General features: G+C 70.3%; 60 protein-coding genes and 2 pseudogenes. 36 read left to right on the forward strand and 26 right to left on the reverse strand.

Annotated features, from left to right (window positions below):
- Positions 1–461 precede the first annotated feature (461 nt).
- Positions 462–1,688, reverse strand: a complete 1,227-nt coding sequence (locus INT49_RS16025; RefSeq protein WP_226850751.1) for an MFS transporter — start codon at positions 1,686–1,688, stop codon at positions 462–464.
- 198 nt (positions 1,689–1,886) lie between these two features.
- Here INT49_RS16025 and INT49_RS16030 point away from each other — a divergent pair, with 198 nt between their 5' ends.
- Positions 1,887–2,249, forward strand: a complete 363-nt coding sequence (locus INT49_RS16030; RefSeq protein ID WP_193118764.1) for a ClpX C4-type zinc finger protein — start codon at positions 1,887–1,889, stop codon at positions 2,247–2,249.
- A 336-nt stretch (positions 2,250–2,585) separates the two neighbouring features.
- Positions 2,586–3,095, forward strand: coding sequence for a hypothetical protein (locus INT49_RS16035; protein ID WP_226850739.1), 510 nt, complete (start codon positions 2,586–2,588; stop codon positions 3,093–3,095).
- Here the strand turns inward: INT49_RS16035 and INT49_RS16040 are convergent.
- Positions 3,052–3,609: a dihydrofolate reductase family protein gene (locus INT49_RS16040; RefSeq protein ID WP_193118765.1), complete on the reverse strand. Its 558-nt coding sequence runs from the start codon at positions 3,607–3,609 to the stop codon at positions 3,052–3,054. The two genes, INT49_RS16035 and INT49_RS16040, sit on opposite strands and share 44 nt — an antisense overlap.
- 182 nt (positions 3,610–3,791) lie before the next feature.
- On the opposite strand from INT49_RS16040, the gene INT49_RS16045 reads away from it, so the two are divergent.
- Positions 3,792–4,868 (forward strand): aldo/keto reductase, encoded by a 1,077-nt coding sequence (locus tag INT49_RS16045; RefSeq protein WP_193118766.1) that lies wholly within the window; start codon positions 3,792–3,794, stop codon positions 4,866–4,868.
- A 232-nt stretch (positions 4,869–5,100) separates the two neighbouring features.
- Here INT49_RS16045 and INT49_RS16050 read toward each other — a convergent pair whose 3' ends face one another.
- Positions 5,101–5,592: a hypothetical protein gene (locus INT49_RS16050; protein ID WP_193118767.1), complete on the reverse strand. Its 492-nt coding sequence runs from the start codon at positions 5,590–5,592 to the stop codon at positions 5,101–5,103.
- 451 nt (positions 5,593–6,043) lie between these two features.
- Between INT49_RS16050 and INT49_RS16055 the strand changes: the two genes are divergently transcribed.
- From INT49_RS16055 to INT49_RS16065, 3 genes are all read left to right on the forward strand, one after another.
- On the forward strand, positions 6,044–7,015 hold the full coding sequence (locus tag INT49_RS16055) for a peptidoglycan-binding protein (protein ID WP_193118768.1): 972 nt from the start codon (positions 6,044–6,046) through the stop codon (positions 7,013–7,015).
- Between the two features lie 14 nt (positions 7,016–7,029).
- Positions 7,030–8,325 (forward strand): sialidase family protein, encoded by a 1,296-nt coding sequence (locus INT49_RS16060; RefSeq protein WP_193118769.1) that lies wholly within the window; start codon positions 7,030–7,032, stop codon positions 8,323–8,325.
- 228 nt (positions 8,326–8,553) lie between these two features.
- Positions 8,554–9,138 (forward strand): dihydrofolate reductase family protein, encoded by a 585-nt coding sequence (locus tag INT49_RS16065; protein WP_193118770.1) that lies wholly within the window; start codon positions 8,554–8,556, stop codon positions 9,136–9,138.
- A gap of 26 nt (positions 9,139–9,164) precedes the next feature.
- Here INT49_RS16065 and INT49_RS16070 read toward each other — a convergent pair whose 3' ends face one another.
- On the reverse strand, positions 9,165–9,530 hold the full coding sequence (locus INT49_RS16070; protein ID WP_226850741.1) for a TraR/DksA family transcriptional regulator: 366 nt from the start codon (positions 9,528–9,530) through the stop codon (positions 9,165–9,167).
- An 82-nt stretch (positions 9,531–9,612) separates the two neighbouring features.
- On the opposite strand from INT49_RS16070, the gene INT49_RS16075 reads away from it, so the two are divergent.
- On the forward strand, positions 9,613–10,083 hold the full coding sequence (locus tag INT49_RS16075) for a GNAT family N-acetyltransferase (protein ID WP_319021662.1): 471 nt from the start codon (positions 9,613–9,615) through the stop codon (positions 10,081–10,083).
- Positions 10,084–10,086: 3 nt separating this feature from the next.
- Here INT49_RS16075 and INT49_RS16080 read toward each other — a convergent pair whose 3' ends face one another.
- Positions 10,087–10,977 carry an oxidoreductase gene (locus INT49_RS16080; protein ID WP_319021663.1) on the reverse strand — a complete coding sequence of 297 codons (891 nt, stop codon included), beginning with the start codon at positions 10,975–10,977 and terminating at the stop codon, positions 10,087–10,089.
- Between the two features lie 111 nt (positions 10,978–11,088).
- Here INT49_RS16080 and INT49_RS16085 point away from each other — a divergent pair, with 111 nt between their 5' ends.
- Positions 11,089–11,514, forward strand: a complete 426-nt coding sequence (locus INT49_RS16085; RefSeq protein ID WP_193118772.1) for a winged helix-turn-helix transcriptional regulator — start codon at positions 11,089–11,091, stop codon at positions 11,512–11,514.
- A 457-nt stretch (positions 11,515–11,971) separates the two neighbouring features.
- On the opposite strand, the gene INT49_RS16090 is transcribed toward INT49_RS16085, so the two are convergent.
- Positions 11,972–12,289, reverse strand: coding sequence for an ArsR/SmtB family transcription factor (locus tag INT49_RS16090; protein WP_193118773.1), 318 nt, complete (start codon positions 12,287–12,289; stop codon positions 11,972–11,974).
- A 99-nt stretch (positions 12,290–12,388) separates the two neighbouring features.
- On the opposite strand from INT49_RS16090, the gene INT49_RS16095 reads away from it, so the two are divergent.
- A complete protein-coding gene (locus INT49_RS16095) occupies positions 12,389–13,480 on the forward strand; it encodes an NADH:flavin oxidoreductase/NADH oxidase (protein ID WP_193118774.1) in 1,092 nt (363 codons plus the stop codon).
- Between the two features lie 55 nt (positions 13,481–13,535).
- Here INT49_RS16095 and INT49_RS16100 read toward each other — a convergent pair whose 3' ends face one another.
- Positions 13,536–15,620, reverse strand: a complete 2,085-nt coding sequence (locus INT49_RS16100) for a HelD family protein (RefSeq protein ID WP_226850743.1) — start codon at positions 15,618–15,620, stop codon at positions 13,536–13,538.
- Between the two features lie 146 nt (positions 15,621–15,766).
- Between INT49_RS16100 and INT49_RS16105 the strand changes: the two genes are divergently transcribed.
- The 6 genes from INT49_RS16105 to INT49_RS16130 all read left to right on the forward strand — a co-directional run bounded on the left by INT49_RS16105 (position 15,767) and on the right by INT49_RS16130 (position 19,765).
- Entirely contained in the window at positions 15,767–16,360 is a 594-nt protein-coding gene (locus tag INT49_RS16105) for a TIGR03086 family metal-binding protein (RefSeq protein ID WP_193118776.1), read from the forward strand.
- Between the two features lie 21 nt (positions 16,361–16,381).
- Positions 16,382–16,876: a GNAT family N-acetyltransferase gene (locus tag INT49_RS16110; protein ID WP_193118777.1), complete on the forward strand. Its 495-nt coding sequence runs from the start codon at positions 16,382–16,384 to the stop codon at positions 16,874–16,876.
- A gap of 47 nt (positions 16,877–16,923) precedes the next feature.
- Complete coding sequence (locus INT49_RS16115; protein WP_193118778.1) at positions 16,924–17,565, forward strand: uridine kinase family protein; 642 nt, start codon at positions 16,924–16,926, stop codon at positions 17,563–17,565.
- Positions 17,562–17,951: a hypothetical protein gene (locus INT49_RS16120; protein WP_193118779.1), complete on the forward strand. Its 390-nt coding sequence runs from the start codon at positions 17,562–17,564 to the stop codon at positions 17,949–17,951. The genes INT49_RS16115 and INT49_RS16120 overlap by 4 nt, the downstream gene beginning before the upstream one ends.
- An 87-nt stretch (positions 17,952–18,038) precedes the next feature.
- Entirely contained in the window at positions 18,039–19,061 is a 1,023-nt protein-coding gene (locus tag INT49_RS16125) for a S66 family peptidase (RefSeq protein WP_193118780.1), read from the forward strand.
- A gap of 110 nt (positions 19,062–19,171) precedes the next feature.
- Positions 19,172–19,765: a short chain dehydrogenase gene (locus INT49_RS16130; protein WP_193118781.1), complete on the forward strand. Its 594-nt coding sequence runs from the start codon at positions 19,172–19,174 to the stop codon at positions 19,763–19,765.
- 48 nt (positions 19,766–19,813) lie between these two features.
- Here the strand turns inward: INT49_RS16130 and INT49_RS16135 are convergent, their stop codons facing one another.
- On the reverse strand, positions 19,814–21,421 hold the full coding sequence (locus tag INT49_RS16135) for a peptide chain release factor 3 (RefSeq protein ID WP_226850745.1): 1,608 nt from the start codon (positions 21,419–21,421) through the stop codon (positions 19,814–19,816).
- 146 nt (positions 21,422–21,567) lie between these two features.
- On the reverse strand, positions 21,568–22,473 hold the full coding sequence (locus INT49_RS16140) for an aminoglycoside phosphotransferase family protein (protein WP_193118782.1): 906 nt from the start codon (positions 22,471–22,473) through the stop codon (positions 21,568–21,570).
- 31 nt (positions 22,474–22,504) lie between these two features.
- On the opposite strand from INT49_RS16140, the gene INT49_RS16145 reads away from it, so the two are divergent.
- On the forward strand, positions 22,505–22,921 hold the full coding sequence (locus INT49_RS16145) for an NUDIX domain-containing protein (protein ID WP_193118783.1): 417 nt from the start codon (positions 22,505–22,507) through the stop codon (positions 22,919–22,921).
- Between the two features lie 10 nt (positions 22,922–22,931).
- Here the strand turns inward: INT49_RS16145 and INT49_RS16150 are convergent, their stop codons facing one another.
- From INT49_RS16150 to INT49_RS16170, 5 genes are all read right to left on the reverse strand, one after another.
- Positions 22,932–23,525 carry an HAD family hydrolase gene (locus INT49_RS16150; RefSeq protein WP_319021664.1) on the reverse strand — a complete coding sequence of 198 codons (594 nt, stop codon included), beginning with the start codon at positions 23,523–23,525 and terminating at the stop codon, positions 22,932–22,934.
- Between the two features lie 87 nt (positions 23,526–23,612).
- Positions 23,613–24,188: a sugar O-acetyltransferase gene (locus INT49_RS16155; protein WP_193118785.1), complete on the reverse strand. Its 576-nt coding sequence runs from the start codon at positions 24,186–24,188 to the stop codon at positions 23,613–23,615.
- Positions 24,189–24,290: 102 nt separating this feature from the next.
- Complete coding sequence (locus INT49_RS16160) at positions 24,291–24,557, reverse strand: hypothetical protein (RefSeq protein WP_193118786.1); 267 nt, start codon at positions 24,555–24,557, stop codon at positions 24,291–24,293.
- Positions 24,558–24,655: 98 nt separating this feature from the next.
- Positions 24,656–25,891, reverse strand: coding sequence for an LCP family protein (locus INT49_RS16165; protein WP_319021665.1), 1,236 nt, complete (start codon positions 25,889–25,891; stop codon positions 24,656–24,658).
- Positions 25,892–26,052: 161 nt separating this feature from the next.
- Entirely contained in the window at positions 26,053–27,027 is a 975-nt protein-coding gene (locus INT49_RS16170) for a LysR family transcriptional regulator (protein WP_193118787.1), read from the reverse strand.
- Between the two features lie 194 nt (positions 27,028–27,221).
- On the opposite strand from INT49_RS16170, the gene INT49_RS16175 reads away from it, so the two are divergent.
- Entirely contained in the window at positions 27,222–27,410 is a 189-nt protein-coding gene (locus tag INT49_RS16175; RefSeq protein ID WP_193118788.1) for a hypothetical protein, read from the forward strand.
- On the forward strand, positions 27,407–27,715 hold the full coding sequence (locus INT49_RS16180) for a hypothetical protein (protein WP_193118789.1): 309 nt from the start codon (positions 27,407–27,409) through the stop codon (positions 27,713–27,715). Before INT49_RS16175 ends, INT49_RS16180 begins: the two co-directional genes overlap by 4 nt.
- Before the next feature lie 40 nt (positions 27,716–27,755).
- On the opposite strand, the gene INT49_RS16185 is transcribed toward INT49_RS16180, so the two are convergent.
- On the reverse strand, positions 27,756–28,538 hold the full coding sequence (locus tag INT49_RS16185; protein WP_193118790.1) for a GH25 family lysozyme: 783 nt from the start codon (positions 28,536–28,538) through the stop codon (positions 27,756–27,758).
- A 323-nt stretch (positions 28,539–28,861) separates the two neighbouring features.
- Here INT49_RS16185 and INT49_RS16190 point away from each other — a divergent pair, with 323 nt between their 5' ends.
- The 7 genes from INT49_RS16190 (at position 28,862) to INT49_RS16220 (ending at position 35,839) form a co-directional block, all read left to right on the forward strand.
- Complete coding sequence (locus INT49_RS16190) at positions 28,862–30,244, forward strand: amino acid permease (protein ID WP_193118791.1); 1,383 nt, start codon at positions 28,862–28,864, stop codon at positions 30,242–30,244.
- Between the two features lie 297 nt (positions 30,245–30,541).
- Entirely contained in the window at positions 30,542–30,907 is a 366-nt protein-coding gene (locus INT49_RS16195) for an NUDIX hydrolase (RefSeq protein ID WP_319021667.1), read from the forward strand.
- Between the two features lie 82 nt (positions 30,908–30,989).
- On the forward strand, positions 30,990–31,652 hold the full coding sequence (locus INT49_RS16200; protein ID WP_193118793.1) for a carbonic anhydrase: 663 nt from the start codon (positions 30,990–30,992) through the stop codon (positions 31,650–31,652).
- A gap of 73 nt (positions 31,653–31,725) precedes the next feature.
- Positions 31,726–32,787 carry a phosphotransferase gene (locus INT49_RS16205; RefSeq protein WP_193118794.1) on the forward strand — a complete coding sequence of 354 codons (1,062 nt, stop codon included), beginning with the start codon at positions 31,726–31,728 and terminating at the stop codon, positions 32,785–32,787.
- Entirely contained in the window at positions 32,747–33,373 is a 627-nt protein-coding gene (locus INT49_RS16210) for an LOG family protein (protein WP_193118795.1), read from the forward strand. Before INT49_RS16205 ends, INT49_RS16210 begins: the two co-directional genes overlap by 41 nt.
- Before the next feature lie 199 nt (positions 33,374–33,572).
- The gene (locus tag INT49_RS16215) at positions 33,573–34,526 is read left to right on the forward strand and encodes a phosphotransferase enzyme family protein (RefSeq protein WP_193118796.1); all 954 of its coding nucleotides are present in this window, start codon (positions 33,573–33,575) and stop codon (positions 34,524–34,526) included.
- Between the two features lie 167 nt (positions 34,527–34,693).
- Positions 34,694–35,839, forward strand: coding sequence for a DNA alkylation repair protein (locus tag INT49_RS16220; protein WP_193118797.1), 1,146 nt, complete (start codon positions 34,694–34,696; stop codon positions 35,837–35,839).
- A 49-nt stretch (positions 35,840–35,888) separates the two neighbouring features.
- On the opposite strand, the gene INT49_RS16225 is transcribed toward INT49_RS16220, so the two are convergent.
- Positions 35,889–36,404, reverse strand: coding sequence for a GNAT family N-acetyltransferase (locus INT49_RS16225; RefSeq protein ID WP_193118826.1), 516 nt, complete (start codon positions 36,402–36,404; stop codon positions 35,889–35,891).
- Between the two features lie 35 nt (positions 36,405–36,439).
- Entirely contained in the window at positions 36,440–37,192 is a 753-nt protein-coding gene (locus INT49_RS16230) for a Pr6Pr family membrane protein (protein WP_193118798.1), read from the reverse strand.
- Positions 37,193–37,282: 90 nt separating this feature from the next.
- Here INT49_RS16230 and INT49_RS16235 point away from each other — a divergent pair, with 90 nt between their 5' ends.
- Positions 37,283–37,975 carry a metal-dependent transcriptional regulator gene (locus INT49_RS16235; RefSeq protein WP_193118799.1) on the forward strand — a complete coding sequence of 231 codons (693 nt, stop codon included), beginning with the start codon at positions 37,283–37,285 and terminating at the stop codon, positions 37,973–37,975.
- Here the strand turns inward: INT49_RS16235 and INT49_RS16240 are convergent.
- Genes INT49_RS16240 through INT49_RS16250 form a run of 3 tightly spaced genes read right to left on the reverse strand, consistent with a single transcriptional unit; the run spans position 37,970 to position 40,595 of the window.
- The gene (locus INT49_RS16240; RefSeq protein WP_193118800.1) at positions 37,970–38,899 is read right to left on the reverse strand and encodes a metal ABC transporter permease; all 930 of its coding nucleotides are present in this window, start codon (positions 38,897–38,899) and stop codon (positions 37,970–37,972) included. The genes INT49_RS16235 and INT49_RS16240 overlap by 6 nt on opposite strands.
- A complete protein-coding gene (locus INT49_RS16245) occupies positions 38,896–39,681 on the reverse strand; it encodes a metal ABC transporter ATP-binding protein (RefSeq protein WP_193118801.1) in 786 nt (261 codons plus the stop codon). Before INT49_RS16245 ends, INT49_RS16240 begins: the two co-directional genes overlap by 4 nt.
- Positions 39,678–40,595: a metal ABC transporter substrate-binding protein gene (locus INT49_RS16250; RefSeq protein ID WP_193118802.1), complete on the reverse strand. Its 918-nt coding sequence runs from the start codon at positions 40,593–40,595 to the stop codon at positions 39,678–39,680. Before INT49_RS16250 ends, INT49_RS16245 begins: the two co-directional genes overlap by 4 nt.
- Positions 40,596–40,842: 247 nt before the next feature.
- On the opposite strand from INT49_RS16250, the gene INT49_RS16255 reads away from it, so the two are divergent.
- Positions 40,843–41,514, forward strand: coding sequence for a GntR family transcriptional regulator (locus INT49_RS16255; protein WP_193118803.1), 672 nt, complete (start codon positions 40,843–40,845; stop codon positions 41,512–41,514).
- Positions 41,511–42,860, forward strand: coding sequence for an MFS transporter (locus INT49_RS16260; protein WP_319021668.1), 1,350 nt, complete (start codon positions 41,511–41,513; stop codon positions 42,858–42,860). Before INT49_RS16255 ends, INT49_RS16260 begins: the two co-directional genes overlap by 4 nt.
- A 66-nt stretch (positions 42,861–42,926) precedes the next feature.
- Here INT49_RS16260 and INT49_RS16265 read toward each other — a convergent pair whose 3' ends face one another.
- The 3 genes from INT49_RS16265 to INT49_RS16275 all read right to left on the reverse strand — a co-directional run bounded on the left by INT49_RS16265 (position 42,927) and on the right by INT49_RS16275 (position 44,821).
- Positions 42,927–43,157, reverse strand: coding sequence for a hypothetical protein (locus tag INT49_RS16265; protein ID WP_193118804.1), 231 nt, complete (start codon positions 43,155–43,157; stop codon positions 42,927–42,929).
- A gap of 57 nt (positions 43,158–43,214) precedes the next feature.
- Positions 43,215–44,039 carry a sugar phosphate isomerase/epimerase family protein gene (locus INT49_RS16270; protein WP_193118805.1) on the reverse strand — a complete coding sequence of 275 codons (825 nt, stop codon included), beginning with the start codon at positions 44,037–44,039 and terminating at the stop codon, positions 43,215–43,217.
- A gap of 68 nt (positions 44,040–44,107) precedes the next feature.
- Positions 44,108–44,821 carry a DUF402 domain-containing protein gene (locus INT49_RS16275; RefSeq protein ID WP_193118806.1) on the reverse strand — a complete coding sequence of 238 codons (714 nt, stop codon included), beginning with the start codon at positions 44,819–44,821 and terminating at the stop codon, positions 44,108–44,110.
- Between the two features lie 40 nt (positions 44,822–44,861).
- Between INT49_RS16275 and INT49_RS16280 the strand changes: the two genes are divergently transcribed.
- The 7 genes and pseudogenes from INT49_RS16280 to INT49_RS16305 all read left to right on the forward strand — a co-directional run bounded on the left by INT49_RS16280 (position 44,862) and on the right by INT49_RS16305 (position 49,691).
- Positions 44,862–45,836 carry a hypothetical protein gene (locus INT49_RS16280; protein ID WP_193118807.1) on the forward strand — a complete coding sequence of 325 codons (975 nt, stop codon included), beginning with the start codon at positions 44,862–44,864 and terminating at the stop codon, positions 45,834–45,836.
- 137 nt (positions 45,837–45,973) lie between these two features.
- Positions 45,974–46,528 (forward strand): annotated as a pseudogene (locus INT49_RS21250) (phosphotransferase); the annotation flags it as partial.
- Positions 46,529–46,784: 256 nt separating this feature from the next.
- Positions 46,785–47,150, forward strand: a pseudogene (locus INT49_RS21255) (AAA family ATPase); the annotation flags it as partial.
- 114 nt (positions 47,151–47,264) lie between these two features.
- Positions 47,265–47,510 carry a type II toxin-antitoxin system Phd/YefM family antitoxin gene (locus INT49_RS16290; RefSeq protein ID WP_193118809.1) on the forward strand — a complete coding sequence of 82 codons (246 nt, stop codon included), beginning with the start codon at positions 47,265–47,267 and terminating at the stop codon, positions 47,508–47,510.
- Positions 47,511–47,514: 4 nt separating this feature from the next.
- Positions 47,515–47,772: a type II toxin-antitoxin system RelE family toxin gene (locus tag INT49_RS16295; protein WP_193118810.1), complete on the forward strand. Its 258-nt coding sequence runs from the start codon at positions 47,515–47,517 to the stop codon at positions 47,770–47,772.
- Positions 47,773–47,866: 94 nt separating this feature from the next.
- Positions 47,867–48,631 (forward strand): isocitrate lyase/PEP mutase family protein, encoded by a 765-nt coding sequence (locus tag INT49_RS16300; protein WP_193118811.1) that lies wholly within the window; start codon positions 47,867–47,869, stop codon positions 48,629–48,631.
- A gap of 97 nt (positions 48,632–48,728) precedes the next feature.
- Positions 48,729–49,691: an aldo/keto reductase gene (locus INT49_RS16305; protein ID WP_193118812.1), complete on the forward strand. Its 963-nt coding sequence runs from the start codon at positions 48,729–48,731 to the stop codon at positions 49,689–49,691.
- Positions 49,692–50,180: 489 nt separating this feature from the next.
- Here INT49_RS16305 and INT49_RS16310 read toward each other — a convergent pair whose 3' ends face one another.
- The 3 genes from INT49_RS16310 to INT49_RS16320 all read right to left on the reverse strand — a co-directional run bounded on the left by INT49_RS16310 (position 50,181) and on the right by INT49_RS16320 (position 53,832).
- A complete protein-coding gene (locus INT49_RS16310; protein ID WP_193118813.1) occupies positions 50,181–50,492 on the reverse strand; it encodes a hypothetical protein in 312 nt (103 codons plus the stop codon).
- Positions 50,493–50,576: 84 nt separating this feature from the next.
- On the reverse strand, positions 50,577–51,047 hold the full coding sequence (locus INT49_RS16315; RefSeq protein WP_193118814.1) for a hypothetical protein: 471 nt from the start codon (positions 51,045–51,047) through the stop codon (positions 50,577–50,579).
- A 67-nt stretch (positions 51,048–51,114) separates the two neighbouring features.
- The gene (locus tag INT49_RS16320; protein WP_193118815.1) at positions 51,115–53,832 is read right to left on the reverse strand and encodes a PEP/pyruvate-binding domain-containing protein; all 2,718 of its coding nucleotides are present in this window, start codon (positions 53,830–53,832) and stop codon (positions 51,115–51,117) included.
- A gap of 196 nt (positions 53,833–54,028) precedes the next feature.
- On the opposite strand from INT49_RS16320, the gene INT49_RS16325 reads away from it, so the two are divergent.
- The gene (locus INT49_RS16325) at positions 54,029–54,559 is read left to right on the forward strand and encodes a GNAT family N-acetyltransferase (RefSeq protein WP_404801954.1); all 531 of its coding nucleotides are present in this window, start codon (positions 54,029–54,031) and stop codon (positions 54,557–54,559) included.
- Positions 54,560–54,675: the final 116 nt, after the last annotated feature.

Genomic DNA, 54,675 nt, shown 5'->3' on the forward strand with positions numbered 1-54,675 from the left:
GCGCCCCTTGCACGTCACCCCGCCGAGAACCATCCACAGGTTCTGATCATTCCTCCGAAATGCGTGCGTTCCAGCCGTACAGCTCAAGGGCGCGCCCCTCATCACCGCTTGTCACCTTCAAGTACGTGGACATGCGGGGAGCCGATAGGGCTCTGATCACGGCCACTGTCTCAGCTCTTGCATCTGGCATAGCAGACAGTATGCTGGAGTACATAGCGAGCCGCGGGACTCGTGGGCTAACGGCCTCCCCCTGCGGACACAAGACTGAGAAGGGGCCCACCACTGGTGGGCCCCTTCGCTTTGCCCGGAGAGCGATCTTCGAGACAGATCTGCATCACAGGACACATCCCAGTGGCACGCGCAGGCTTCGAGGAGCTTTGAAACCGCCCAGGTTCAATCTTGATGTCTCTGCTGTCTGAGCGGATCGCAAACAACCTAGACTATGTCGGCCCTCGGGATGCTCAGGTGGGCTCCTCGGCCAGCGTCGGCGGAGACCAGTGACGCACCCGGGCTAGCGGTATGCAGGCGAGGGCCGCAACCGCCGCGGGGCTGAGCAATGCCACGACGGGTGACGTCCAGGCGACCAGCAGACCACCGAGCACGCTCGCCACCGGCATCACCCCGATCGTGAGCAGGCGGATCGCCGCGAAGGCCCGGCCGAGATGATTCTGAGGGATCAGACGCGCCGGCACATCGGAGCCGACGATCGCGGACGCCGTCGCTCCCGCGGCGACCAGGAGCTCTCCGGCCCCGAGGAGCACGGCCTGTCCCTCAGGCACCAGCAGCACAGCCGGAGCGACCAGGCTGCTCAGAGCGACGCCAGCGGTGGCCAGCAGCTTTGCAGAGCCGGTAGGGAGGCGCGTGCGCAGGGGGCGGGAAGAGGCGGCGCCGACGAGCGCCCCGAGCGCTCCTGCCGCGGTGAGCAGGGCGACCGTCGAGGGTGACAGCCGCAGAGTCTCCAGCGCGAAGAGCACCAGAGCGGTGCTCGAGATCATCGCCGCGGCATTTAAAAGCGTCGTGGCGAGCGTGAGACGCCCCAGCCCCGGGGTGGAAAGCACCCTGCGGACGGTCCATTCCGCGGTCGGCGCGGGCGTCGGAGAGTCGGACCGCGTCGATGGCGTCGGCTCGGCGCTCTCGCCCGGCCGGCGCGGCAGCGTAGCGAGGGTGAGCAGGCTGAGCAGATAGGCCACGACCCCGAGGCCAAGGGCAACGGCGGGGGAAGCCAGGCGCAGTAGAGCGGAGACCGCCGCCGGGCCTGAGATCCGAGTGATCGCGCTGACCGCCTCGATGCGCTGATAGCAGTCGGCGGTGCGCTCGCGGCCAACGACCGCAGGGACCATGGCGCTGTGCCCGGTCGTGAAGAGAGCATCGCCCAGCCCGATCGCCGCCGCAAGGACGAACAGCATGAGCACAGAGAGGTGACCCATGGCCAGAAGGAGAATCAACGCCCCCACGGTGAGGACCCGGATGGCGTTGCCGAGCATCACCGAACGTCGGTGCCCGAGTGCGTCGACCGAGGAGCCGATCTGGCGGTGAGCACACAGGTACCAGAGGAAGGGCAAAGCGTTCAGCAGGCCCAGGAAGCCGCCCCCGACTCCGAGGGTGGTGACCGCGATCAGCGGCAGCAGGGTGCGCACGGCGTCATCACCGGTCGACTCGCCGAGCGTAGCGATGAGGATCCTGCGCATGGTCACCGTCGATTCCAGAAGTTGCTGAATGAGCGTCGTCGCTTCGGTGGGGACCGCGACGCCCTACGTCAGGATGTCCTGACGACACATTCGTCAGGCTACCCTGACGCACTTGCTGGCGTCGAGCAATCGCAGTGAGAGGCTCGCGTCCGGTCGTTCGCGGGTCCGGGCCGGAAAGCCGGTCTCTAGACTCGGAGCATGCGCACACCGAGCGAGATCTCCGAGATGCATTGCGGATTCTGCGGCCTCCCAGGCGCCGATGAGCGACCACTCCTCGGCGGTCTCGGCGTGATGATCTGCGGCGACTGCGCGCGCGAGGCAGCGCGGTCCTTCGCCGACGGCACTGAGGTCGCCACGACCGCTTTCGACGCGCTCACCGAGGACGAGCTGGTGCGGATGCTCCGCGGGGTCACCCGGCAACGCCCCCAGCTGGATCGCTTCCAGAGCGACCTGGTCGCGTACATGCGTGAGCGGGACGCGTCGTGGGAGACCATCGGCACGGGACTCGGCGTAGCGCGCCAGTCGGCGTGGGAGAAGTTCCGGCACGTCGAGAAGGACTGAGACATCCGGGGCCCATCGCCCGCAGGTCCCGCTGGAGCCCCGGCAGACGCCGGCGACCCACGGGCCAGACTGACAACACGGTGCCGCGAACGTCTCCGCACCAAAGCGCCCGCCAGAAGACCCGCCCTCGATGCGCCCGACACTGGGTCACTCCCGCATGACAGGCGCTGGGAGGTAATTAACGGTTGGCTCCGGCCGTCGCCAGGGACATACCTCGCCGAAGGAACACCCATCTCAGCCGGATTGCCGTCGGCCCCATTCGGAGCGCGCTCGCCGCGAGGCTTGCCCACAGAATATTCGGCGACTTCGGTGACGGCCTTTGCCACGATGGCCCGTATGGACGAGGTCGAGGTAGTCGTCGCGCACATCGAGCGCGGCGCTGCGCGTTGGCGACGTGTTCCTGAAGGTGAATGGCGACACGGCGCACGCCGACATCGAAGCTCAGGCAATGGCTCTGGCACCGGTGCCGACCCCGCGGGTCCTCTGGCGCGAGCCGCCCGTTCTCGCGATCGCCGCCGTGCCCGGGAGTCCGAGGCGTCCTGCGGCGATGCCCTGTTCGACCTGGCCATCGTGATGCTCGGGCAGGAGGACCGTCTGGACGACCTGCTCGAGGGTTATGGCGAGGGCGCGGACCGGCAGGTCATCCGTGCCTGGTGGTCACTGCGCAGCCTCACGGTGGCGCACTGGCTGATCGCCCACGACTTCGATCCGAACGCGCCCGGGAGTGAGTTCGACGTCCTCAGAGCTCGGGTGCAGGCACCCTCACGGCAAGTCATGGCTGCACGCCATCGCGCGACGGGACTCAGTCAGCCCGCCGATAGTGCATGGCGACCGCGCCGTTGCTGAGCGGCTCCGCCGAGATCAGATCGAGTCGACGGGTACGGGGAAGCCCGCCCTGGTACAGGGTGGGGCCGTGACCGGTGATCCGAGGATGGACGAGGAATCTGTAGTCGTCGACCAGATCCAGTCGGTCCAGCTCTGTAGCCAGGGTGCCGCTGCCGACGAGCACCCCTTCGGGGGTCCGATCCTTGAGGTCCTGCACCGCCGTGCGCAGGTCGCCGACGAGGTGGTGGCTGTTGGTCCACGGGAAGTCGCTGCGCGTCGCCGAGACGACGTACTTCGGCTTGTCCTCCAGCGAGCGCGCCCACGCGTGCAGCGCCGGTGGCGCGTCGACCTCGCCGCGGGCGACCGCCGGCCAGTAGTCCTCCATCATCTCGTAGGTGGTGCGGCCCCAGAGCATCGCGCCGCTCTCGTCCATGAGGCGGGTGAAGTAGGCGTGCGTCTCCTCATCGGCGATGCCCTCCTGGTGATCGACGCAGCCATCCAGGGTGACGTTGATGCTGAATGTCAGAAGACCCATGCCATGAATCTATGCCGTCGGATCCATGCCGTCGAGGGACATAGCGCAGCACCTCCTCACCAGAGCGCAGGAGTAACCCCGGAGCAGGAGTGACCCGGGAGCAGGGGTGACGTACCGTCGCAGGAACGCTGCTCGCTCCGCACGGAGCGAGCATCTGCGACTGCGCGAGAGGAATGCTTCTCATGGATTACGTCCGTCTTGGTCACTCCGGTCTCTACGTCTCCCGTCTGGCTCTGGGGACCGTCCCCTACGGTTCGGGAGGAGGCTTCGAGAAGATCGCCGGGCTCACGGCGGACGACGCCCGACGGCAGCTCGACGAGGCCATCTCCCACGGCGTGAACTTCGTCGACACGGCGAACATCTATTCGGCCGGCGACGCCGAGCGCGTCCTGGGGAAGGCGCTGGGGACGCGTCGCGACGACATCATCCTCACGTCGAAGGCGCGCACGGCCACGGGCGACGGGCCCAACGACTCCGGAGCGAGCAGGTATCACCTGACCCGTGCGGTCGAGGAGAGCCTGCAGCGCCTGGGCACCGATCACCTCGATCTGCTGTACATGCACCAGTGGGACGGTCAGACCCCGATCCTCGAGACCATCTCGGCCGTCACCGACCTGATCCGCGCCGGCAAGGTCCGCTACTGGGGCGTGTCGAACTACAGCGCCTGGCAGCTGACCAAGACGGTCTACGAGGCGCGGCAGGCCGGGCTCGAGGCTCCGATCGCGCAGCAGGTCTACTACACGCCCGAGGCGCGGGAGATCGAGTACGAGATCATCCCGGCCGCCCGCGACCTGGGCGTCGCCACGTTCGGGTGGAGCCCGCTGGGCGAGGGCCTGCTGAACGGCAGGGTGCGCCGAGGCAAGGAGACTCCGCCCGATACGCGGCAGGGCGCGGGCTGGCCCGAGCCGCACGTGACGGACTGGGCTCGCGCCTACGACCTCATCGAGCTGTTCGACGAGATCGCTGGCGATCTGGGGTGGACGATCCCCCAGGTGGTCATCTCCTGGATCCTCGACCGCCCGGGCGTGGACGGCACGGTGATCGCGGCGCGGTCCTTCGAGCACTTCCAGGAGGATCTCGCCGCCGCCGACCTCACGCTCCCCCAGGAGGCCCGGGACCGGATCACCCTGGCCTCGCAGCAACCGGCCTACTACCCGCTGTGGCACCGCCTGCTCAACGGTCAGGACCGCCCCGAGCCGGCCGAGACCGAGTTCTACCAGGAGCACCAGCGCGCTTTGGACGCTCGCCAGGACGGGTGACACCGGGCGGGACGACGCTGCAGTTCCAGGTCACTGGCGCAGAGACCCGGGCAGCACTCTGCAGCCGTCTGCGACGGGCAGCTCGAAGGTCTCCCGATGGATCAGGGGCACCTGCCGGAATAAGCGGAACTTCCTGCGGCTCACCCACCGCCGGTCGGAACGCACGACGAGGGGCGGCCTGCTGGCCGCCCCTCGTCGTCACGCGGGCGCTCGTGGCGCCCGGCGGCTCTGATCAGAAGCCGCCCTGGCCCTGCTGGTCCTGGCCGGAGTCCGAGCCGCCGAAGCCGCCCTGTCCACCCTGGCCGCCGCCCTGGTCCTGGTTCTGGCCGGCGCCGCCGAAGCCGCCGCCCTGACCCTGGTCGCTCTCCTGGCCGGAATCAGCACCACCGAAGCCACCCTGACCTCCCTGGCCCTGCTCGGAGGAGCCGCCCTGGCCCTGGCCCTGCTGGGACTGGCCGCCCTGGCTCTGCTGGCTCTGGCCGGAGTCCGCGCCGCCGAGGCCACCCTGTCCACCCTGGCCGCCGCCCTGGTCCTGGTTCTGGCCGGCGCCGCCGAAGCCGCCGCCCTGGCCCTGATCGCTCTCCTGGCCGGAATCCGCACCGCCGAAGCCACCCTGACCGCCCTGCTCCTGCTGGCCCTGCTGGTCCTGGCCGCCGCCGAAGCTGCCGCCCTGCTGCTCCTCGTCCTGAGTGCCGAACTGTCCGGAGTTGTTCTGTTCAGTCATGACGGAACTCCCATCGTGTTCGCCGACCACACGCCGACCGAGCAATCTGCCCGTGACCGAAACGTTATGCGCGCCGTCAGGCAGATCACAAGTGCGCAGGTCGGCTCGGAGAGCCGTACAGCCGTCCTCGTCGCGCCTCCCAGGACGGATCACGCCGTGGCGGACCTCCCGATTCCTCGATGGAGCATGACAGAGAACCTGGGCCTGACCTGCCCCTCTGTGCAACAACAGGCTGCCCCGCCAGCATGGTGAGGCGCTCGCTCCCGGTCGAGCCATGAACCCTGCGTGAACTCTCAGCCCCAGGGTTGTTCGCCGTGGAGCGATCGGGCAGGTTCGATGCCACCTTGCACCGCGATGGCGCTGCATCGTCGATGCGGACCATCTCTTGCGGGGATGACAGGGGTCCGGCAGAACGCGCGGATCCACGCTGCACGATGAACGGGGACAGATCATGGCAACCACCCGCACATCCACCATCTCGGCCGACACGCGCCGAACCCCCGCTCCCCAGGAGCTGGACCGTCGAACGCTGTTCCGCGGGATCGGCGCGGCAGGGCTCCTCACCGCGACCGGGATCCTCGCAGTCCCGCTGCGGGCCTCCGCCGCCGACGACTCCCTGAAGACCGCCCAGACGGGCCTTCACGGCCTGGACTACTACAGCGGCGCGATCGATGGCGAGACAGGCCCGGAGACGGCAGCCGCGACCAAGGCCTTCCAGAAGGATCGCCTCCTCAGCGTCGACGGCGAGCCGGGCCCGCAGACCGTGGCGGAGCTCAAGTCGGTGATCGGCGCCGTGCAGGGCGCGCTGGACATCGAGGCGTCCGGGACCTTCGATGACGCCACCGCCGAGGCGGTCACCGCCTTCCAGACGTCCGAGGACGGGCTCGAGCCGACGGGCAGGGCGGGCGTCGAGACGATGAAGGCTCTCGACGTCGAGCGGGTCAGGGAGCCAGTCGGCGGCGAGCCGAACGCCGAGATCTCGCGCGAGGACGTCATCGAGCGGGCGATGTTCTGGGTCGACGATCCGCGCCCGTACAGCATGAAGAAGGCCAGCCCGGGCATCGATGGCAAGCAGTGGCGCACGGACTGCTCGGGCTTCGTCTCGATGGCCTGGAACCTGCGGCGCAGCGACGGGGACACGGGCACCGGCACGGGGCAGCTCCCGGAGGTCCTCGAACGGATCGAGAAGGATGACCTGAAGCCCGGCGACGCCCTGCTCATCACTCCTGGTGCCAACGGCCAGAGCTACGGCCACGTCGTCCTGTTCAACGGGTGGACGGACGACGCACAGACGGAGTACGAGGGCCTCGAGCAGGTCGGCGGCTCGCTCGACGAGACGACGAAGCGGGCAATCTCCTACCCCTACGACTCGGGGAACGGCGAGAGCTACGAGCCCTACCGCTACCCGAAGATCACCGACTGAGAGGGGTGGTCATCGTGAAGACCTCGACACCCAGCAGCCCCACTCGCCGGGCGGCGATCGTCGGCTCGATCGGTGCGGCGGTGCTCGGCACCGCCGGCGTGGCCGGCACGCTCCGCGCCCCGCAGGCGTCGGCCGACGCACGTCCCGGCGGAGCGGTCGCGGCCAGTGCGCCCGGCGCACCCGGCGCACCCGGCGCACCCGCAGCAGCCGACGACACGTCGTTCACGCTGTTCGAGGGCAGGCAGAGCGAGGAGTTCGAATGCTTCCGCATCCCCTCGCTCGTGACCACGCCCGCAGGCACCACGATCGCCTTCGTCGAAGGGCGCCGCCCCTTCGCGGGGGTGGACTTCTGCTACGACGACGGGTCCATCGACATCGTCATGAAGAGAAGCTCGAACGGCGGCACGGATTGGGATCCGCAGGAGGTGATCCTCACCGGCAACCCGTGGGGCGGGACGGCCCAGGCCACCCGCGGGAATCCGGTGCCCATCGTCCTCACCCACGGGAAGAACGCCGGCCGCATCGTCCTGCTGACCACCTGGAATCAGGCGGGGACCCGGGAGAAGAGAATCCCGTTCGTCATGCACAGCGACGACGACGGGAAGACCTGGTCGGAGGCCTCGAGCCTCGAGGACCAGCTCAAGGGCGACGACATCGCCCCGGTCGACGGCTGGTACGGGACCGGCCCGCAGCACGGCATCCAGATGGTGCACGGCGAGCATGCCGGACGCCTGGCCGCCGGCGTGTACTACGAGGGCCGGAAGGGCGCGATCATCGTCAGCGACGATGACGGGGTCACTTGGACGCAGGGTCAGGGGATCTCCGGGCCCGAGAGCGTCGCCCACTTCGGTGAGGTCGGCGTCGAGGAGACGGCCGACGGATCGCTCATCGCCATCGGCCGTCTCCGCGACGACGGCGAGAAGTCGACGTCCCGGTCACGAGCCGTCGCTCGCAGCACCGACGGCGGGGAGACCTTCGAGACCGCGACCTTCGAGATCGTGAAGGATCTCGAGACCACACCGGGTGTCCACGGAGCCCTGATCAACCGGGACCAGCACGGAGGGGACCCGGGGGATCGCCTGCTCTACTCGGCACCCACCGACCCCGAGGAACGCAAGCATATGGCGGTCTTCGCCTCAGAGGATGCCGGTCATTCCTGGGCCAAGGCGTTCGACGTCCCCTCGGAGCGTGCGGGCTACTCGGACATGACGATGCTCGACGATGCGGTGCTCGGTCTCCTGCACGAGGCCGGGGACGAGGACGGTGACGCCAAGGACCGGATCGATTGGCGTCGCATCACCCTGGCGTGAGCCTCGAACCCGTCCCGGACCCGCCGGGACGCGGCCGCCGTGGGTGACACGACGGGTCGGTGCCTGGAATCACCCGGGCGCCGGCCCGCCGTCGTCGTCGCGGCACCCCATGGGGTGCTTTCCTACTGCGCCGCAGACAGATGATGGCTACCCTGCACCTGATGGCCTCGGTGCATCGAGCACCCGGACGAGAACGTCCTCCAGCCACCTCGACCCCAAGGGAACATCATGGCTCGCGAACTGGTCTGGACCGGCTTCATGACGCTCGACGGCATCGTCGACTCCCCCGGCGGGGTGGTGGAGGGGCATCCTCAGGGCGGCTGGGTCCTCAGCACACCGATGGACCCGGAGGCCTTCTCCCTGAAGGGCGAGGAGATCGCCGAGACCTCCGCGCTCATGTTCGGCCGGCGCAGCTACGAGGACTTCGCGCCCGAGTGGAACGGTTCCGCCGATCACGCCGCCTATCAGGACATCCCGAAGCTCGTGGTCTCGAGCTCGCTCGACGAGGCGGATCTGGTCGACGGCTGGGGCGAGACCCGGATCCTCCGCAGCACCGAGGACGTCGCTGAGGTGAAGCGGGACGAGCACGGGGACGGCGGCGCGATCTTCATCCATGGGAGCGCCGAGCTCGCGCGCCGCCTCGGCGACGCGGACCTCATCGACCGGTACAACATCCTGCTGTTCCCCGTGACGCTCGGCACCGGGAAGCGGGCACTGCCCACCTCCGACCAGGATCGACGCGATCTGGCGCTGCGCGAGACGGCCGCCTACGCCAACGGCGTGGTGAAGCTCGTCTACGACGTCGTGCGCTGACAGCGCTCGCTGCGCACCTGCTGCGCTCAGGGCGCGCAGTCGATGCAGGTGGTCACCTCGGGGCGGACCGCAAGCCGGGCCGGGGCGATCGGTTTCCCGCAATGCCGGCACAGCCCGTCCTCCCCGCGCTCCAGTCGCGCCATCGCCTCGTCGATCCCGGCGAGTGCCTCGGTCCGTGCGAGCCTCAACCCTTCCAGCCGGGACCACTGCTCCGACAGAGGCACCCCGTCGGGGTCGTGCTCGTCGTCGTCCGACGCGCCCTCGCGAGTGCGGCGCAGCGCCGTGAGCTCCTGCTCGACCTCGTCCAGCTGCGTCTGCACCTCGCGGCGGCGCGACGCGAGCTGTGTGGCACGATCCCGGGTCATGTCGGAGTTCTGCGGACGATCATCCATCAGGACAGTGTGCCTCGAGATCACGAGAAGACAGTGGACGGACCCTCCGACGGCCGCCCTCGGCATCGAGGAGAATGCGCCCGTGACTTTCGAACCAGCATCGACCTCCGATGCCGATGAGCTCCGCGGCTTCCTCCAGGACGTGGACCTCACGCTCGCCGGGCTCGAGGAGCCCACCGTGCAGATCTGGATCGAGCGCGACGAACTGGGCGTGGTCGTCGGGACCACAGGATTCGAGCTCAGCGAGGACTCCGCCCATGCTCTGATCCGCAGCGTCGCCGTCGCGCCGGCCCACCGGGCCCGTGGGGCGGCTTCGCGGCTGGCGCGATTCGCGCTGGAGCAGGCACGTGCCTCCGGGGCCGAACGGGCCTGGCTCTTCTCGCGTCGCTCGGGCCCGTTCTGGCAGAGCCTCGGCTTCACCCCGGCCGACCGCGACGAGCTCGCCACGGCGCTGCCCCGCACACATCAGGTACGGCTCTTCGCGGCCAGCGGTCAGCTCGAGCAGGAAGTCGCCTGGTCGATGACTCTTGTCGACGACATCACCGCTCGCTAGCTGTTACGAAGTCACGGCACTGCTGTCGGCGATCCGGTCGAGCTCACGGAGATCAGCCTCGGACAGGGTCAGCGCGGCACCGGCGATGTTCTCGCGCAGGTGGGCCACGGAGGACGTTCCCGGGATGAGCAGGATGTTCGGGGAGCGATGCAGCAGCCATCCCAGGGCGACCGCCATCGGCGTCGCGCCCCCACGGGCGGCGACGGCGGTGAGCGCGTCGGACTGCAGCGGCGTGAAGCCTCCCAGGGGGAAGAAGGGGATGTAGGCGATCCCTTCGGAGGCGAGGCGGTCGATGAGCGCGTCGTCCCACCGGTTGGCGAGGTTGTACATGTTCTGCACGGACACGATCGGCGCGATCGACTGCGCTTCCTCGACCTGCTCGGCGGTGGCGTTGCTGACGCCGAGGTGCCGGATGACGCCCTGCTGCTGCAGATCCACCAGCGCCTCGAACGCGTCCCCGATCCGCTCGGGAACCGGCCCGCCGGCATCGCCGAGGCGGAGGTGCACGAGATCGAGGGCATCGAGCCAGAGGGTGTCGAGGTTGTCGTCGATCTGCGCGCGGAGTTCGTCGGGCGTCCGTGCGGGAGGCCAACCCCCCTGCACATCGCGGCGCGCGCCGACCTTCGTCGCGATGACGAGATCCGCGGCGTAAGGATGCAGGGCCTCACGGATCAGCTCGTTGACGACCCGGGGGCCGTAGCTCTCCGCGGTGTCGATGTGCGTGATCCCGCTGCCGACCGCGTGACGGAGAACCGCGAGGGCCTCGTCGTGATCCGCCGGGGGGCCGACGACCCCCGGGCCGGCGAGCTGCATGCCGCCGTAGCCGACGCGGGAGACGGTGGCGTCGCCGAGGGTCCAGGTGCCGCCGGGCAGGTGCGGGAGGGTAGAGCTCATGGGAGTGCCTTTCATGGTGTGGGGAACTGCGTGATGTCCACGATCCTGACTGCACTGCTACCTTTTAGGAAGTAGTTACCTAGAAGTGTGTTGATACCTGAGTGAGGATCCATGGCGACGATGACCGCGACAGAGAAGAAGGCCGAGGCGAAGACGCAGTACAACGCGTTCCTCGCCGCGTGCCCGAGCCAGCAGCTGCTGGCCAAGGTGTCCGGCAAGTGGGTCACCCTGGTGCTCTCCGCGCTGGGAAGCGGCCCGGACTGCGACGGGGAGCCACGCCCGATGCGGTACTCCGAGCTGTCCAGAGTCCTCGCGGGCGTGAGCCCGAAGATGCTGTCGCAGACGCTGCGAACTCTCGAGCGGGACGGACTGGTCACGAGGACGGCGACCGCCACCGTCCCCGTGACGGTCACCTATGACCTCACGAGCCTCGGGCTCTCCCTCCACGAGACGGTCCGGCAGCTCAAGCGCTGGGCCGAGACGCACCGCGACGAGGTCTCGGCGCAGCAGGCACGGTTCGACGACGCACACAGCTGATCACCGGGGTCGCCCTCAGCGTCTCAGCTCGGGATGACGGTGGAGGCCGCGGGCCCGGCACTCTCCCTGATCATCGCTCCGCTGGCACTGCTCGGCGCCGCGTGCATCGTCGCGATGCGTCGACGCTCGATCAGCTGATCCCGGGCCGACCGCTCGCTCCGTCCGGGCCGTGCTCCATCAGTGCGCGACACGGAGAGCGAGATCGCCGGAACGACGGGTTCGATCTGCGTGACGATTCCGCATCGACTCATGACCACCCGGCGCTGACAGAGCTTTCGCTCGAACCACGGCCTCACTCTGCACAGTGAGGGCGTCACTTTCTACAGTGAGGACGTCACTCTCTACAGTGAGACTCTCAGTGCATACAGTGAGGGTCTCCCGGAGGTACCTCCTCCGGCCTTCTTAGCGAGCGGGAGCCGAGGCGAGACCCCGATCCGTCAGCCACACGCCCGGAAGATCAGCGGCCCGTCGGCGCCTCCGCGGCGAGCACGGCGTCGAGCAGGCCTGGGAACCGGTGAGCGAGGTCGTCCTCGCGCAGGCAGTTGAGGATGGCGGTCCCCCGGTAGCGCTGCGAGATCACGCCGGCCTCGCGCAGCACACGGAAGTGATGGGTGGAGGTCGACTTGGTGACCGGGAGCTCGAAGGCGATGCAGGCCTGGTCGTCGTGCCCGTCGGCGAGCTGGGCGACGATCGTGCGCCGGATCGGGTCCGCGAGCGCGGAGAGCACCTGGTCGAGGGCGATCTCCTGGACGTCGGGGTGATCGAGGGTACGCACTGCCGCCTCCTGGTCGGTCGGGACGAGCACCCATAGTACTAGGGTTCCCGTAGTACGCTCCCTGTCGTACTAACCGGCAATCCCCTGGAGGCGTCTCCCGTGACGACCCTGTTCACCCCCATCCAGCTCCGCGGCCTCGAGATCCCCAATCGGGCCTGGATGTCCCCCATGTGCACCTACAGCGCGGATCCGTCGGCCGCTGCCGCCGGCCGTCCGACGGACTTCCACCTCGCCCACTACTCCGCGCGGGCCGCCGGCGGGGCGGGCCTGGTGGTGCTGGAGGCCACCGGCGTGGCTCCCGAGGGGCGGATCTCCCCGTTCGACCTGGGCCTGTGGAACGACACGCAGATCCCCGACTTCGCCCGGGTCGCCGCGGCGATCCGCGCCCAGGGCGCGGTGGCCGGGATCCAGCTCGCGCACGCCGGGCGCAAGGCCTCCACCGGGCGCCCCTGGGAGGGCGGCGACTGGCTCGGCGCCGACGCCCTCGGGTGGACGCCGCACGGGGCCAGCCCCGTCGCGTTCCCCGGCGGCCCCGTCCCCCAGGAGATGAGCCGGGAGGACATCGCCGCGGTCGTGACCTCGTTCGCCGACGCGGCACGCCGCGCCCTCGAGGCCGGCTTCCAGGTGGCCGAGATCCACGCGGCGCACGGCTACCTGCTGCACTCGTTCCTGTCGCCCCTCGCGAACCAGCGCACCGACGAGTACGGCGGCGACCTCGCCGGGCGGGCGCGGCTCGTGCTCGAGGTCATCGACGCCGTCCGCGAGGTCTGGCCGCAGGACCAGCCCGTCTTCCTGCGCATCTCCACCACCGACTGGGTGGAGGAGAACCCCGAGGACGCCCGCGAGAGCTGGACCTACGAGCAGTCCGCCCAGTTGGCCGCATGGGCCGGCGAGCACGGCGTGGACCTCGTCGACGCCTCCTCGGGCGGCTCCGACGTCGTGCCCATCCCGCACGAGGAGGACTACCAGACTCGCTACGCCGCGCGCCTGAGCCGCGATACGGACGTGCAGGTCGCGGCCGTCGGCCGGGTGAAGAACGCCGCGCGCGCCGACCAGCTGATCCGCGACGGCGAGGCCGACGCCGTGTTCGTGGGGCGCGAGATGCTCCGCGATCCCTCCTGGGCCAACCACGCGGCCCGCGAGCTCGGCACGACCCCGCGGTTCATCGAGCAGTACGCCTACGCGCTGTGACGACCAGCCCCTCGCAGCGCTGACCCTGGGCGTGATAGGTCAGCGCTGCTGAGGGTCATGGCACGAGCGTGACCAGGCGCTGAGTGGCGCGGGTCTGCGCGACGTACAGGTCGCGCAGACCCGCGTCCCCCGCGTTCTCCATCGCGGCCGGGTCGACGATGAGCACGGTGTCGAACTCCAGGCCACGGGCTTCCGGCGCGCCGAGCACCGTGACTCCCGTCGAGCTCAGGGCCGCCTCGAGCGCCGGCGCCTTCGCAGCGGTCGCGACGACGCCGATCAGCTCACCCGGATGCGCCGCGCCCAGCTCGGCGATCAGGGAATGAAGCGTGGCCTCGATGTCTCCGTGCTCCACGGTGACGGCCCGCGGCGGCTGGCCGTGACGGATGGAGCGAGAGAGCTGCTGGTCCGGGGCGATCCTCGCCAGCAGCGGCCGCGTCGTCTCCAGGATCTCGGCGGTGGTGCGGTAGTTGACCGTGAGGGTGTGGTGGAGGAACCGGTCCTGGACGAACGGCTCCAGGGCGTCGGCCCAGGTCCGCACCGTCGTGGTCGGGCCGGCCTGGGCGAGGTCGCCCACCACCGTCATGGAGCGTGCCGGGCAGCGGCGCATCAGCACTCTCCAGTGCATCGGGGAGAGCTGCTGGGCCTCGTCGACGACCACGTGGCCGAACGTCTCGCCAGGCGGACCGTCCACGAGGGCCCGCGCCTCGTCGAGCAGCGCGAGTTCCGCGGCGGTCCACTCCCCCGGAGCGCCCTTCGCGATCGCCGCGAGCTCCTCGGCCGGAGCATCCGGGAGCACCGCCGCGAGAGCCGCCGGATCACCGAGCACGCCGCGGACGACGTGCTCCGACTCGAGTCGCGGCCAGATCCGCTCCACGGCGCGGTCGATGCCGGGATCCTCGAGCAGCTCGTCGCGGATCGCCTCCCAGTCGATGTGGATGACAGAGGCCGAGCTGCTCGCGCCGCCCGCCCCGGAGCTCCCGAGGTCCTTCTCGGCCAGGCGGTCGAAGCTGATGCCGAGCAGCGCCTCGGCCTCGTGCTCGAAGTCGGCGTCCTCCTGCATAGCGCGGGCTTCCAGCTCGGTGACCAGGTCCTCGACGATGGCCTCGGTGAACAGCTCGCGGGCGGGGTTGTGGCCGATCCCGCCCTGCAGCGCGAAGCGCCGGGCCGCGTCGACCACGGCGGGGTCCAGCACGAGGGCGTCGTGCGCGGTGCGCAGCTCGAGCGGCACACCGTGCGGTTCCCGGTCGCGCACCCATGCCGCCAGGGCGTCCGCGAGCTCGGCACGGCCCTTGAGCCGCGCCAGGTGATCGGGTTCGGTGCGCTGTGCGTCCGCCTGCACGAGGTCCGACAGGGTCGACAGCTGCACGTCGTTCTCGCCGAGCGAGGGCAGCACGTCGGAGATGTAGGTCAGGAACCGCTGGTTCGGTCCGTGCACGAGCACTCCGTGGCCGGCGACCGACGGCCACGCGTAGAGCACATAGGCGGCGCGGTGGAGGGCCACGATGGTCTTGCCCGTCCCGGGGCCGCCGTCGACCACCACGACCCCGCGGTGCGGTGAGCGGACGATCTGGTCCTGCTCCGTCTGGAGGGTCGAGGCCGCTTCGCGCATGCGCCCGGTGCGCGCCCCGCCGAGCGCGGCGACGAGCGGGCCGTCGCCCACGACGTCCTCCGGGAGCGGCGGGCTGCCGTCGAGGATCTCATCGCTGAGGTCCACGACCCGACGCTGCTGCACCCGCAGGTGGCGGCGCTTCCGCACGCCCATCGGGTGGGCCATCGTCGCCGCGTAGAAGGGCCGCGCAGCCTCCGCGCGCCAATCCACCAGGAGGATGTCCCCGGAATCCGTGCGCATACCGATCCGTCCGATGTGCAGGCTCCCGCCGCCCTCCGCACGGTCGATGCGACCGAAGCACAGGCCCTGCTCCGCGGCACGCAGCTGACCGATCCTGTCCTGCAGCCGATGGAACTCGAGGTCCCGCGCGTGAGTGCCCGCGGGGCCCTCCACCGGTTCTGCCAGCACGCGGTCCCGCGCCGTCTCCCGTGCCTGCAGATCGGCGTCGAGATGCGCGTACATCCCCTCCAGCGCGCGCTGCTCGACCTCTGCCTGGATTGCCTGATCCTCGTTCTGACCTGCCCTGCTCATCTGCTCCCCCATGCACCCCGCCGTTCTGACCCCCACCAACTATGGGGATCGGGCGGCAGATGCACAACGTTGACTTTCCCCGGGAGCTCTGCCCGTGAGCACGCCATCTCGGCGCGCACCGTGACGACATCTGCCACGATGTCACCATGGCTGAACCGCGAGACCTCCGCCCCGCCGCCGACGCGATCGCCTCCATCGTCGAGGGCGTACCCGCGGAGGCCCTGACGCACCCGACCCCGTCGACCGAGTACCTCGTCGGCGATCTCCTCGAGCACGTCGACGGCCTGTCGGCCGGGTTGCAGGCAGCGGCCCGGAAGCAGCCTGTGCCCGAGTCCGAGCTGCGGGACGGGGACGCGGATCTGCTGCGACCCGACTGGCGCGAACGCATCCCGGTCCAGCTGGCCGACCTGGCCCGCGCCTGGGGGCCGCCCTCGGCGTGGCAGGGGGAGACGGTCGAGGGCGGAGTGCCGCTGCTGGCCTCCGCGGCAGGGATGTTCGTGCTCGACGAGCTCGTGGTCCACGGCTGGGAGCTCGCCCGCGCCACCGGCCAGCCGTTCGACGCCCCCGAGGACGACGTGCTCGCCCTCATCGACTTCCTGTCCTCCCTGCCGCCGATGCCGGAGGGCGAGGGGCTCTTCGCCCCGCGCGTGCCGATATCGGAGACGGCGCCACCGATGGACCGCCTCCTCGGCCTGACCGGACGCGACCCTGCCTGGCTGGGGGCGGCGCGCGAGCGCTGAGCACACCGCTACCCTCGAGCCATGGACAGCCCCGCGATCCGCGTACGCGACGCCACGAGCGACGACGTCGAGGCGCTGACCGGTCTCGCCGCCCAGGTGCAGACTCTCCACGCCGAGGGCCGACCGGATCTGTTCCGACCCGCTGATGGCGATGCGCTGCGTGAGTTCCTGACCGCGCGCCTCGCCGATCACTTCATCGTGCTCATCGCAGAGGACCTCGACAGTCACGCTCTCGGATACCTGCTGGCGGAGGTGACCTCGCGACCCGAATCCCCCTTCCAGCTCGCGCACACGGCCATGTACGTCCATCACATCGCGGTGGATGCGGGTGCCCGCCGCCAGCGCGTGGGCGAGCTCCTCATGGACGAGATCGCCGAGCGTGCACGGCAGGCCTCCGCGAGCACCATCCGCCTGGACTCGTGGTCCTTCAACACCGACGCCCACCGCTTCTTCGAGGCACAGGGGTTTGCGGCATCGCGGGTCATCTTCGAAAGGCCGGCCGACGCGGCGGAGTAGCTCGATCGTCGAGGGCTCGAGCCGAGCGCCGCGCCTACACTCGGCGCATGGATCGCGACGACCTCCTCGAGCACATCACATCTCGCCGTCGAACAGCACAACATCCCCTCGTCGTCGGGATCTCGGGATACTGCGGCTCTGGGAAGTCGACCCTGGCCCGTGACCTGGTGGACTCGTTCTCCGGTGCGGTGCGACTGCGCGGCGATGACTTCCTCGATCCATCCCGCTCGCATCAGCGCTCGACCGACTGGGACGGCGTCGATCGGGCACGCCTCGTCACGGAGGTCCTGGAGCCTTTCCGTGCTGATCTGCCCAGCACCTTCCGTCGCTTCGACTGGTCCACCCGTGCCTTGGCCGACCCCGAACCGATCCCGCGCACCGATCTCCTCGTCGTCGACCTCATCGGGCTCTTCCACCCCGAAGCGCTCGCGCACCTCGACATCCGGATCTGGTGCGATGTCGAGCTCGAGGTCGCTGCCCGCCGCGGCCTCGCCCGGGATCGAGCGCTCGGCCGGAACCATGTGGCTCTGTGGCACGACGTCTGGATCCCGAACGAGCGCGACTTCGAACAGAACTTCTCACCCCGGGACCATGCTGACCTCTTCTACGTCCTGCCGGCTTGGCGGGGCGCCGGTGCGTCCACGGAGAGCACTCCCGGAGCAGCCATGCCCGAGGGTCCGACGCGATGACCGCGACGACGCGGCGAAGGGTGTGGACGATCGCCATCGTCGTCGTCGCGATCCTCGCCCTGCTCTACGGAGGCCGCGTGGCGGTGCAGTTCATGGGAGCTACGGAGGGCGATGTGCCTTCCGCGTCCGACATCCCGCTTCCCGACGGCGCCACGATCGTCGGTGAGAGCCGTGACTGCGGGAGTGGAGGCTGCTGGGTGACGTTCTCGGTGCAACCCCCACCTGGCCAGTCGCCGGCCGAGCTCGCCCAGGAGCTGGGGGCGACCCCTCAGCTCGAGATCCCCGGGACGTTCCTTGACCCGCGCACGACGTGGCTGACGGCAGAGCCGAAGACCGACGTGCTCTCCGTGCAAGCGGACTACTTCTCCCAGCGATGGACCCCGTAGCCGACCAATGCCGTCGGGCGGAATGGCTCATACCGGCCAGCTGCCGTGCGCTGGGCGCAGCTTCGGCCGCTGGCTAGGATCAGCCGGATGAGTCCAAGCTTCCCCGCCCCGCTGGTGCCCGGCGACGTCGTCGGCGTGACGAGCCCGTCCTCCGGGGTGCCCGCTGACCTGCAGCCCCGCCTGGACGTCGCCGTGCAGGTCGTTCGGGATGCCGGCTTCGAGGTCGAGCTCGGCTCCTGCATGGACGGCTCGGGACTCGTGAGCGCGCCGGCCGCGGAGCGGGCTGCGGAGCTCCAGCGGATGCTGGTGGACCCGTCGGTCCGCGCGATCGTCCCGCCCTGGGGAGGCGAGCTGGCGATCGACCTCATCCCCCTCCTGGACTGGCAGGCGATCGCCGCGGCGGAGCCGACGTGGGTGGTGGGGTTCTCCGACATCTCCACGCTCATCACCCCGCTGACCCTGCTCACGGGATGGGCCACAGTCCACGGTCAGAACCTCCTGGACACCCCGTACGCGATCCCCGAGGGTCTGCTCGGATGGCTCGACCTCGTGCAGCTGCCCGTCGGGTCCACGTTCACGCAGTCCTCCCCCGGTGTCTACCGACACGGCTTCGTGGACTACGTCGAGCACCCGGAGGTCGACGAGTACGTGCTCGACACCCCCGGCAGCTGGTGCCGGCTGGACTCCCTGGGCGGTGACGTCGACGTGACGGGCCGCCTCCTCGGAGGATGCATCGAGACCCTCTCGAACCTCGCCGGCACCCGCTATCTCGACCCCGCACCGTTGGCCGCGGCCGGTGACGGCCTGATCTTCTACGTGGAGGCCACCGGGGACGACGCGGCCGAGATCTGCCGGAACCTCCACGGCATGCGACTCAGCGGGTTCTTCGACGGCGCCTCGGCCATCCTCGTCGGACGAACTCCTGCGCCGTCCCTCGAGACCCTCACCCAGCACGAGGCGGTCATCGACGCCCTGGGCTCCCTGGGCGTGCCGCTCCTCGCCGACGTCGAGTGCGGCCACATCGCGCCGTACATGCCGCTGGTGAACGGGGCGCTGTGCCGCGTCGAGCACACCGCCGGGACGTCGCGCCTGACCCAGACGCTCGCCTGAGAACGGTGCCCTCCGTCGCAGCACACGGATCTCGCAGTGATACCTTCGCCCTCGTCAGCTGGCCTCGCAGGGTCGGCGCCATGCATCCAGTCCGTCGGAAGGCAACCGTCATGAAGGTGCTCGTCATCGGAGCGACCGGGAACATCGGCCGCGTCGCAGCGTCCGCGCTCGAGAAGCAGGGGCACGAGGTCGTCCGCGCCTCCCGGTCGGGCGAGCCGTCGGTCGATCTGGCCGATTCAGCGTCGGTCGCCGCGCTGTTCGACGCGGTCGGTCCGCTGGACGCCGTGGTCGTCACCGCCGGTGGCGTGCCCTTCAAGCCGGTCACCGAGCTCACGCGCGAGGACTATGCGGACGCGTTCGCCGTGAAGACTCTCGGGCAGCTCGATGTGGTCCGCCATGCCTTCGACCATCTGAACGCCGGCGGTTCGGTCACGCTCACGTCCGGGGTCCTGTCCCGCGAACCGATCGCCACCGCCGCGGCCGCCGCGGCCGCCAACGGGGCGATCGAGTCGTTCGTGACCACCGCGGCGACCGAGGCACCGCGCGGCATCCGCCTCAACGTCGTCTCCCCCGACGTGCTCGAGAACTCCCCGCACTTCCACGCGACGTTCCCCGGCCACCGGCCCGTCTCCGACGAGGAGGTGGCCAGGGCGTTCGTCCGTGCGGTCGACGGGGTGGACACCGGTCGGACGATCATCGTCTGACGCACACCGCCCGATCGTTCGAGCACCCCCGAGGGCGCTCCGCACGCATCAGCCGCGCGAGACCCGCTCCGGGAAGACGTCCGGGTGCTTCTCCTGCACGCGCGAGAGCCGCCAGCGGTCCGGGAACAGCGCGACAGGCTCGCCGCTGGGTCGGAAGAGCACCTCGACCCCGCTGATCGACGCGATCGTGGAGACCTCGGAGCGCGCGAAGGGGCGCGACAGGCTGTACGGCATCGGCGGATCGAGCGCGATCTCGACCCCGAACTCACGACGCATCCGCTCGTAGACCACCTCGAACTGCAGTTCGCCGACCGCTGCGAGCACCGGCCCGCCGGGGCTGCCGTTCGAGTCCCGGAGCAGCTGGATGGCGCCCTCCTCCTCGAGCTGGGCGAGGCCCTTGGTGAAGCGCTTGTGGCGCGCGGTGTCCAGGGACCGGGCAACGCGGAAACGCTCCGGGTCGAAGCGGGGCATGCCCGGGAAGACGACGCGACTGCCCTCGTGGATGGTGTCCCCGACGTGCAGACCGGTGGTGTTGACGAAGCCGACGACGTCGCCGGGCCAGGATTCATCGACGGTGGCTCGGCTGCGTCCGACGAGGTGATGGGCGTACTTCGAGGACACCGGGCGACCTGACTGCGCATGACGGAGCTCCATGCCTCGGCTGAACACGCCGGAGTTCACCCGGACGAACGCGACCTGGTCGCGGTGGGCAGGGTTCATGCCCGCCTGGATCTTGAACACATAGCCGGAGAACTCGGCGTCAAGCGGCCTGGCCACCCCCGCCTCGTCGGGCCGGGGGCGGGGCGCCGGCGCGCGATGGAGGAGGAAGTCCAGCAGGTACCGCACGCCGATGTTCCCCGCGGCGGCGGCGAACAGCACGGGGGTCTGCTCGCCGTCGAGGAACGGCTGGGCCTCGAACGTCCCGTTCAGCTCGGCCGCGACCCCGGCACCCTCGACCGCCTCATGCCAGAGCTCCTCGCCCAGTCCGCTGTCGGTGGCACCGTCAACGATCTCCTCGCGGGCCAGGCGCGCCCCGGAGGCGACGACCTCATGCCGCAGATAGTTCGATGCCCCGGGCTCCAGCAGCCCGCGGAACTCCCCGGCGTATCCCACCGGCCAGTTCACGGCGACCGGCGTGCGACCCGTGGCCTCCTGGATGTCGTCGAAGAGCTCGAGGGCTTCCAGCCCCGGCCGGTCCCATTTGTTGATCACGGTCACCACGGGGAGCCCGAGCCGCCGGCAGGCGTCGAAGAGCTTGCGGGTCTGGGCCTCCATGCCCTTGGCCGCGTCGACGAGCATGACGGCGAAGTCCACCGCGGTCAGCACCCGGAAGGTGTCCTCGGAGAAGTCCGAGTGCCCGGGGGTGTCCAGCAGGTTGACGACGACGTCGTGGTAGTCGAAGCGCAGAGCGGTCGAGGTGATCGAGATGCCTCGCTCGCGCTCGACCTCGCCCCAGTCGGAGAGGCTCGCGGCACGGCTCGCCTTGCCATGGGTCGCGCCGGCCTTGTCCACCAGGCGGGCGTGCAGCGCCAGCGCCTCGGTGAGAGTCGACTTGCCCGCGTCCGGGTGCGAGATCACCGCGAACGTGCGGCGTCGCGTCGCCTCCGCGAGCACACGGGGCGAGGTCGAGGTGGGGTCCGGAGAAGTGAGCATCATCAGCACTCTACGTGCGCGGGCGGAGGATGCCCCAGGGACGGACGGCCATCGACGCGCTGATCACAACGGACAGCCCTCGGCGCACACCAACCGGATCTACTCAGAAGAGAAGGGCCACCGCGCTCACTCTTCGAGCCGGCCACAACTCACGGCGTGTGACTCTGCCACCCTGCATCACCTTCACCGAGGACCCTCCGGGCGTGCTCGAACTGCGGGACTGCCGCGATGAACCGCTCCCTATACCCCTCGAACTGCTCACCACCTGCCATGCGCAGTGCGCGCGAGATCGCGATGATCGAGCACGTCAGCGCGACACTGTCCCGCAGCTGACCGGGGTCGATATCGAGAGACCTCGCCCCCTCGAGATAGCTCTCCAGCAGAGATTCCACGGGGGCGTCGACCCACATGCTGAAAGTCGCGAGGTCCGCACCGATCGGGGCATGGCCCAGCTGGTCCCAGTCGATCGCAGTGACCACCCCGGCGTCGTGGCGCAGCAGGTTCCGCGGAAGGGCGTCACCGTGCGAGAGCACGTGGGGCATCTCGTCGAGCAGCGTCAGGGCGCTCGATCGACGCGACCATATCTCCTCCGCCAGCCACCGGATCCCGGTGTCGACGCCCTCGAGATCGACAGGGCTCGCACCGGAGGCCTCGGCCAAGCGTGCACGGTCGCGGAGCCGACTGGTCACGAACCATCCCGGGTCCTCGATCCGGACGCTGGCGAACCGTCCCAGGGCTGTCGCAGCGATCAGCGGCGGGATCGGGCCGACGGTGATCTCACGGGTCCACAGGGTCGCTCCCGCCGAGTCCTCTTGCACATAGGACTCGGGTGCGACGAGCCCGTCGAACGCCGCCGTCATGCCCGATGAGGCGACGTCGATCTCGCGACGCCACCACCGGAAGGACCTCGGATCGCGGCTCGGGTCACCGCGTCGGATCCTCTTGACGACCCAGGATCCGTCGTCGCGTCGAGCGCGCCACACCCCGGCGGTCGCCGCGCCCTCGCCGCCACCGAGCGCATCCCAGTCGGAGCAGGGCATCCACGAAGCCGTCATCGGTGCAGAGTACGCGTGCTGCAATGGCCTCATGCCCCATCACGTCGTCGCCGGTGCCCTCCTCGGACCGCAGGGCGTTCTCCTCGTCCACCGGAGTCCGAACCGCCGGTACTACCCGGACTGCTGGGACTTCCCCGGTGGCCATATCGAGCCCGGCGAGAGCGCCGCGAACGCGCTGGCCCGCGAGCTCCGGGAGGAGATCGGCGTCGACGCGACGATCACCGGCGCACCAGATCTGCGAGTCATGGAGAACGAGACGGCCGACGACGGGCTGGTTCTCCAGCTATGGATCGTCACCGAGTGGGATGGGGAACCTACCAATCTCGCGGCCGATGAGCACGACGAGCTGCGATGGGTCGCCGCCCACGACGTCTCCGCGCTCGATCTGGCTCAACCTTCCTACCTGGCGTTCCTCGCCGAAGCCCTACGCCCGACCAGCGGGAGCTGAACTCCTCCCACTATGCCGGCCGAAGTCCCTCGATCAGCTCGGCCAGCGAGCCCATCCACAGGTCCGCGAATGCGGCCTCTGCACGGCGGGCGTGGAGGTGCCCCCAGGGCCCGCGGACGATCAAGGCCGTACGCATTCCGGCGTGGCGCGCTGGCATGATGTCGTTGTCGAGTCTGTCCCCGACATACAGGACCTCTGCGGGCGCGGTCCCCGTGGCGTCTAGCGTCCGCGCGAAGAACTCCGGCGACGGTTTCGCCACGCCCCAGACGCTGGAGGAGGCGATGAAGTCCGCCGTGAAGCCAAGGTCGCGCAGCTCTTCATCCACCCCGGACGGCTGATTCCCGGCAATGCCGACGACGTGCCCCGCCTCCCGCACCGCGTGCAAGCACGCGAGCGCGTCAGGATAGAGATCGCCGTGGGTGATCGTCGGACGTTCCGTAGGCGCCTCGATACCGAGCTCGCGCCAGACGAGACGATGATCCTCTCCGCGTTCGATCAGGGAGCCGAGCACCGCCATCAGCGTGAACGGGGTGACGCCCGTGAGCTCGGCCTGCCTGCTCCATGCGCGGGACTCCTCGACAAGGGTCTCCCCGACGTCGAACACGAACGCGCGAAGGCCCAGTGGGAGACGTATCGAGGTCAAGGCGTGATCATTCCAGGGTCAGCGCACCATTGCCGCCCCGCGCTGAGATCAGACGGTGCCGCCCTCGAGGGGAAGCTGCCTGATCACTGTCGCCGGGGTGCCCACGGCGACGACGTGGTCGGGGATGTCGCGCAGCACGACGCTCCCTGCCCCGATCACGGTGTTGCGGCCGATGGTGACCCCGGCGCCAACAGTCACCGAGGCTCCCAGCCACGTGTTCTCGCCGATCGTGATGGGGAGGGCCTGCTCCCACCCGTCGCGTCGACGTGCGTGATCCTCGACGGGATGCAGCGCCGTCATCAGCCGCGCCCCGGGACCGAGACGGACGTTCGCCCCGATGGTGATCGCCGCATCGTCCATGAGGAAGGCATTCGCATTGACGAAGGCGTGCTCCCCGAGCTCGATGTTCCTGCCGTAGGTGCACTGGAATCGGGGCACCACCACGGCGCCTTCCCCCACGGCACCCAGCATCGCGATCAGCGCATCACGCCGCGCCTCATCCTCGTCGGCCCCCGCGCCGTTGAACGTGTCCAGCAGTCGCCAGCAATCGCGGCGCCGGGACTGCAGCTCAGGGCCGTCGAGGTACCACTCGCCGCGCGCGAGTCGTTCAGGGTGCGTGTCCATCATTCGATGATCGCAGGAAGCGCAGGCCACCCGACGATTCATCCAGATCATCGGCCTGGCTCGTGACCTGGCGATCACAGCACGACACGGGCAGGGCCGGCCTCAGGAGTGCCAGAGGATGTAGTCGATGATGAAGTAGAGCACCGCCGGTGAGATCAGCTCGAGGAGCCCCAGCGGGATGGTCCACCACGATCTGCTCCGGACGGAGACGATGAGCGACACGACCCCCAGCACGGGGACCAGCAGATAGACAGCACTGTTCGCGAAGGGCGCGATGGCGCACAGCGCCACGGACACCGCAAAGATGACCAGCGCGATGGTCCTTCCCGAGGAGGGCTCACGGGCAGCGGCTTCCTCTGTCGTCTCCACCTCGGCAGACTAGCCCGGCCTGCCTGGAGGTGGGCGATCAGAGGCGTCGCGCGGCGAGGCGAGCCTCGAGGGTTGTCAGCGGTGGAGGGACGCGCGGATCAGCCCGCACAGAGGTCGGTGTCCGCGGACCTCGCCTCGGTCGTGATCGGTGCGCCATCGGATGAACCCTGGGGCGTGGCCGGAGACCCGGCGGACGATGCGGGCCCGGCGGTGGCCGCCGATCCCTTCTCGTCGGCCCTCTGGTCGTCGCCGCGGTCATCTGCGCCGTCATCCAAGCCGTCATCGGCGCTGCCATCCCGGCTGCCGTCGCCGACGCTGCCGCCGGCCAGCGCGATCGGCTCGTCGACCGCCAGGTGCTCGAACACGGCTGCGGCCTCCGCGGACGCCACCACCCGGTTGGGATCGCCGGGCGCCGCCTCCCACGGCATCGTCAGGAAGGTGATGCCCTCCGCGGGGACACGGGACACCCGGCTCCCGAGGGCCGCCAGGTCGGCGATCCCGCTGAGTCCCGGATCGACGGTGAGCGCCGAGGTGGTCGCATCCAGGAAGGAGTAGAGCCGGTCCGGTCGGGCGATCACCTGCCTGCTCGTCGCCTCCTGCACCACGGCGGACATCACCATCTGCTGGTGACCGAGCCGCGCGATGTCGCTGCCGTCCCCCACGGCGTGGCGGGTGCGGGCGAGGGCCAGGGCGTCCTTGCCGCCGAGGGTCTGCTGCCCGGCGGGCAGGTCGAGATCTGCCGCGGGATCGTCCAGCGCGTCCGGAAGGCAGACGGGCAGCCCGCCGAGCGCGTCGATGATCGCCATGAAGCCCTCGAAGTCCACCTCGACGAAATGATCGACCCGCACGCCCGTCAGCTCCTCCACCGCGGCGACCGAGCAGGCCGGCCCGTAGTTCAGGGCCGAGTTCAGCATTCCGCGCCCGCCGGAGAAGCTGCCCTCCCCCGTGTCGTCGCAGGCCGGCAGGGTCAGAAGGGTGTCCCGCGGCAGTTGCACGGCGTCGATGCGGGCGCCGTCGGCCGAAAGATGGGCGAGCACCATCGCGTCGCTGCGCCGGGAGCCGTCGGCCTCCCCGAAGGACTCCTCGGCGAGGTCGCGGCTGTCCGATCCCAGCAGCAGGATGTTGAGGTCGCCGCCCGCTGCATCGCGATTCGATTCCGCGCCTGCTCGGAGTGGTGAGGTCGTGATGTTCCCGCTCAGATGTCGCATGGTGCCGACCGCCCCGATGCCCAGCACGAGCACGGCCGCGAGGGTGAGCACCGTCGCGATCCGCGCCGGCCGCAGCACCAGAGTTCGGCTCCCGCGCCGACGGTGCTGGGGCTGTGGCCGTCCCACCGGTCGTTCTCTCCTCGAGGCAACACCCACGGTCGCACCCTCCTTGCACAGCTGTCCGGTCCCGGTCCGCGAACCAGGTCACCATGAGCAGGCTCGCGGACTCCAATAGCCCGCGGACACTGATCCATGCGCCAGCGCTATGTCCGCATCATCCGGCCAGGTCAGCGGTGATCCACAGGCTCCACAAGCTCACCAGGATCCACAAGCTCCAGCAGCCCGCCGAGGGCCGGATTCCTGCGCCCTCCAGGCCGGTGGATGATCCCGAGGGAACGTTGAACCGGCGAGCCCAGCGGAACCAGGCGGCCGCCGAACGCGGGCGCCGTGCGCGCGAGCACCTCGGGGACGACGGTGACTCCGTCGGAGGCGACGCTGAGAGGCACCAGGCTGTCGCGCTGCGTGCTGGTGATGATCCGGGCGGGCTCGACGTCGAGCGACCGGTAGACGGACTCGGTGAGCTGACGGATCGAGGTGCCGCGAGGCAGTGTCACCAGGGTGCGATCGACCAGGTCCGCGGCCGACAGCGGCTCCTCGGCGATCGCGGCGGACCCGCCTGCCATGGTCGCCGCGTGCGCCGGGAGCACGGCCGCGAAGTCCTGGGCGGGAAGCGGCGTCACGGCGAGGTCTGCGGGGACGCGGTCGATGACTCCTGCGGCGGCATCCGCCCGGCCCACGCGCACCGCCTCGAACAGCTCCTCCGCGTCCTCGACCGTGAAGACCTCCACCCGCACCCCCGGATGCTCCCGATGGAATCGGCCGACGAGGTCGGGCAGGACGCTGGCGACCAGCGACGGCAGCCCGGCCACCCGCAGCGACCCGGTGCTCAGCGACCGGGCGGCGGCAGCCATCGCGTCGATCGATCCCATCTCCGCCACTGCGCGCCGCCCTGCGGCCACCACGTCGCGGCCGCTCTCGGTGAGCTCCATCCGTCGACCGACGCGCAAGAACAGGCGGATGTCCAGGGCATCCTCGAGGGTATGGATCCGCCGGGACAGCGAGGGCTGGGAGATCTGCAGGACGTCCGCCGCGGCGGTGAAGGATCCGTGGTCGATCACCGCGATGAGCGCTTCGACCTGAGCCAGGTTCGGGGCAGCGCCCCGACCCGCTGCCGCTGCCGTTGCCGCTGCCGCTGCCGTCATCGTGGCCCGCCTCCTGGTCGTTGTCGGACTGCAGGTCGAGGATACGGATCGTGCGCTGAGGGCCCGCGGGACAGACTGCGCACCTGCACGATGAGCATCACGCGTGCTGGGCGTAAAGATCCGCGACCCCACGACGTCTTCCTGGTGTCCGCATCCGTCGGCCCGTGCGAACGGGCCGCCACGACGGGGAACCGATGACCAACGCATCCATCCCCCAGACCGGTTCGCAGAAGGAGCGCGAGGTCGCGCAGCGTGAGGCCGAGCAGCAGGAGGCCCGCAAGAAGCAGCAGGTCACCGCGCATGGACACCCCATCCCCGGGCCGCTCCCGCGGGCTGCCCACCCGGGCGACCTGCCGCGTCTCCGCACGGATCGGCGCCCGTGATCTGCCCGCCCTGGCCGACGAGGTCCGCACCGCGGTGCCGGCGTGACCGGCCTCGAGCCCGGGATCGCGACGACGCTCGGGCCCTCGACGCCCGTCAGCGCCGCTCCGACTCCTCGGCCGCTCGCTACGATCTCGTCATCGATCGCGACACCGGCGAGGTGGCCGTCGAGATCTCGGTGAGCGGGCCGCTGCCGGTGCTCAGCATCGTCGAGGAGGTGCAGCGCGCGGTCCAGCTCACCGTCGGCGATCCCGGAGCCGGGCGGTCGCAGGCGCTGGTGCGCTTCCAGTCCCTCGGGAAGGCCTGAACCGGACCCTGCTGGACCGACGGCGGCTGAGCTCCCCCGCTCAGTTGCTCACAGGGTCGTAGTCCGGGTCGGAGACGAAGGCCTCGAACTGCGCCTCGCTGCCGTGCCAGAGGTTCGAATCGCCCGCGAAGGGACCCGAGTCGGAGTACTGCCAGATCTCCCAGGCGTCCCAGGTGCCGGGGATCTCGACGCCCTCGGGAGGGTTCTCCGTGTAGGCGGCCACGTGCAGCGGCACGTTCTTCGGGGCCCACTGCGGGCCCACCTGGTCGTCCCAGAACCAGGCGCCGGTGTAGACCACCGGGGTGCGGCCGGTCTCCGTGCGATAGATGTCGATCCATTCGGTCACCCAGGCCTGGAGATCTGCCTGTCCGAGGCCCGTGGGGTTGGCCTCGACGTCGAGCATGCCGGGCAGGGTGCGGCCGTCGTCGGTCCAGCCGCCGCCGTGCTTCAGGAAGTGCTCGCACTCCTCGGCCGGGGTGCTGTTGCCGGGCTCGGCGTAGTGGTAGGCGCCGTGCACGAGGCCCGCGTCGTAGGAGCCGCCGTACTGCTGCGCGTAGTACGGGTTCGTGTACCAGTCCCCCTGGGTGGTCTTGCAGTAGGCGAACCTCGAGCCGAGCTCCTTCTGGGCGGCCCAGTCGACGTTCCCCTGGTGCGAGGAGACGTCCTGGCCGCGGATCCCGGCGTCCTCGGCCCGAGCACGGGCGGGTGTCAGGGCGGCCGCGGTGCCGCCGAGGGCCACGGCCCCCGCTGTGCCGAGCAGCGCCGAGCGCAGCACGGCGCGACGGCCCAGGTGGTGATCAGGTCGGGCTGAGTTGGTGGTCATCTCGGATCCTTCTCTCCTCGTCCGGGCGACTGGGCCCCTGCTCGCCGCCCGATCCCCGCCGGACGGTCCTGCGACGCTATCGAATCCTGGTGACCGGGGACACACCTCTTTGCCCGATGTTCATCGTCACCGCGGGTCAGGGCGGGGATCGCCACGACCTACCGCTCGGCGTCCGGGATCGTGATCCGTGCCCCAGGGCCGGGGCGGACCGCGATGCCCGCCCACGAGCGGACGTACCGTGTCGACGGGCAGATCCCTGCCTCCCGACCGCGCGATCCCCCTTTCGGCGCGCGCACAGACCCAGCCCCGGAGCACTCCCCACGATGAGCACGACCGCGAACTCAACCCCCGACACCACCCGACGGGCACCCGGGCTGAAGGCGCGGCACATCCACTTCATCGCGCTCGGCTCGGCGATCGGCACCGGCCTGTTCTACGGCTCCGCCGGGGCGATCCAGGCGGCCGGCCCATCCGTGCTGCTGGTGTACCTGCTCGGTGGCGCGGTCGTGTACTTCATGCTGCGGGCGCTCGGGGAGATGGCGGTGCGGATGCCGATCTCCGGCTCCTTCGCCGAGTACACGAGGCGCTTCCTGGGCGGCTGGGCCGGGTACATCACCGGCTGGATGTTCGCCTTCGAGATGCTCATCGTGTGCCTCGCGGACCTCACCGCGATCGCGATCTACATGCGGTTCTGGTTCCCGGACACCTCCCAGTGGGTCTGGGTGGCCCTCACGCTGCTGATCGTGGGCGCGGCGAACCTCGCCAGCGTGCGCTGGTTCGGGGAGCTCGAGTTCGTCTTCACGATCATCAAGGTGACCGCGGTGATCGGGATGATCGTGGGCGGCGCCGCGATCCTCGTGTTCGGCCTCGGCGAGGCCGGTGGCGGGAATCCGCTGGCGAACCTCACGGCCGACGGCGGCTTCTTCCCGCACGGCGCCGGCGGCATGATCTCCGCGTTCATCCTGGTGCTGTTCGCCTTCGGCGGCACCGAGATCATCGGCGTGGCCGGCACCGAGGCGGAGGACCTGAGCACGGCGATCCCGAAGGCCGTGAACACCGTGCCGGTGCGGATCCTGCTGTTCTACGTGCTCGCGATCGGGGTGATCCTGCTGATCAACCCGTGGCGCTCGATCACCGGCGAGGTGTCGCCGTTCGTGCAGATCTTCGACACCCTCGGCGTGAACTGGGCGGCCGCGCTGCTGAACGTCGTGGTGCTCACTGCGGCGCTGTCCGCGATCAACGCGGACCTCTTCGGCGCCGGCCGGGTGGTCGCGGGCATGGCCCACGAGCGGCTCGCCCCGCGCGTGATGGCCACGACGGTGCACGGCGTCCCCGTCGTCACCACCCTCTCCCTGCTCGGCGTGCTGGTGGTCGGCGTGGCCCTGAACTACGCGCTGCCGGCGGAGGTCTTCACGATCGTCGCGTCCCTGGCCACCTTCGCCACGATCTTCGTGTGGCTGATGATCCTGCTCGCGCAGGTCGCCTCCCGGCGCGGCATGTCCCGCCAGGAGCGCGCGGAGCTCGCCTTCCCGGTGCCGCTGTGGCCGTTCGGGCAGCTCTTCGCGATCGCGTTCATCGTGTTCACGTTCGGCATCATGGTCTGGCAGCCCGACTATCACACGGCGCTGCTGGTGGGAGTCGGATTCCTGGCTCTCATGTCCGTGCTCTCCGCCCTGACGATCGGTCGCCGCGCGGCCCGCGCCTGACGTGCGGGACCGCGTCTGCACTGCCTCTACCACCCACACCGCGTCGTCACCGTGCCGTCATCGCGCCTTGACCGCGTCCCACGGCCGACCCGCTCACGCCATTGCGCGCTGTGCTTCCCCTCCCGGAAGCCTGCCGCCGCGTCACTCCCGGCCCGTCATAACCGCCGCGTCACCGCCGGCCCGTCATAGCCGCCGCGTCACCGCCGGGCCACTGGTGATGAGCTCTGGCTATATCGCCACGCCACCTCACCAGCGGCCCACGCGTGACATAGGTGAACACCGCGGACCCGTGGATCCGTGCCCTTCGGCCTGAACCGATGGCGCCATGAATGGGAGCTCCCTGGCGGCATGAGGGAGGCCGGAGAGTCGCCTCGTGCCCCCGCGAGCAGAGAGCTCTACGAGGAGACCGGCGTGCTGGTGACTCCTGCCACCCTGGGCTGGGGCGGCAGGGCAACGTTCGCCCTGCTGAACCCTCCCCGTCGCGAGCTCGCTGCCGTATACCTCGCTGACCTCGTCGAACGCCCTACCGTCGGCTCCTCCGACGAGCTCATCGAAGTGCGGTGGTTCCCTCTCGATGCGCTTCCCGAACCACGTTCCGCTCTGGACCTCGCGATCGCCCGAGCCGTCTGCGGGGCTATTCTGCGAGAGGGTCGCGGCGAGTAGGTGGCCCCATCCTCGCCCTGGCGCCACTCCGCGCTACGGCCATTCCGCACTACTTTTCGGTACTACTTTGAGGACTTGCTCCATGACTACTTCCCGCGTCACCGTCCAGCAGGCCTGGGATGAGCTCGCGCACGGGAACGAACGATTCATGGAGGGTCGCCTCCTCCACCCGCAGCAGAACGCCGCTCGTCGCAGCGAGCTGGCCGGCAGCCAGGCCCCGAATGCGGCCTTCCTCGGCTGCTCGGACTCCCGGGTGGCGGCGGAGATCCTCTTCGACTGCGGTCTCGGCGACCTGTTCGTGGTGCGCAACATCGGCCAGATCGCCAACGAGAACACGACCGCGACCATGGAGTTCGCCGTCGCTGAACTCGGCGTCGCCGTGATCGTCGTGCTCGCCCACGGCTCCTGCGGCGCGGTGAAGGCCGCCATCGACCAGACCACGGCCTCTCCGAGCCCCACGACTCCCGCGATCAAGAAGGAGCTCGAGGCGATCCAGCCCGCCGTCCAGCAGGAATGGTTCGCTTCCCAGCGGATCAGCCCCTACGTGGATCCCGAGCTGATCGATGCCGACGCCGTGGGCCGGCGCCACCTCGACGAGACCATCAACGCCCTCATGCGCCAGTCGAAGGTCATCAGCGACGCGGTCGCCGAGGGCGCGCTCGGCATCGTCGGCTGCCAGTACCGGCTCGCCGACGGGCGCGTCTCGCCGATCACCTCGGTCGGCCAGGTCACGATCACCCGCTGACCCGCGGACCGACGAACCTCGTCGGCCGCGAATTCCCGTGCCCCCAGGAGCCGGTGCGCCGTACGCTCCCGGGATGACCATGCACGAGGATGAGCTCGACCTTCCGCACGACGTCGCGGTGCGGCTCCTCGTCGCGCTGCTTCCCGGCGTCTCCCCGGAGGACGTCCACCGGGTGGAGAGCACGGCGACCACCAGCCACATCGTCCGCATCGGGTCGGGCCTCACGGCGCGGTTCCCGATCGTGCGGACCGACCCTGGTGACGCCCGCACGGCGATCGAGGCCGAGCATCGGGCGATGGCGGAGTTCGCCGCGGCCAGCCCTCTCCCCGCCCCGGAGCCGGTGGCGATCGGGGAGCCCGACCCGGAGTTCCCGATGCCCTGGTCCGTGCAGACGTGGGTGCCCGGCGACGTGGCGGACGCCGACTCCGTCGCGAGCTCCGACGCCGCCGCCGAGGACCTCGCCGAGCTCCTCGCCACCCTGCACGCCACCCCGACCCAGGGGCGCCGCTTCACAGGGCTCGGCCGGGGAGGCGATCTCGCCGCGCATGACGACTGGGTGCAGCAATGCCTGGAGCGGACCCACGAGCTGCTGGAGGAGACGGAAACCCCTGGGCACGCCGGGCACATCAGTGCTGCCGACCTCGACGAGCTGGCGGCGCGCTGGTCACGCTGGCGATCACTGGATAGGTCCGGGCCCGACGTCATGTGCCATCGCGACCTCACCCCCATGAACATGCTCTGCGCCGATGGCCTCCTCACCGGGGTGCTCGACACCGGAGGGTTCTGTCCGGCGGATCCGTCCGTCGATCTGGTCCCGGCGTGGCACCTGCTCGACGGGCCTCGTCGGGCCCTGCTGCGGGAGCATCTGGGCAGCTCCGATCTGGAGTGGGAACGAGGCGCCGCCTGGGCGTTCGAGCAGGCCATCGGACTGGTCTGGTACTACGACACCTCGAATCCCCCGATGGCCGCACTGGGCCGCTCGACGGTGCGCCGCCTGGTGGAGGACCCGATCGGCAGCGCTCGCCTCCCGGGGTGGACGACGGGCATGGCAAGCTCGTCGGCGACCACGACCACCCCGCCCCTCGGAGGACCCCATGCTCGACGCCCACGGAGAACAGCCCGTCGCGGATCGTGACCTGTCACGAGTCACGCTCTTCAGCGGCTCCGCGCACGGGAACTCGCCCGTCTACGCCGAGGAGACCGCGCGACTGGCGCGCGGGCTCGCCGAGGCCGGTATCGGGATCGCCTACGGGGGCGGACGCGTGGGCCTGATGGGGACCCTCGCCGACGTCGCCCTGGACGCCGGCGGGGAGGTGCTCGGGGTGATGCCCCAGTCGCTGGTGGACGGCGAGATCGCCCACCTGGGCCTGACGAACCTCGACGTGGTCCCGGACATGCACGCGCGCAAGCTGCGCATGGCCGAGCTCGGCGATGCCTTCGTCGCTCTCCCCGGCGGCGCGGGCACGCTCGAGGAGCTGTTCGAGGTCTGGACCTGGCAGCAGCTGGGCATCCATGCCAAGCCGGTCGCGCTCTACGACGTCGCGGGCTACTGGCAGCCGCTGCTGACCGCTCTCGACGAGATGACCGCGGCGGGCTTCCTCTCGACGCAGCTCCGCGCCTCCCTGGTCGTCGCGTCGGAGCCCGAGCAGCTGCTCAGCGGGCTGAGCAGCTGGGTCGCCCCTGCCGCGAAGTGGGAGCGCCCGTCCCCGGAATCCCGCTGAGCAGGGACGAAAGCTCCCTCGTCGCGTCATCCCTGTGTGGCGCGAGGAAAGGCGCGAGTCCGCGTGACGTCACGGCGACCCCGCCGAATGTGGTGCTCCTCACAGAAGTCGGGCGCCTCGTCGATCCCCCATGGTGGCCTGATCGGGTCAGCCCGGGCGTCACGCCTCGCGGGAACACCTCCGCCTCGAAAGGCTCCCCATGGCGTCACGGCACGAGCTCCAGGACCTTCTGCTCCACTGGACGACCCTTCTCGGACCGCAGCCGAGCCTGGGCCCCGAACTGCCTGCCCGACAGCTCTGGCCCGTGACCTCGGGCGACGGTCGCAAGTTCGTGCTCAAGCACGTCGGGCCGTGGCGCAACCTTCCCTTGGCGGACCAGGCCCGGATCCTCTCGCACCTGTCCGGCTCCGGCGTTCTCGTGGCGCCTTTCCTCGTCACCGAGAACGCCGCCGTGTACGCCGGGGACGCGGACGAGTCGTTCGTGCTGATTCCGTGGATCGACCATGATTCGGCACCGTCCGGGCGGTCGTCGGAACGCGAGTTCCTCGTGGGCGGCGCTCTCGCCGAGCTCCACGTGGCGCTCGCGAATTATCCCTGGCCTGCGAACTCCTACACAGAGGGCTTCCTGGCCGCTCTGGCGAGCGAGGACCTCCTGCTCCCGCCCGACCTCCTCGCGGATTTCCGCCGCCGACGCGAGTCGATGCTCGCCGGCCTCACTCCCCTCTCGCTGCAGCTGGTGCACGGCGATCTCACCCCGGACAACATCGTCGTCTCCGATGCTCAGGGCAGGGTCGGCTTCCTCGACCTGGACCATCTGCCGCTGGCACCGCGGATCTGGGATATCGCCCGCTACCTCAGCAGATCATTCCGTCGGACCGTGCCCGAGCAGGCGCTGGCAGCCGTCACTGCCGTCGTCGGCGGCTACCACCGCATCGCGCCGCTCGGGGAGCAGGAGATGCACGCCCTCCCGACGATGATCGCCACCATGCACCTGCTCGAGGCCAGCTGGACCCGCAGGATCATGGACGGCGACCTGGAGCGCCGGCTGCTTCCCGAGCAGGTAGCGGAGCTCGGGTCCATGCTCGATGCCCTGCGGTGGCAGTTCCGGCATCCGCAGGCCGTCGAGGACGCCGTGCGCGCACCAGGTCGCTGACCGGGACCGCACCAAGGCCCCGGCCCGCCGACCTCGCCCAGGGCCTCTCCACGAACCAGGGCCAGGCCGGCGCAGAGGAACTGTCCGACGTGCGGTCTACGCTCGGCACATGGAACATCCCGCTCGCCGCCGCGGGCACCTCGCCCACCTCGCACCCGAGGAGCGCCGTGCCGTTCGCTGACGAGATGATCGATCGGCGCACCGCCCTCGACCTCGCCGACGCGCTGGAGACGGCCGCCCCCAGCACCACGTCGGCCCGCGTGCGCGAGGTCGCCGAGTCCCTGTCGGCGTTGAGCCTTCGCGAACGGGTCGATGCGCTCCGCGCGGCGATGCTCCAGGACCTCGGCGAGTCCTACCCGGCCCTCGCCGCGGTGGTCCGGCGCGCGATCCGCGATGCGCCGACGTTCCGCGGCTGGATGATCTGGCCGGCCTCGACGGCTGTCGCGGAGTCCGCGGCGGCGGACGGCAGCCCGGCGGCGACCTCTGACGCCCTCGATCTGCTCGCCGAGCTCACCGGCCTGCTGAGCTCGGAGTTCGCACTGCGGATCCTGATGCGTTATGACCTCGAGCAGGCCCTGGAACGGGCGCTCGTGTGGACGGGCTCGGAGGACGAGCACGTGCGACGCCTCGCCTCCGAGGGCACTCGTCCGTATCTGCCGTGGGCGGTGCGTGTTCCGCGCCTGATCGCCGAATCCGGCAGGACCATCCCGATCCTCGACCGCCTCCACCGCGACCCGTCGGAGTACGTGCGACGCTCCGTCGCGAACCATCTCAACGATCTCAGCCGTGACGATCCGGCGCTCGTCGTGGCCACGGCCGCCCGGTGGCTCGGCGCGACGGATGAGGCCGGCGGATCTGGTGCGCCGGCGGCGGCGACGCAGAAGCTCGTCCGTCATGCGCTGCGCACCCTCCTCAAGCAGGGTGACGCCTCCGCGCTCGCACTGCTCGGGTACCCGGACCCCGCCGGCACCCTCGAGGTGGACGGACCGCACCTGGATCGCGAGCGAGTCGAGATGGGCGACTCGATCGAGCTGCGGGCGAGCGTGCGCAACACCGGCGCGGAGCCGGTGCGCCTGATGATCGACTACATCGTCCACCACGCCACCGCGGCGGGCACACAGAGCACGAAGACCTTCAAGCTCACCACCGCATCTCTGGACCCGGGTCAGGAGCTCACGGTGCGGAAGGCCCATTCGTTCCGTCCGATCACCACCCGTCGCTACTACGACGGGCCGCACGCGATCTCCCTCCAGATCAACGGTGTCGCCTACGGCCGTCAGGACTTCCACCTGGGCTCCCCGTCGGGCGACTGAACGATCGAGCCGATCCAGCCGTTCCAGCGGATCAGACCGATCAGCGCGATCAGCGCATTGTGGCGGCGAGCTCCTGGTCGCTGAGCTCCCGATCGGAGCACACGAGCCGCACGGCCGACGGATCCGGGTTGCCGGCATCGGGGCCTCGATGGCGCAGGATGAGCCCCACCTTCTCGGCGACCACGGCGGAGGCCGCGTTGTGCTCGAGCAGGTAGGCGACGACGGGGAGCTCCGGGCGCACCTCTCGGGCTGCGGTGATCGCCGCGTGGGACAGCTCCGTGGCCAGGCCCCTTCCCTGCGCCTCGGGCGCGAAGCGGTACCCGAGGTTCCAGAACGCGTCCTGCCGCACGGCGCAACCGCCGTGACCGACCACCACGCCGCCTTCGCGCGCCACCCAGGCGCCGAGCCCGTGGACCGTCCAGTCCTCCAGCCACCGGTCCAGAGCGCCGCGGGTCGTCGCGAGGTCGGCGAAGCGGCCGCTGGGCAGGTGGGTCCAGGTGCGGGCGTCGGAATAGATGCGGTGGAGATCCTCGAGGTCCGCCTCGCGAGGAGCATCGAGCTGCAGCCGTCAGGTCTCGCGAAGAGCCTGCGGGCGGCCGCTCACGGGCGCACCTCAGAACGCCCTGAATGGTCCGTGACCCCAGAGCGCCCCGTGTGTTCCGAGCCGTCGCCACGGGAGCGCCGTCGGCCGATCCGCACCACGCCCGCGGCCACCGCGGTGATCACGACCGCGATGCCGACGATGTATCCGGCCACGCCCAGATAGCCGCCTGCGACGAGATGCGGGTCGAGGAAGGGGTACGGGTACCACCAGGGGTCGCCCGTCGCCGGCCCGGTGACGAGGTTCGCCCGGATCATCGTGTACAGGGCCCAGAGGATCGGGAACACGACCACCACGCCGATCGTGCGCCACGGGAGGGGTCGGCGCCGCGGCGCGAGCACGGCATCGACGAGGAGCACGAGCGGGATCACCACATGCAGGGTCTCGTTCGTCCACGCATCCGAGATCCCGGCGATCGAGATCGACCGCAGCAGCAGGTTGTAGACGATCCCGGTGACGACGATGTACGTGCTCGCGCACGCGAACAGGGTCGTGAGCCAGACGGGCTCCACCGCGGTGCCCCGGCGTTTACGCAGCAGCCACACACCTCCGAGCACGAGCGCGACCACGCAGCTCACGTTCGACAGGATCGTGAAGTAGCTGAAGAAGTTCGCGACCACCGTCGGCACATCGGATCCCCAGGCGGTGCCCGCCGCGCGGGCGTTGCTGATCGCGAGGGAGAGCTGCCGGAGGATCGCGGCGAGCGCGAGCGCCGCGGCGAGCAGTCGGACGTAGGGCCACCAGGTCGTCATCGAGCGTCCCCTGTTCGTCGCACCGACGGTGCATCGTATCCCGCGAGCAAGTTCGTTCGACCGAACTCCACCGTTTGCTAGCGTTCGAGCATGTCAGTCTCCACGCTCTCGACGAGCACCCAGAACTACCTCAAGGCGATCTGGAGCCTCGGGGAATGGTCGGCGGACCCGGTCTCCGCCTCCGCGCTGGCCGCTCGCGTCGGGGTGCGGCTCTCGACCGTCTCGGACGCGGTGCGGAAGCTGACCGAGCAGGGCCTGCTGGAGCACACCCGCTACGGCGCCATCGCGCTCAGCGCGCTGGGGCACGAGTACGCGCTGGCCATGGTGCGCCGCCACCGCCTGCTCGAGACGTTCCTCGTCGAGGTCCTCGAGTACAGCTGGGACCAGGTGCACGACGAGGCCGAGCACCTCGAGCACGCGGTCTCCGATTTCCTCATCGAGCGGATCGACCAGCACCTGGGACACCCCGCCCGTGATCCCCACGGCGACCCCATCCCCACCTCCGACGGTCACGTGGATCGACCGGACGCGATGCTGCTCGCCGCGGTCCCCATCGGGTCGACCGCCAGGGTGGAGCGCATCTCCGACGACGACCCCCACCTGCTCACCTATTTCGCCGAGCAGGGCATCGGGGTGGGCACGGAGCTGGAGGTGCGCCCCGGGGCTCCGTACTCCGAGGCGATCGAGGTGGCCCTCAGCGGGGTCGCTGCGGGCCTGTCCCTCGGACGATCCGCGACGAGCTCCGTCTGGGTCTCGGTCATCGCGCAGCCCGCGACCTCATGAACCCCGCGGGAGGACGGCCGCGTCCTCACCGGGAGCTTCTCGCTCGGGCGATCCGGCGCGCGGCCTCTGCTTGCGGCGCCGACGGGCGGTGAGCCCGCGCCCCAGCAGCCCGCGTCGGGGCTCGAGCAGATAGACGAGCGCGAACACCCCGCCCTGGACCAGCACGATGAGTCCCCCGGAGGAGGCATCGAGCCAGAAGCTGAGGAGGATCCCCAGCACGGAGGAGCTCACCGAGATCGACGGGGCGAGGAAGAGCATCCGTCCGAAGCGATCGGTGAGCAGATGCGCGGTGGCTCCGGGGACGATGAGCATCGCCACGACCAGGACCACCCCGACCACCTGGAGCGCGACGACGGAGGTCAGGGCGAGGACGCCCAGGAGCACACCGCCGAGGAACCTGGGCGACAGGCCGATCGCCTGGGCGTGGAGGGGATCGAAGGCGTAGAGGGTGAGATCCCGGCGCTTCAGGACCAGCACCACGAAGGCGACCGCGGCCAGGAGGCAGATCTGGAACAGGTCGCCCATGCCGACCCCCAGGATGTTCCCGACGATGATGTGGTTCAGATCGGTCTGGCTGGGCGTGACTGAGATGAGGACCAGCCCGAGCGCGAACAGGGTGGTGAAGACGATCCCGATCGCGGCGTCCTCCTTGACCCGGCTCGTGCCCCGGATCGCCCCGATGAGCACCACGGCCAGCACTCCGAAGAGGAGCGCACCGAGCGCGAACGGGGCGCCGAGGACATAGGCGAGCACCACGCCGGGCAGCACGGCATGGGAGACGGCGTCCCCCATCAGCGACCAGCCGACCAGCACCAGCCAGCACGAGAGCAGGGCGCACACGATCGCCGCCGCCACGGTCGCCACGAGAGCCCGCACCATGAAGTCGTACTGCAGGGGTTCGAGGATCAGGTCGAGGGGGCTCATGCGGGGCCTCCCGTCCCGGACATGCGGAGCGGGTCCGCGCTACCGGTGCGATCCAGGGTGCCGAGCGGATCGAGGCCGAAGGCCTCCGCGAGCCGGTCGGGAGCGAGGGCCTCGGCGACCGGGCCGTGGAAGAGGACCCTGCGTTGCAGCAGCACGGCCTCGTCGGCGAGCTGCGGCAGGGCGTGCAGGTCATGGGTGGAGATGAGGATCGTGCGCCCTTCGGCGGCGAGGCCCCGCAGAAGCGCGACCATCGTGGCTTCGCTGCGCTTGTCGACGCCGGCGAACGGCTCGTCCAGCAGCAGCACCCGGGCCTGCTGGGCGATGCCCCGGGCCACGAACGCCCGCTTCCTCTGACCCCCGGAGAGCTGACCGATCTGGCGGGCGGAGAAGTCGGCCAGCTCCACCCGCTCCAGCGCCTCCTGGACGGCCCGGCGATCGACAGGTCGCACCCGTCGGGTGGCACCCTGCAGTCCGTAACGGCCCATCATCACCACATCCCGCACGGAGACGGGGAACGTCCAGTCCACGTCCTCGCTCTGCGGCACGTAGCCGACCAGGCCGGCCCGGCGGGCGACGCGGGGGTCCTTCCCCTCGATCCGGACGTCCCCGGCCTCCGGCCGCACCATGCCCATGATCGCCTTGAACAGGGTCGACTTCCCTGAGCCGTTCATACCGACCAGTCCCGTGACCCTCCCTGTGGGCACGTCGACGCTCGCCCCGTCGAGCGCAAGGACCTCGCCGTAGCGCACCACGACGCCCCGCACGCTGATCGCCGCGCTCACGCCGTGTCCCCGGCGAGCGCGCCGACGATCGTGTCCGCATCATGGCGGAGCAGATCGAGGTACGTGGGCACGGGGCCGTCGGGCCCGGACAGGGAGTCGACGTAGAGCGTGCCTCCGAAGTCCGCCCCTGTGGCCGCGACCACCTGCTGCATCGGCTTGTCCGAGACGGTCGACTCGCAGAACACCGCCGGGATCTCGCGGGCGCCCACGACGTCGATCACGGACGCGATCTGCTGCGGCGTCGCCTGCTGCTCGGCGTTGACGGGCCAGATGTAGTGCTCCGTCAGCCCGGCGTCCCGGGCGAGGTAGGAGAACGCGCCCTCGCACGTGACCAGGGCCCGATGCGCCTCCGGCAGGGTCTCCAGCTCCGTCACGAGATCGTCCTGGACGTCCTGCAGCTGCGCGCTGTACTCCTCACCGCGAGCCGCATACTCCTCGGCGTGCTCCGGATCGAGCTCACTGAACGCAGTGACCAGGTTGTCCACGTAGATCTGCACATTCACCGGGCTCATCCAGGCATGCGGGTTCGGCTTCCCGGCATCGGCATCTCCGGTGATGTCGAGGACATCCACCCCCTCCGAGACGACGACGTGGGGTGCGTCGACGGACTCCATGAACTGCTCGAACCACAGCTCGAGGCCGAGCCCGTTGTCCACGACGAGATCCGCTCGGGACGCCTTGGCGATGTCGCGAGGAGTGGGTTCGTACCCGTGGATCTCGGCACCCACCTTGGTGATCGACTCGACCTCGAGATCGTCCCCGGCGACGTTCTGCGCGATGTCAGCGAGCACGGTGAAGGTGGTGAGCACGACCGGCTTCCCGCTCTCGTCGCCGCGGGGGTCGGCCCCGCAGCCGGCGAGCAGGAGGGCCCCCGCCAGGACGCTCGCCGTCGCCGTCCACCATTGTCTACGCATGTTCACACATCTTTCTTCGCGTAATCTGCTTCATAATGTTCGCCATGCCGAACATTAGCGGATGCTAGTCCACCGGAGCGGGGCGCACCAGCGCGACCAGACCAACTCGAGCAAGCGGGGCGACCGGGGCGAGCGGGGCGAGCGCGCCCAGAACCCTCGCCCACTCGGACGACGGCATCCCCGAGCGAGTTCCGGGCCACACCCCGACCACCTTGCATCCATTGATGCATGCATTAAAGTGGAGCTCATGGACCCCCTCGAACTGCCCTGGCATGACGAGTCCCCGAGCAGACCGCTCGCCGATCGCATCGCCGCCTCCGTGGCCCGTCGCATCGCCGACGGAGACATCGAACCCGGTGAGCTGCTCACCGAGGTCGAGATCGCCGCCCAGCACGGCGCGAGCCGCACCCCCACCCGCGAAGCGATGCTGACCCTGTCGAGCTGGGGCCTCGTGCGCCTGGTACCGAAGAAGGGATCCCTGGTCACGAGCCCCACGGCGCGGGAGCGGCGCGAGCTGCTGTCGGTGCGCTCGATGCTCGAGAGCCACGCGGTCTCCCGGATCGTGGGCGACGACGAGCTGCGCACGAGCCTGCTCACCGCGCTCGACGAGTCCCTCGCCGAGCAGGCCGGCTCCGTCGGCCGCCCCGCGGAGTTCGCCGTCCACGACCACGCCTTCCACCTGCGGATCATCCGCCACGAGGGCAACAGCGTCGTCGAGGGGATCATCGCCTCCCTCGCCCCGCGGCTCTATCGCCTCTCCCGCCTCGCGGTGACGGCCCCGTCGGCCGATCTGCCGGCCCTGCACCGTGAGCACGTGGAGCTCGCCGACGCCGTGCGCCGCCAGGACACCAACACCTTCCGCGCGCTCATCGAGCGCCACCTCACCTCCGGGCACGAGCACTACGAGGTCACGCCGTGAGCCGCGCCGTGCACAGCGCCGCAGGCCACGGCGACGGTCGCAGGCCGATGGCCTCCTGGCTGCGGGTCGCCCCCACCGGCTTCGTGCTCGCCTGGGGCGGCAACCACTTCACCCCGCTGCTGCACGTGTACGAGACGCTCGGCGGCTACGCCCCATGGCAGGCGAACCTGCTGCTGGGGATGTATGTGCTGGGGATCGTGCCGGGCATGCTGCTGGCCGCGGCGCTGTCGGACCGCTACGGGCGCAAGCCCCTCACCATCGCCGGACTCCTCGCCGCCATGATCGCCAGCTCGCTGCTCGCGGCCGGGATGGGGAGCTTCGTGGTGCTGTGCATCGGCCGCGTCCTCGCCGGGATCGGGGTGGGCGTGGGGATGTCCGTGGGCTCGAGCTGGATAAAGGAGCTGTCCGATCCGGTGCACGACGCGACGGCCACGGCGATCTCCGGCGCGAAGCGGTCCTCGCTCACCCTCACCCTGGGCTTCGCGATCGGCGCCGGGGTGACCGGCTCCCTCGCCCAGTTCGCACCGCTGCCCGGGCAGCTCCCCTACGCCGCCCATCTGCTGCTGTGCCTGCTCGCGGCAGCCGCGCTGCTCACCGCCCCGGAGAGCCTGCCGCGCGAGCTGCGCGCCCGAGGCTCGCTGCGCGATGACCTGCGGGTCCCGTCGGCCGCGCATTCCGTCTTCGTCCGTCTCGTGCTGCCGGCCGCCCCGTGGGTGTTCGCCGCCGCGGGCGTCGCCTACGCGATCCTGCCCAGCACCGTCGAGGACCGGATCGGGGACTCGGCCACGATCTACGCGACCGCGCTGACCGTGCTCACCCTCGGCGTCGGCGCCCTCGCGCAGGGCACCGTCGGACTGCTGAACCGGCTCACCCGCGGGCGTGCCCTGCTGGTGGGCATGAGCGGGATGACCGCGGGGATGATCCTCGCCGCCGTGGCGAGCGACCTGCACAGCCCCGTGATGGTCGTGGGCGTCGCCGCGCTGCTCGGCGCCTCCTACGGGGTGTGCGTCGTGGCCGGGCTGATCATCGCCCAGTCCCTCGCCACCCCGCGCGACCTCGCCGGGATCACCGGCGTCTACTATTCACTGTCCTACCTGGGGTTCCTGCTGCCCACGATCCTCGCCGCACTCACCCCGGTGCTGCCCTACACGGGCGGGCTCGTGATCGTCGCCGGGATCTGCGCGCTGTGCCTGATGTTCGTGGCGATCGGGCTGCGTCGACCGAACTGGTCGGCGCAGGATCCGGCGGGGCCGACGGCAGATCCGGCTGCGCTGACGCAGGATCCGACAGCGGCCGACAACGGCACCGACCTCACGACCGCCGCGGATCTGACCCTGAGCCGCTGACGGCGGGACGTGCCAGGTCGGGCTGGGTCGGTCCGGTCCGGTCGGGTCCGGTCGGAGCGGGCGGCGTTACTTCGCCGGCTCGGCCCCGTCGCGCGCGCCAGCACCCTCGTCAGACAGGGCCTGGCGGCGCAGACGGGATTTCAGGTACTCCGCGGTCAGCAGGGAGATGAGCATCCCGACCAGGGTGACGGTCACCTTGTCATTGCCCGAGACGAGGGAGCTGTACGCGACGAGCATCGTCGCCACGACGAGCACTCCCACGATCAGAGTGATTGCTTTGTTCCCGATCACGATCATGCCCGCCACGCTACCCCTGGCCCGGCTCGGGCCACTCGGCAGTGCGGGAATCGGCGGTCAGCCGGTGACGGTGCTGGCGATCTCGTGCATCTCGTCGAGGCGGGCCCATTCGTCGTCGTCGCTGCCGGCGTAGACGTAGGAGATCCGCCCGGCGTAGCCGACGTCGCGCAGCACGGTGAGTGCGCGGATGAGGTCCTCGGCGTCGAGCACGCCCGGGGAGGATTCGCGGGCCTTGACCTGCGAGCATTCCGCCATGCCGGCGACCTGCGCGATCTGCTCGTACTTGTCCTCGCCCGTCCAGTTGCCGGTGTCGATGAGGAAGCCGACCTCGCCGCCCAGCTGGTCGAACAGCTGGCGGGTGGTCGCCGCATCGATCAGCAGCGACTTCCAGTTCTCGGTGATCACCCGGATGTCCGGATGCTCGGCGGCGAGCTCCCGGAGCCGGCGGGCGCTGAGCGCGATCGTCTCCTCGTTCGGCGCCTGGTCCCCGGCGGGGACCCGCACCCGCGGGGCGCCGAGCTGCTCGGCGACGCCGATCCAGCCCGACAGCCAGCGCTGCTGCTCCTCGCCCTGCTCGGGATGGGTCACGTCCCCGTCGTCCACGAGCAGGCACTCGATGTCCACGCCCGCGGCATCGAAAGCAGCGCGCACCTCGGCGAGGTAGGAGGCATCGGTGCGCGGCAGGTAGAAGTGGCACAGCTGGGCGCTGCGGAACCCGTGCGCGGCGAGCTGACCGGGCAGCTCGAGCAGGTCCAGGCCTCCCCCGGAGGTGTTCTCGGTGAGCACGCCCGACGGGGCCGAGCCGGGCGCGACGTACCGCCCCATGGTCCGGAACACGGACCAGGTGTGCAGCGCCTTGGTGGGGTCGAGCGAGTGGGCCATGGGATCTCCTGTGATCGGGGTGGCGAGCGAGGTGTCGCCGTCGGCACCAGGACATCATGGCGCATTGCTCAGTCTGTGAGGCGCTGCCAACCCTTCGGGAGCGGCACGGGCGGCATATCGCGGGGCGGAATCCACCGGGACCAATCGGCGCCGACGAGCCCGCGCCCACGGCGGAGCAGCTCCGCGAGCTCGGCGCCGACGGACCGGAAGTAGGCGGCACGCTCGGGGCTGAAGGCACCCTGCTCGACGTACCAGTCCAGCTCGTCCTCGTCTTTGAACCGGACGGCCAGTCCCTCAGCGCCCGGGACTCCCTCGCCGACCACATCGAGCGCCCAGTCCTGGGTGTCGTAGCCGACGGCGCTGCGCCGCCAGGGAGATTCGAGGTTGCCGTACCAGTCCCCGACCCAGTTCTCGCCGTCGTGCCAGCGCCAGAGCGACCAGCAGCTCCCGCGCGGATGCACGCGAACCACCGTCGGCCCCTCCCAGGTGGCGACATCATGGGTGCCGTCCCACCCGGTCACGACGACATTGCGTCCGCGCGGGCCGGTCCGTCGGCCGGCGCGGGCGGCACGGTCGGAGCCGGGCGACGTCATCACGACGATCAGGTCCTCGTCGTCCTGCAGGACCGTTCCGGCGACGGCGAAGCTGACTGCCGGCTCCCGATCCGGAAAGTCCCGGATGCTGCGGATCGCGACCGCCGTGCCGACGGGGTGCGGGATCACGATGCTCTCCCCAGCTGGGCCCGGGATCGCCTCCAGCTGCTGCCTGACATCAGTGTCCATCGCGCCAGGGTAGTGGTCGGGGCCTCGATACCCTGAGCCCATGCCCACCCTGACCACCCGACCTGCCACGCCGGCCGACTCCGCGGACCCTGCTTTCGAGGATCTGCTCCCGGATCGCTGGCGGGAGGGTGACAACTGCCGCTCGGTGGTCGCCACCGACTCGGCGGGCCGTCTGCTCGGGCACTGTCGCGGCATCGACAACAGCTTCCATCCCGACTCCCGCTCGCTCGTGCTCGAGGTCCTGGACGGCGAGCCGTGGGACGAGGTCGCCGACGTGCTGCTCGAGGCCCAGATCGCGGTCTCGACCCTGCCGCTGCGGCTGAAGCCGGCGGCCCACGAGCCGGAGCTGCTGGACCTTTGCGCCCGCCACGGCGGCGTGCTCGTGCAGCTCATGCCACCCTGGCGCTACGTGGTCGATGATGCGATGCGCGCCTGGGCTGCGGAGCATCGCACGACGAGCGACGGCCTTCACGCCGGCCGCGTGGTCGACGCACGCCGCGAGGAGATGCTCGATCTGTACGTCGAGCACTACACCGCGCAGCACGCCCGCTGGTCCCCGGCGGCTGCCCCGACGGAGCTGCGAGCAGAGAACGCCCCGGACTTCGTGCCGGGCGGTGAGGGCAGCTTCGACCCCGATCGCAGCGTGGTGCTGGAGCGCGACGGCGTGATCGTCGCCCAGGCCCTGGCCTGGCCGCCCGAGCCCGACGGAGGCATCGAGATCACCCTTCAGTCCACGCCGCACGAGGGACGGACGGCACGGGAGGACATGGAGGCCTGCCTTGCCGCGGTCATCGACCGCAGCGCCGACGGCGACGTGCTGCTGATCGACTCGCACGCCACCGAGGAGCTGGAGTCCGCGATGATGCGCGACGTGCCCGGCCCTGCACCCCACCCGCAGGACACCTGGACCGCGATCGTCGGAATCCCTGTGCCAGGAGGTCCGGCACCGATCCCGCTGTCAGCCGAGCTGATTCCCGCAGCCGCCGCCAAGCTCGCCGACCACCTGCAGCTCTAGCAGCCGCACCAGCACCTGGAGCGGGAGCGGGAGCGAGAGCGGGAGCGGGAGCGGGGAAAGGATTGCGCGCGTGCGTCTGCCGCTCTAGCGTCAGCCGGATGCATCCTCACGCGGCAGCCCGCGCCCGTCTCGCCGCCATGGAGGTGGTGCGATCCCTCGGGCTCGAGGCCGACGAGATCGTCGACCTCCAGGACTCCAATCGCCTCACCGTGCGGGTGCTGCCCTGCGATCTCGTCGCCCGCATCGGACCCGCTGACCACGCCGGGGCACAGGTCGAGGTGGATCGGGTGCTGCGCCTGGCGGAGGCAGAGGCACCCGTCGGCCGCCTCGATCCGCGCACTCCCCCGCAGGTGCACGTGCGCGATGGCTTCGAGATCACCCTGTGGACCCACTACGCACCGCACGAGGACCGTGCGCTCCCCGCGGCCGAGTACGCGAGCACCCTCGCCCGCCTGCATGCCGCGATGCGCGCCGCAGACCTGGACGTCTCGCCTGTGGGAGACCGGGTCGCCGAAGCGCTCGCCCTCGTCGACGACCCTGTTTGCACCCCACGCCTGCCCGAGGCCGACCGCGCGTTCCTGCGCGAGATCCTGCAGAGCCTCAGCGAGGAGGTAAGCCGGCGCGGCCCCCAGCAGGTGCTTCACGGGGAACCCCACCCCGGCAATGTGCTCGACACCGCGGGCGGGCCTCTGTTCATCGACCTCGAGACCTGCTGCTCTGGCCCCGTCGAGTTCGATCTCGCCCACGCCCCGGCGCAGGTCGCGGCGCACTACCCGAACGTCGACCATGAGCTGCTCGAGGACTGCCGGATCCTGTCCCGCGCCCTGGTGACGACCTGGCGCTGGGACCACGAGGACTCCCTGCCGGACGGACAGCTGCTCGGCGTCGGCTGGCTGGACCAGGTGCGCACGCTCATGGCCCACCGGGGCGGCGCGGCTCAGCCCCGACGACTGGATGGCCCGGCTGGGCAGCTCGCAGTGGGACGAGGGCTTGCGCGAGCGCATCGAACAGCTGCAGTGGCAGATCGGCCAGGAGCTGCTCCAAGAGAATGTGGACGTGGTCATCGAATGGGGAACCTGGGGGCGCGAGGAGCGCGACCGCCTGCGCGAGGGCGCCCGAGCGCTCGGAGCCCGCGTCGAGCTGCTCGTCCTGGACGCCGACGACGACGAGCTGTGGCGGCGGATCAGCGCTCGCGCGGCGGAGGACCCGCCGATCACCCGGGAGCACCTCGCCGCCTGCAGAACGGCGTTCGAGGTTCCGACGGCCGACGAGCTCGCGCTCTACGACGCTCCTCGCAGCAGCATGCAGCTCTAGCCGCACTCGGCCGTTAGGTCGAGAGGCGGTATACAAACTCGTCCCGGACTTGCCCGGAAGCATCTCGCTGCACACGCCATGTACATTTTGTGAGTTCAAACGTACAATCTGAGCATGTCGACCATCAGCGCTTCAGACGCGCGCAAGAGCTTCGCGGCTGTTATCGAGACCGCCCAGCATGAGGCCGTCATCGTCGAGCGTCATGGCGAGGCCCAGGCGGTCGTCCTCAGCCCGGCCGAGTACGACCGGCTCATGGACGCCGCCGAAGAGTCCGAGGACGTCCGCGCCTTCGACTCTGCCATGGCCGAGGAGGGACCGAACATCCCCTGGGAGCAGGTCAAGAACGATCTCGGGTGGTGACCTCGTGCCCTACGAGATCGAGGTACGCCCCGCGGCATTGCGCGCACTGAAGCGCATCGACCATCAGGACCGTCGTCGCATCCAGGGCGCGATCGCGCTGCTCGCCGCCGATCCGCGACCCCCGGGCGCAAAGGCGTTACGAGGTCGGGACGGTTTGCGCATACGCGTCGGCGCCTACCGCATCATCTACACCGTCGAAGACACTCGGCTGCTCATAGTCGTCGTCATGCTCGGACACCGCCGCGACGTGTACGACCGCTGAACGGACGAGGTCGGCCCACCCCGACGACGGGTGTCGATGTCGGCACGACACCCGATTCCTTGACCAGCTCGAGGAACCCGAGTGTGATGGGCCCATGACCTCACCGAGCGAACGCGCCGAAGCCCTTCTCGCCCTGCACCATCGTTCGACCCCGGTGGTGCTGCCCACCGTGTGGGACGCCTGGTCCGCCCAGGCCGCGGTCTCCGGCGGCTTCGAGGCCCTGACCGTCGGCAGCCATCCCGTCGCGAACTCCGTGGGGGCCGGTGATGGTGAGGACATGAGCCTGGAGGACGCCCTCGCAGGCATCGCCCGCGTCACCCGCGCCGTCGACGTCCCGGTCTCCGCCGACCTGGAATCCGGCTACGACACCGCTGCCGCCGAGCTCGTCGAACGCGTGCTGGACGCCGGAGCAGTCGGGGTCAACATCGAGGACACCGTGCATTCGCAGGGCCGGCTGCGCGGAGCGCAGGAGCATGCCGACTACATCGCCGACATCCGCCGGGCGGCCGATACGGCCGGGGTGCACCTGGTCATCAACGGGCGCACGGACGTGTTCAAGACCGAGGAGGACATCCCCGACCGGCTGGCCGAGGCGATCACCCGCCTGACCCTGCTCGAGGCCGCCGGTGCCGACTCGCTGTACCCCGTCGGCGTGCCCGACGTCGCGACGCTGGAAGCACTGCTCGCCGCGGTCAGCACCCCGCTGAACGTCACCGCCCACCCGGTGAACGGCGCGATCCCGGAGGGCCTCGACCTCGCGCGGCTCACGGAGCTCGGCGTGCGCCGGGTCAGCTTCGGGCCGCTGCTGCAGGCCGCTCTGGCCGACCACGTCGCGGAGATCACCGCGGCCTGGCGCTGAGCGCCCCTGGTCACGGCACGCCGGCGGACGTACGCTTTCCGGCGGCGGACCCCGGGCTCCTGACGCGGGGACGCCACGATACGAGGAGCTCATCACGATGCAGTACTCCCAGCTCGGACGCACCGGAGCGACCGTCTCCCGGCTCGTCCTCGGCACCATGAACTTCGGCCCCCACACCGCGGAGGAGGATGCCTTCGCGATCATGGACCGCGCCCTCGATCAGGGCGTGACCTTCTTCGACACGGCCAACGGCTACGGCGGCGCGGATCGTCGCGGCTGGACCGAGGAGATCATCGGCCGCTGGCTGGCCTCCCGCGGCCGTCGCGAGGAGATCGTGCTCGCGACCAAGGTGTTCGGCGAGATGGGCCCGGGGAAGAACGACCGCGGGCTCTCGGCGCTGAACGTCCGCCGCGCGGTCGACGAGTCCCTGCGCCGCCTGCAGACCGACCACATCGACCTCTACCAGATGCACCACGTGGACCGCTCAGCGCCCTGGGAGGAGATCTGGCAGGCCATGGAGCTGCTGGTCGCGCAGGGGAAGATCACCTACGTGGGCTCCTCGAACTTCGCCGGCTGGCACCTCGCCCAGGCGAACGAGGCCGCCCGCGCCCGCCACTCGCTGGGCCTGGTCTCCGAGCAGTCGCTGTACAACCTGTTCACCCGCGACATCGAGCTCGAGGTGCTCCCCGCCGCGGAGCACTACGGGATGGGCGTGATCGCCTGGTCGCCGCTGGCCGGCGGCAAGCTCGGCGGCCGCTCGGAGAAGGGAGTGCGACGCGGAACAGCGGAGTCCCGCGACGACTCGGCGGAGCTCACCGCACAGCTGGACCGCTGGGAAGCGTTCTGCGCCGAGCGCGATCTGGCGCCCGGTCAGGTGGCCCTCGCGTGGCTGCTGCACCGGCCCGGCGTGCTCGGCCCGATCATCGGCCCGCGCACCATGGAGCAGCTGGACTCCGCGATCGAGGCCGTCGAGATCACGCTGTCCGACGACGACCTCGCGACGCTCGACGAGATCTTCCCCGGTCCCGGCGGTCCGGCTCCGGAGGCCTACGCCTGGTGACCTCGGCGTCGTCGCCCGAAATGGCCCGGGTCCGTTCCTGGTGACCCGTGGTGACCCAGGGTGACCCAGGGTGACCCGTGGTGACCCGTGGTGACCCAGGGTGACCCGTGGTGACCCGTGGTGACCCAGGGTGACCCGTGGTGACCCAGGGTGACCCAGGGTGACCCGTGGTGACCCGTGGTGACCCAGGGTGACCCGTGGTGACCCGTGGTGACCCAGGGTGACCCGTGGTGACCCGTGGTGACCCAGGGTGACGCTGAGGGCAACGCATCCACTGGCGTCATACGCGCAGCCAGCTCCCTCAGGGGCATGCCTGCACGCTATGCGCCAGTGGATGCACCACCCCGGGTCCTCCTCGCTCGAGGTGCTCCCCGCCGCGGAGCACTACGGCATCAGCGTCATCGCCTGGTCACCGCTCGCTGGCGGCACACGCCGTCGACCAGCAGGTCACCGAGATTCCGACCGGGTCGCCCTGCCATTCGGAACGTCTCACCGCCAGGGGAACGGCCAGCGACTTGTTTCCGGAACGAGCGTGTAGCCGAGCTCTTCAATCTGCCGGCGCAGTTCGAGGTATTCGAACTCCAGGGAGCGCTCGTCGGCCCGACTCACAGGAGGGGCGTCCTCGAGGTGGAAGAATGCGTACACGTGGTCCATCCGTTCACCCCACATGAACGCACGTTCCACCAGCTCCTTCGGCAGCTCATCGGTCACGTCAAGGGGTTGCGAATCGGCCACATCCTCGCCCCATTCAAGAACGAACATGTAGTCCCACATGAGTCGGACTGATTTGTGGTGCTTCATGTGCGAGGAGCCTCCTTCTGTGGCGATGTGGCGCCCGTGCCGAGTCGCACCACGGGGCTCACCATTATCAGTCAGCGGTGGAAATCAGCCGCGATCGGCCCCGAGGCCCCGCGCGACGTCGGCGATGTAGGCATCGCGGACGACGCTGAGGCCCTCGGCCTCCGCGATCTCGTCGATCCTCGCGGCCTCGTCACCTGGCACCCAGGTCCCGTGGTCGTCCTGCGACCCGTCCGCGGCGAGTGCTGACTGGAACCAGAGCGTCCCGGCGCCGAGCTCGCGGGCGGTGCGGGCCACGTCCGGCAGATCCCGCCCGAGCTCGAAACCGGGCCAGGGGTAGACGTACAGGACGTCGGCCGATTCCGGCCTCACCCCGGTCCGGCGGTCGACGATCTCTCCGTCCACCAGCTCGGTCACCGAGACGTCGTCGGGCGCAGGGCCGCCGAAGACGGTCACGGCGAAGCCGGCGCGGGCGAGCGTGTGCGGCACATCGGTCGAGGGCCAGTTGTGCAGCAGCACGTGATGGGCGGCGGCGAGGAGCTTCGCGGGATCGGTCATGACGTACCTTTCGTCGGGAGCTGCCGAACGGCCCTGAGCCAGGCACCGCGAGCGTCCATCGGGAATGTCAGCTGCGAGCGGCGGCGGGCCCCGTCACACGGTCGTCGCCCTCGTGCTCGTCACCGTAGTCCTCCTCCTCGGCGAGGCGCACCGTTCCGGCGGATCCGTCGAGGGTGACGCGTTGGCCCGTGCGCAGGCGCCGGGTCGCCGTGCCGGTGCCGAGCACAGCAGGGATGCCGTACTCGCGCGCCACGATCGAGCTGTGGCTGAGCGGACCGCCCACGTCGGTCACCACGCCGGCGGCCATGGCGAACAGCGGGGTCCAGGCCGGGGTGGTGATCGCGGCGACGAGGATCTCGCCGGGCCGGAAGTCGCGGAACTGCTCGGGTCCGCTCAGCACGCGCACGGTCGCGGTGACGGTGCCTCCGCTGCCGCCGATCCCGGTGAGCACCTCGCCGTCCCCGCCCTCTCCGGCCGAGGGCATGAAGCGGTCGAAGGCCCGCCACACGGAGCGCTGGGGCAGCAGTTGGGGCGGGGTGGCGAGCTTCTGGCCGCGCCAGATCACACGCCGCTCCTCGACGAGGCCGGCCCGTGTGGGCAGTCGGCGACCGCCGCCATCGAGCTGTCCGCCACCATCGAGCTGTCCGCCACCATCGAGCTGTCCGGCGAGTTCGAGCTGTCCGGAGCCGTCGAGCTGTTCGGCGAGGTCGACGAGCTCGTCCCGGCGCAGCCAGAACACGTCGTCGGCCGCATCGAGAGCCCCGGCGACCGTGAGGCGACGCCCGAGCTCGCGCAGGGCCCGACGGGCCGCGGGCCAGCCCAGCCCCACTCCGGCCAGGGCGTCCTCCCGGATCGGGGTGAGCTCCTGGGCGCGGCGGAGCAGGCGGTCGAAGACCCGCCGCAGAGGCCTGCGCAGGTGCGCCCGGATCCGGTCGGCGCCCTCCTCGCGGGCCCGGACGGCGGCCGCGCGCCGAACCCCCGGATCGGTGCCCTCGCCGCGCAGGTACATCCGCAGCACGTCCCACAGCAGCTCCGGGGCATCGGCGGCGACGGGCTGGACGACGTCCAGCGTGTAGATCGCGTGGCCGTGCTCCGCCAGGTGCGCCGCGAAGCGCTCGCGCCACTCCTGCCACACCGCGTCGTCGACCCCGTCGGGTCGCTGTTCGAGAACGGTCTCCGAGGCCGTGAGCGCCTGCGCCAGCCCCTCCCTCTCGCGAGCCCAGCGGGCCAGGCCGTAGAGCGACTCCTCGGCGCGGATCGGTGCGCTCTCGTAGCCGAACAGCAGCGTCTCCGGGCTCGGGTCGCCGGGCTTCGCGACCCGTCGGCAGAACGCGGTGTAGACGGATTCGGCGATCACCACCGGTGGGATCACCGTCTGCACTGAGGTGTAGTACGCGAATCCTGCGGTGACCAGCCGCTCTGCGGAGGCGAGCAGCTCGCCCGCCGGCCGGTCCGCGACGTCGCCGACTGTCTCCTCCTCGACCACACTCCGGTACTGCGGCATCGCGGTCTCCCGCCAGTACCGCGGCCCGCCGATCCCCTTGCCGAGCAGCCGCGGCACGAACAGCACGGACTTCGCGCAGACCGTCACCATGGCGGTGTTGGCGTAGCAGTAGTAGGCATAGCCGTTGATGGTCACGAACTCGACGCCGCGGTCGGTGAACACGTCGTCGCGGCCGGAGGCGTCGGTGATCGTCGAGATCATCGCCTCGATGACGTGCGCCGCCGTGAGATCCGCGAACAGCGGGGTGAGCGGGTCGGGCATCTGCTCGACGATGCTCGCCCGGACGTAGCCGGCGTGCCTGCGGGGCGCCTTCCAGCTCTCGGGGGCGGGCCCGGCCGGCGCCGGCAGGGCCACGACGGGACGAGCCTGGGTGATCACGAATCCCGTGCCCACCAGCGCCCATTCCACGTCCTGCGGCGCCCCGTAGTGCGCGGCGATCCGGGTGCCCCAGCGGGCGAGGTCCAGCGCCTGCGCGTCGTTGAGCACGGGAGCGCGGCGACGCTGCGGCGGCACGGGGATCGTGGCGGTGCCGTGCTCGGCCGGGACCACCATCACGGTCTTGTCCGCCGTGGTGCGCGAGATGATCCGGCTGCGAGCGGTGTCGACGACGAGATCGTCGGTGTCGACCATCCCCGAGACGACCGCCTCCCCGAGTCCCCAGGCGGCGCTGATCACGGTCTCCGTGCGGCGCCCGGTGGTGGGATCGGCGGTGAACAGCACGCCGGCCGCGTCCGCCGGGGCCATCTCCTGGATGACGACGGCGAGCGCGACGTCGGCCGGGTCGATGCCGCGCCGCGCCCGGTAGGCGAGGGCGCGGGCGGACCACAGGGAGGCCCAGCAGCCGCGCACCGACTCGAACAGGTCCGCGTCACCGACCACGTGCAGGAACGTCTCCTGCTGGCCGGCGAAGCTCGCGTCCTCGAGGTCCTCGGCCGTGGCGGACGATCGGACCGCCACGGGGGCTCCCCCGAGGGCGGCTCGCGCCGTGACGAGCTCACGACGCAGGTCCTCCGGGATCTCCGTGCCCGTGAACAGTTCGGCGACGGACTGCGCGGCACGGTCGGCGGCCTCGGTGTCCTCCGGGTCGAGGTCGCGCACCTGCTCCAGCAGTCGCTCCCGGATCCCCGCGACCTCGACGAATCGGCGATAAGCGGCGGTGGTGAGCACGAATCCCGGGGGCACCGGGAGCCCCGCCCGGGTGAGCTCACCGAGGTTCGCGGCCTTTCCGCCCACCTCGGCGATGTCGTCACGGCCGATGTCCTGGAACTGGCGGACGTTCATGGCGCCTTCTTCGACGGGGCACCCGGAATGGGGTGCGTGGCGACCAGAGCGTACTGCTGGTCACCGCGGGGCACCAGGGGCGTCGTCCGGAGGCCGGGGACGACCACGCCCGACGCCGACGTCCGTCGCCGGACGAATCCCGGAGTAACCGGATATTGCCTGGCCCCGCCGCGATGGATCCCGGACGATGAGCGGCATGCAGCCCTGCGACGTCGTCCTCCGCCCGTGCACCGCCGCCGACCTGCCTGCTCTGGAGGATTGGGCGCCCACGGGCAACAGTCGGACGCATGCGATGAGGTTCTCGCACCAGGAGGCGGGCGACAGCACGTACTACCTGGCCACCTGCCGGCAGGACCCGGATACCTTCGTCGGCTCCTGCGAGATCCGGTGGACCGGGTGCGCTGCCTCGGAGGTCCCACGGTGCCCGGAGGTCAACGGGCTGCAGGTGTGGCCGGAAGTCCTGCGATCCCAGGGGATCGGGACGCGGATGCTCGGTCTGCTCGAGGAGGAGGCGAGAGCACGCGGCCACCACGAACTCGGTCTGGGGGTCGACGACTCCGGCCCGAAGCGCCTCTACCTGCGACTCGGCTACGTCGACACCGGGCACGACTATCTCGACCGGTACACGTGGATCGACGATGCGCACCAGGTGCACCACGTCGCCGACCCGGCCCGGTGGCTGATGAAGCCGCTCGACGGGGAGAGCCCCGAGTCCACCCGGAGTTGACCCGAACGAGCGTCACGAACGAGCGTCACGAACGGGGCAAAGTTGGGGGAATCAAGCGCCCATTCCCCCAACTTCGTCACGCTTACGGGATCACCGCCACCCCGACGGTGGCATTG

The sequence above is a fragment of the Brachybacterium tyrofermentans genome (genome assembly GCF_014897585.1).
GTDB lineage: Bacteria > Actinomycetota > Actinomycetes > Actinomycetales > Dermabacteraceae > Brachybacterium > Brachybacterium tyrofermentans.

Coding starts and splice junctions, on each gene's coding strand:
- INT49_RS16025 (WP_226850751.1), bottom strand. CDS start 1,688: ATGCGCAGGATCCTCATCGCTACGCTCGGCGAGTCGACCGGTGATGAC.
- INT49_RS16030 (WP_193118764.1), top strand. CDS start 1,887: ATGCGCACACCGAGCGAGATCTCCGAGATGCATTGCGGATTCTGCGGC.
- INT49_RS16035 (WP_226850739.1), top strand. CDS start 2,586: ATGGACGAGGTCGAGGTAGTCGTCGCGCACATCGAGCGCGGCGCTGCG.
- INT49_RS16040 (WP_193118765.1), bottom strand. CDS start 3,609: ATGGGTCTTCTGACATTCAGCATCAACGTCACCCTGGATGGCTGCGTC.
- INT49_RS16045 (WP_193118766.1), top strand. CDS start 3,792: ATGGATTACGTCCGTCTTGGTCACTCCGGTCTCTACGTCTCCCGTCTG.
- INT49_RS16050 (WP_193118767.1), bottom strand. CDS start 5,592: ATGACTGAACAGAACAACTCCGGACAGTTCGGCACTCAGGACGAGGAG.
- INT49_RS16055 (WP_193118768.1), top strand. CDS start 6,044: ATGGCAACCACCCGCACATCCACCATCTCGGCCGACACGCGCCGAACC.
- INT49_RS16065 (WP_193118770.1), top strand. CDS start 8,554: ATGGCTCGCGAACTGGTCTGGACCGGCTTCATGACGCTCGACGGCATC.
- INT49_RS16070 (WP_226850741.1), bottom strand. CDS start 9,530: ATGGATGATCGTCCGCAGAACTCCGACATGACCCGGGATCGTGCCACA.
- INT49_RS16080 (WP_319021663.1), bottom strand. CDS start 10,977: ATGAGCTCTACCCTCCCGCACCTGCCCGGCGGCACCTGGACCCTCGGC.
- INT49_RS16085 (WP_193118772.1), top strand. CDS start 11,089: ATGGCGACGATGACCGCGACAGAGAAGAAGGCCGAGGCGAAGACGCAG.
- INT49_RS16100 (WP_226850743.1), bottom strand. CDS start 15,620: ATGAGCAGGGCAGGTCAGAACGAGGATCAGGCAATCCAGGCAGAGGTC.
- INT49_RS16105 (WP_193118776.1), top strand. CDS start 15,767: ATGGCTGAACCGCGAGACCTCCGCCCCGCCGCCGACGCGATCGCCTCC.
- INT49_RS16110 (WP_193118777.1), top strand. CDS start 16,382: ATGGACAGCCCCGCGATCCGCGTACGCGACGCCACGAGCGACGACGTC.
- INT49_RS16115 (WP_193118778.1), top strand. CDS start 16,924: ATGGATCGCGACGACCTCCTCGAGCACATCACATCTCGCCGTCGAACA.
- INT49_RS16120 (WP_193118779.1), top strand. CDS start 17,562: ATGACCGCGACGACGCGGCGAAGGGTGTGGACGATCGCCATCGTCGTC.
- INT49_RS16125 (WP_193118780.1), top strand. CDS start 18,039: ATGAGTCCAAGCTTCCCCGCCCCGCTGGTGCCCGGCGACGTCGTCGGC.
- INT49_RS16130 (WP_193118781.1), top strand. CDS start 19,172: ATGAAGGTGCTCGTCATCGGAGCGACCGGGAACATCGGCCGCGTCGCA.
- INT49_RS16135 (WP_226850745.1), bottom strand. CDS start 21,421: ATGATGCTCACTTCTCCGGACCCCACCTCGACCTCGCCCCGTGTGCTC.
- INT49_RS16140 (WP_193118782.1), bottom strand. CDS start 22,473: ATGACGGCTTCGTGGATGCCCTGCTCCGACTGGGATGCGCTCGGTGGC.
- INT49_RS16145 (WP_193118783.1), top strand. CDS start 22,505: ATGCCCCATCACGTCGTCGCCGGTGCCCTCCTCGGACCGCAGGGCGTT.
- INT49_RS16155 (WP_193118785.1), bottom strand. CDS start 24,188: ATGGACACGCACCCTGAACGACTCGCGCGCGGCGAGTGGTACCTCGAC.
- INT49_RS16170 (WP_193118787.1), bottom strand. CDS start 27,027: ATGACGGCAGCGGCAGCGGCAACGGCAGCGGCAGCGGGTCGGGGCGCT.
- INT49_RS16175 (WP_193118788.1), top strand. CDS start 27,222: ATGACCAACGCATCCATCCCCCAGACCGGTTCGCAGAAGGAGCGCGAG.
- INT49_RS16185 (WP_193118790.1), bottom strand. CDS start 28,538: ATGACCACCAACTCAGCCCGACCTGATCACCACCTGGGCCGTCGCGCC.
- INT49_RS16190 (WP_193118791.1), top strand. CDS start 28,862: ATGAGCACGACCGCGAACTCAACCCCCGACACCACCCGACGGGCACCC.
- INT49_RS16200 (WP_193118793.1), top strand. CDS start 30,990: ATGACTACTTCCCGCGTCACCGTCCAGCAGGCCTGGGATGAGCTCGCG.
- INT49_RS16205 (WP_193118794.1), top strand. CDS start 31,726: ATGACCATGCACGAGGATGAGCTCGACCTTCCGCACGACGTCGCGGTG.
- INT49_RS16210 (WP_193118795.1), top strand. CDS start 32,747: ATGCTCGACGCCCACGGAGAACAGCCCGTCGCGGATCGTGACCTGTCA.
- INT49_RS16215 (WP_193118796.1), top strand. CDS start 33,573: ATGGCGTCACGGCACGAGCTCCAGGACCTTCTGCTCCACTGGACGACC.
- INT49_RS16230 (WP_193118798.1), bottom strand. CDS start 37,192: ATGACGACCTGGTGGCCCTACGTCCGACTGCTCGCCGCGGCGCTCGCG.
- INT49_RS16235 (WP_193118799.1), top strand. CDS start 37,283: ATGTCAGTCTCCACGCTCTCGACGAGCACCCAGAACTACCTCAAGGCG.
- INT49_RS16240 (WP_193118800.1), bottom strand. CDS start 38,899: ATGAGCCCCCTCGACCTGATCCTCGAACCCCTGCAGTACGACTTCATG.
- INT49_RS16250 (WP_193118802.1), bottom strand. CDS start 40,595: ATGCGTAGACAATGGTGGACGGCGACGGCGAGCGTCCTGGCGGGGGCC.
- INT49_RS16255 (WP_193118803.1), top strand. CDS start 40,843: ATGGACCCCCTCGAACTGCCCTGGCATGACGAGTCCCCGAGCAGACCG.
- INT49_RS16265 (WP_193118804.1), bottom strand. CDS start 43,157: ATGATCGTGATCGGGAACAAAGCAATCACTCTGATCGTGGGAGTGCTC.
- INT49_RS16270 (WP_193118805.1), bottom strand. CDS start 44,039: ATGGCCCACTCGCTCGACCCCACCAAGGCGCTGCACACCTGGTCCGTG.
- INT49_RS16275 (WP_193118806.1), bottom strand. CDS start 44,821: ATGGACACTGATGTCAGGCAGCAGCTGGAGGCGATCCCGGGCCCAGCT.
- INT49_RS16280 (WP_193118807.1), top strand. CDS start 44,862: ATGCCCACCCTGACCACCCGACCTGCCACGCCGGCCGACTCCGCGGAC.
- INT49_RS16290 (WP_193118809.1), top strand. CDS start 47,265: ATGTCGACCATCAGCGCTTCAGACGCGCGCAAGAGCTTCGCGGCTGTT.
- INT49_RS16300 (WP_193118811.1), top strand. CDS start 47,867: ATGACCTCACCGAGCGAACGCGCCGAAGCCCTTCTCGCCCTGCACCAT.
- INT49_RS16305 (WP_193118812.1), top strand. CDS start 48,729: ATGCAGTACTCCCAGCTCGGACGCACCGGAGCGACCGTCTCCCGGCTC.
- INT49_RS16310 (WP_193118813.1), bottom strand. CDS start 50,492: ATGAAGCACCACAAATCAGTCCGACTCATGTGGGACTACATGTTCGTT.
- INT49_RS16315 (WP_193118814.1), bottom strand. CDS start 51,047: ATGACCGATCCCGCGAAGCTCCTCGCCGCCGCCCATCACGTGCTGCTG.
- INT49_RS16320 (WP_193118815.1), bottom strand. CDS start 53,832: ATGAACGTCCGCCAGTTCCAGGACATCGGCCGTGACGACATCGCCGAG.
- INT49_RS16325 (WP_404801954.1), top strand. CDS start 54,029: ATGCAGCCCTGCGACGTCGTCCTCCGCCCGTGCACCGCCGCCGACCTG.